Raw genomic sequence first — 57,671 nt, 5'->3', positions numbered from 1 at the left:
TCGGGCTTATTAGAAAAAGGGGACAGATTTGTTTAAAAGATTTTTCAACCCTAAATTCAGATAAATCTGCTCCCTTTTTTCCCGCTCCCTTTTTTCACTTCTCTAGCAAAACAAAAAGGGGACAGATTTATTTAATAGATCCAAGCGCAAATTTAAATAAATCACCCCCCTTTTCTCGCGTCATTTAACGCAGCACACCTGATCATCAGAAAGATAATAAAGTCCCTCCAGCTTTCCGCAAATGGAAGGAAGATCGAAAACCGATTCCGAGGCATAAGAAATAGGCAGCTCGGATCTAATCGAACCGGCAAACTCTGAACTTTCCCACGCGGGAGTTACTATACCGCTCCAAAAATTTACGACGGCTCCCTTATCAGACAATACAACAGGCTTTAAGCATTCAATTGCGGAATTGGAGTTCCAATACAAATAGCCGCGATACACAGAGTGTCTTTCACCAAAAAAATCAGCTCGAACGATAATCTGAAAGTCTGAGCACGTTTCCTGCTCGGCGAGGGGGCGTACAGTTAACTCATCCTCCACGGTATCGTCCATCGGAAAAAACCAAACGCTGTAGCGATCAAGATCATCAATCGTTAGCTCATATACTTGTTTGTCCGACACAAATCGCCCCCCATGTAATTAAACACAACAAAAGGGGGGCAGATTTAATCAATGGCCTTTGCACTACCACCACGAATTAAGCAAATTCGCCGCCTTCCCCCAACTACCTGACTAACTAGGTAACGGTTTCTTGATCACCATTAACAGATTCAAACAGTACGCCGACAACACCAGCTGCCACAAGTCGCCGTTTCACTTCTTCACTTACTATGATCGCACTCAAATATTTTTTAAGTCTAAATATATGACTTGATCCGACCCTACCCGGGTCAACCACCAAATTGTAGAAAGCACGATAGTTGCCGGCCATATCTGGCCTAACAGGATCATCTACCTTAAACTTTTTATAGCGAGAGCGCTTTTCATCCACGCAATCGATTTGCGTTTCTATAATCATCAAAAAATAGCTCTGGCAAACCACTTTATTGTTTATCTTAACCGGCTCAAAAACGACATGCTGATAAATTTCGTCTATCTCTGGCAAACCGGCGAGCGAATTTTTTGCCCTCTCGCTTAAAACAGGAACACTGGCGTATCCAGCGAGGGAATAATCAACTTCTTTACCGTCGAACCTTACATCGAGGGTATATGTGCCTGGCTCCGTAAAATTAACTGCAGGATCACTGAAATACCAGTTATCTACATGATGTACATCTCCGAGCACCCACCTATCGCAGACAGTTACATCTTGTCGCATTAAGTAATATCTCATTTCAGTCCCTCGTAAGCCATTTATCAACTTCACTACCCACGATTACTGCTTCTGACTTAATCCCTTCCAATATTTTTGTCACGAATCAACGAAAAAAGGGGACTGTCTAGTCCTGAAATAGGTTTACACCTGCTTCAGGACTAAACAGCCTTTAAACTCTAGTCTAGATAAATCTGCCCTCTTTTCTTGTCCCTTTTCTTCAGTCCCCTTTTCTTCAACTTATTCATCATCCCAAAACTGCCCCGGCGGCGCATAGTTGCCATCTTCCAAGATGCTGCACCATCCAAAAAGCCTATAAAACATTTCAAGATCCAATATTTGGTAGATATCAATATCAACTTTTTTTAACGACACCCGACCGTGTGCATAGTGAGAGTATTGCCCACCTACCCCACCTATCGCTCTTTTTTCAAGTTCTGCACGATCCCACTCCAGAACGGTTCCTGCAGCTTCTGGCAAAGGGTCCAAAAATTCAATTTCAAACTCCGTTGCAATTTTGCAAATGCAAGGAATCAGCCTTTGCTCGAGCAGGCTGTGGGTTAACAAATTCTCGGGAAACTTAATGCTTAATTTCATTTCAGAGCATCCTTTGGAACAACAACATAACCTGAAAAATTCTTTTCAAAAGTAGTCGCGGGGCTAAAATACTGCTTACCATGAGGATCACGAATTGCTACGACAGAAATGCCATTTCTGGTCGTAATGCCGTCGACCACAACAAAATGGGAAAATCCGGTACCCGCTGCTTTATCCACCACTTGGACAATAACAGGCGTTCCGTTTGCTGTGTATCTTGCCAAATCAGCAACGTTACGGCTTGCATAAACTGCCGTGTTGACGCCCTCAGACTTCATCAAATTCGCAACGTCCTGAGGGAAAATCCCGTCTTTTCCGGGTGGAAGCTTTTCAATCAGATTTCCTATGTCTACTTTATGTCCCATGGTATCCAAAACCATGCCACATGAGTTGTGACCACATGTAGGTACGGGCCCTTGATTCACAACTAAACGATCACCGCTTCGGGGTAGCGAATCACCAAGAAGTGGATTTTTAGGACCTGCTCCTGAAGGTAAGCTCTTTGCTAGCTCTTCTACCAAATCCGCAGACTCAGCAACCTTTCCTTCCAAATACAGCTTTTTAGCCTTACCTAAAACTTTTTGTGCCGCATCCCCGGCGCCCGGGATGAGTCCAATACTCGCCATGGCATAGTCAAACGGATCCTCAGCCTCATAGAAGCCCTTTGCATCGCCGTAAACCGGAATGAAGTCTGAACCAAATTCAGCGAGCTGCTCAGCCAGGCGCTTTGTCTGAGCAAGCGCAATCGGGCTATCTACTTGCTTAATGCTTCGAAGCTCCGCCTCAATGGAATACGCCGCAAGCTCTTTATTCTGCTCAACTTGCTTAGCCTGCTCTTTAGCCTCAGGGCCAAATCTCGCAACCACAAGGCTTCGAGCAGCCTCCGAAGCTTCTCGCCGTAAAGAACGACAGGTAGCACCTGCACCATTCGCACTGCAGGCTGTGGTTAGCGCCAAATCTCGACTTTTATCTAGAGCATCCAGAGCGTCAGCACGCCCACACGCAGCACTATCTCCTCCCTGGCATTTCTTCTTGGCAGCCCAGCGCTCTTGGTTTTCTTCATGGTTGAGGTAGTTGTACTGTGTCGAACTGCCCGCCACCCATGCTCCAGTTTGCAAACTCTCACCGTCAGCATCACTGTCCACCGACGCCGCAAGCACACCAATCAACTGCGAGCTCATCACCAGCAAGCTCTTTCTCTTATCCTCCGGCATGCTGGCGTACTGTTTGGCGAGGCTGTCTACCAGGGCTTCGTTCACACCTGCTGCCAACGCACCAGTACGGAAATCGCCGCCAGCAGCTTCAGCTGCCAGCCCGCCCATCAACGCATGCAGTCCAATCTTGGTGATACCGCCGTCGGCGAACCGATTCTTGGAGACATCACCAATCATGTTGAAGCCATAGGCAGCAAATGCATTGGCAAGGCTGCTTTGCAATGCATCCCCGAAGCTGGCTTCTCCTCCCAGCGCTTTAGTCAGGATGGCCGATGTGCCGTTTTGCAGAACCTGATTCGCAGTAAATTGACCAACACCTTGCCAGGTACTCAATGGGCTCGCAGATGTCACTGCGCCCGAGTTAGGCAGCGCAGTAGTAGTGCCTGTCTGCGTGCTGGTCCAGTCGTCGTAGAACCCTGCGGTCAGCCCCGCGGTAACACCCGAGACAACATAGCCCCGCATCGCATCGCTGGAGGTTACGTCCTTGACCACTGCGCCTAAATTGCCACGATTATTGATCGTGCTGATCGCACCATTACTCGCCATACCGGCAAGCACAACGCTGCCCGCAGCATTGGCCCAGCCTGCGGCAGATGTGGCAGTGGCAGCAGCCGTCGCACCAGCCATCGACGTGCCCGTCCCAGCAGCTGCAATTGCGCCGCTTGCTGCCCCCATCGTGAAGTAGGTAACAATGATCGCTATGACAATTTGCGCGCCGGCGCCCAGGCCGGAATTACTGTATTTGAAGCTGTCGTGCAGCTCTTTGACCTCGCGCCAGTCAACATCGCCACGCTGCTCCATTTGCTTGATCCAGGCGAGGCTTGGGTCCGCCTGGACCATCGCGTCGATGGTCTGGCTTACCGTGTTCTGGTTAACCTGCCTTACATCAATCTTCAAGCCGTCCACGGCCTTGATCGCCAGCTCGCCCTGCGCCACCAACTCACTCTGACGCAATGTCTCGTCGGTATTCCCCTTACCCTTGGCGCTGGTCCACGCCAGGTCACCCTTGCTCTTCTCGTGGCTCTCTTGATGCAGGTCCTTGACCGCCTCGAACGTCACCGCACCGCCACTGGTGATGGCCAGGTCGTTACCACTTTCAAGCTTGGCCCGCTGATACAACTGATCACCGCCACTGACCAGCGACAGATCACCACCAGTCTTGATCTCAGTCCCCACATTCGTGACGTGGGTCACCTCATCACGTTTGGTCTTCTTCGCGCCCCAGCCCCCCTTCTCCTTCATGTCGTAAAGGCTGTAGGTGCTGTTCTGCGCCGCCAACAAACTCAACTTATCCCCGCTATACAGATAAGCCTCATTCCCCGCGCTGATCCTGCTCGCCACAATCGTGGTATCACGCCCCGCCTGGCTGACAAAATCCCCACCCGCCGTCAGCACGCTCGCCACTTGAGTGGTCTGGTCGTCCGAGGTCTTGATGCGTTTTTTGCCGTCCTTTTCCTTGCCCTCGACGTTGTGCATGTCGCTGACCGAGGCGACGTTGAGGTCGCGGCCGGCAGCGATGGTGAGGTCTTTGCCGGCGGTGGCATTGCTGCCAATGATGTTGACGTCTTGGCCGGCCTGCATGTTGAGGTTGCCGCCCGCCGTGACGCTGGCGGCGAGGTTTTTGACGTCGGTGGTGATGCTGGATTTCTCGCCGCCGTCGCGTGTCTCGTGTTTGACGCTGGTGTCGCTGGCGGCGATGAGGTTGAGGTCGCGGCCGGCGGTTAAATTAGCGTCGTTGCCAGCGGTGAGTGCGCCTCGGTTGGTGAGGTCGCGCCCGGCGTCGATGGCGAGGTTTTCGCGGGCGACGATGGTGCCGGCGCTGGTGTCGGTGAGGGTGCGCATACCGGCGCCGTCACGCACCTGGATGGCGGTGGTTTCGTTGGTGATGTCGCCTTTGAGCGCCGTAAGGCTGACTTGTTTGCCGCGGATTTCGCCGGCCATGGCGTTGCGGATGCTGTCCTGGGCCAGCAGGTTGAGGTTGTTGCCGGCTTCGACCAGGCCACCGGTGTAGATACTGCCGCTGCTGATGGCGGAGAGGTTGTTGCTGGCGCGCAGGGTGCCGACGTTGATCAGGTTGCCGCCGGTGACCAGGTTGAGGTCGCGGCCCTGGATAAGGCTGTTGCCGCGCACGTTGCGCGAGTCGGCCTGGGCCAGGTACAGCACCGGTACGAGCACGGTCTGGCCGTCGATGACGCGGTTTTCCATCCACACGATGTCGTGGGTCAGGGCGCCGACTTGCTGGTCGGTGAGGGCCACGCCCAGGCTCAGGCGCAGCGCGTCTTTGCTGGCAAGGCCGTTGTCCATCAGGTAGCGGAACTGGTCGGCGTCGCTGTACAGGCCGCCGGCGAGGAAGCGTTGGCCGGTTTGCGCGAGGACGGCGTCGCGGATCAGGCGGGTTTCGTACTGGCCGTCACCGAGGCGGCGCCAGGCATTGTCGGCATTGAAACCGAGTTTGCCGAGCATGTAGTCGGAGCTGAAGAAGCCCGACGCCGAGGTGAATTCGGGGTTGGTCTCGATCAGGTAGTGGCTGGTGGGGTCGGCGTTTTTGACGAACAGGCCGTACTCGCCCTTGGGCAGTTGGAAGGTCGGCGAGCTGGTGGGGTCGACCGGCGCGAAGGCGGTGCCGGTGTAGTCCACGGGCACGAAGCCGCCACCGGGGGCCACACCGACTACGGGCAATACGCTGCCGGGCGCCTGGGCGCTCGGGTCGTTGGCGTGTTTGCTCAGGTTGATGTTGATACCGCCGACGGGGATGCCGGTCTGGTCGTCGCCGAGGGTGCCGGTCAACTGGGCCAGGGTGTTGTTGTGCAGCGTGCCGTTTTGCAGGGTGCGGGCGACGTTGAGGTTGACCGTGCCGCCGGCTTGCAGGGTGGCGTCGTAGCCGGGGCCGCTGTTGTTGGTCCAGGTGGTGACGTCACTTGCGTAGGCGAACGGCAGGCTATTGGGTGAGCGGCTTTTGAGTTCTTCGAAGCGCGCCTTGTCGAAATTCCCGGCCGCCGTGGCCGCATTGAACGCGGGCACGTCGACATATTGCATGCGTTCAAACAAATCGTCGGAGACGTGACCTGGGGTGCCGATGACAAGCTTGCGCTGGCCCGTGCGCGTGGCGGCGCCCTGATTGAGCAGGTCACCGGCAGTGATGCTCAGGTCGCCATTGGCGGCCATCAGGCTGTAGCGGTTCTGCACATTGTCGCCTTGCAGCAGCATGTTTTTGCCAGCCACCAGGCGCGCCGCTACCGAGTCCTTGGTCGCCGCCTCAAGGTACGTCTCGTAGATGGTGATCTCGCCACGTTCCCAGTTGTCGCTCTCGCCGCAGTGCTGGCCACAAATCCAGCTCAAGCTGCCGGTGGTCAGTGTCTGCCCGAGTTCGAATTCGTCTTTGGCGTTTTCGATAAAGCCTGCATTGATGCCAATTGAGCCTTCGCTTTCCACGGTGCCGGAGCGGTTGCTGAACAGCACGGCACGCCCGCCATCGCGGGCGGCGAAACTCAGGTTGCCTTTGCTGTAGACATCGCCATAGCTGTTGCTGAAGCCATTGCTGCGCAGGGTCATGTCGCCGCCGCTGAACAGCAGCGTGTCGGCGGCGTTGGTGATGCCGTTGACCGCCGTGAGGTTCACTGCGCCCTGGGCACCGAGGGTGCCGCGGTTGTTGATTTGCGCGGCGGCGATATCCAGTTGCTGGCGGGCGGTGAGGAAACCGAGGTTGTCCAGGGTGCCGCCCAGGGTCAGGCGGGCATTGGTTGCGGCCAGGCGGCCGCCGTTCTGGCTGAGGTTGTTGGCGGCGACGGTGAGTGTTTGCAGGGCCGAGACGCGGCCGCTGTTGGTGATATCGCCGGTGGTGATGCTGATGTCACCGTCGCTGAGCAGTTCGCCGCCGTTGTCCAGGCTGACCACGTTGAGGATCAAGCCCTTGGCGCTGGCCATGCGGTCGCCGGCCTTGAGGGCAAGCCCCTGGTCGCTCTTGTAGGTGAGCACGTCGTTGAGTTGCACACGGCCCAGGCCATCGACGTTGCCGAAGGCCCAGTCGGCGCTGCCCATGCCCTGGATATTGCCCTCGCTGCCGGAGAGGCTGGCGGTGTTGAGGTGGAACAGGCCGGTGCCGGCGTGTTGCAGCATCCCGTTCTGGTTGTTGAAGCTGGCCGCGTCAAGGCTGAAGGCCTGGCTGCCGAATTCGAGGGTGCCGTTCTGGTTGTTCAACGCACCGCTGAGGTTGACGCGGCTGCTGGCGCCGCCCAGGGCACGCAGTTGGCCGTTGGCGCTGTTATCGAGGTTGCCGCCAGTGAGGGTCAGGCCCTGGTTAGCTTCGACCAAACCGCCCTGGTTGGTGAGCGTGTCGCGTGAGGTCAGGTTGATCTGATTGCCGCTGACCTGGCCGCCCGCGCTATTGTCGAGGGTGGCGCCGCTGACGGTCACTTGTTCTTTGCCGAACAGTTTGCCGCCACGGTTGGCCAGGACTTCGACGGTCAGTTGCAGGTTGCCGACCAGGCTTGCCATCAGGCCGCCGCTGGCGTTGTCGACGCTGTTGGCGGTGACGCTCAGGCTGTCGCCCTGCACGGTGCCGCCCTGGTTATCCAGGCGGGTGGTATTCAACTCGGTGAGGGCGCCGCCGCTGAGGATCAGGCCCTTGCGGTTGCTCACATCCTGGCCGCTGTAGCTCAGGCCTTCGGCGCCGGCCAGCAGTTGGCCGTTGTCGTTGTTCAGGTGCTGGGCGGCGATGTCCAGGCGCTTGCCGCGCAGGGTGCCGCCGTCGTTGTTGAGAGTGGTGAGTTGCTTGACCAGCACGCTGCGTTCGCCCGCGTCGATCTGGCCACCGACGTTGGTGAGCAGGTCGCTGACCTTGAGCACAACGTCACCGCCATCGCTGACCAGCGCGCCTTTGTTGCTGTTGTTGAAGGTCTGTGCGGTGACGTCGACGGTCTGGCCCAGCAGGATGCCGGCGCTGTTGTCGAAGCGCTCGCCTTGCAATTGCAGCAGGCCCTCGCTCTGGATGCGGCCCTGGGCGTTGAGCAACTGACCCGGGCCCTTGAGCAGCAGGCTTACGCCCTGGGCGCCACCGGCCAGCAGGCCAGCGTTGCGGTTGTCGAGGCCCGAGGCGCGTACGTCGAGGTGGTCGCCCAACACGCGCCCGGCGCGGTTGTCGATATCGCCGCCAGCCACGTCGAGCAGCAGTTGCTTGCCGACGATTGTGCCGCTCTGGTTATCCAGGTTCGCGGCGTGCAGTTCGATATCGCCCTGCCCGGCCTGCAAGCGGCCCTGGGCGTTGTTGAGCTGTTGCGCGGCGGTGAGGGTGAGCTTGCCGGTGTCGGCGCTCAGTACGCCGCCTGCGTTGCTGCTGAGGGTACCGGCAGTAACGTTCAGATCGGTGCTGGCCTGGGCGAAACCCTGGTTGTTGTTGAAGGTGTTGGAAACGGCGAGGTTGAGCGCGCCACCGTCGGCCTGGATCAAGCCCTTGAGGCTGTTGTCGAGGTTGCTGGCAGTGACGGTCGCGGTTTTGGCCACCAGTACGCCGTTCTGGTTGTTCAGGCTGCCGGCGTTGACGGTCAGGTCGTTGGCGATAACTTGCCCGCCGCTGTTGTTCAATTCGGCACTGGTGAGCACCAGGCTGCCGCCGGCCATTTCGATACGGCCCTGGCGGTTGTCCAGCGATGCGCTGTTGAGCGTGGCGGCCTGGCCTTCGCCGAAGCGGATCAAGCCGCCGAGGTTGACGATGGCCGGCGAGTTGATCGCCAGGCTCTGCTCGCCAAACAGGCGAGCGCTGGCGCCCTGGTTGGTGAGTTTGGCGCTGCTGACCTCGACGGTCTTGGCCTGGATGATCGCGCCCTGGTTGGTCAGCGCTTGCGCGGCGGTAATCGCCAGGGCGCGGCTGGCCAGCAGGTTGCCGCTGGTGGTGACGGTTTGCGCGTTCACCACCAGATCGCCGGTGGTGTTGCGGCTGTTGTCGGCGGCGACGCCGGCTTCGATGATGCCCGGGTTGTTCACGCTGGCCGCGTTGATCTCGATGCGCTGGCCGGCGGCGATGCTCTTGCGGTTGACCAGGGCCTGGGCGCTGGTGACCTGCACATTGCCGTTGGCGTAGACCTTGTCGGTGAGGTCGATGTTTTGCGCGGTGACGTTGACGTTACCGGTCGCCACCGTTTGCGCCATGCTCAAGCGACCATTGGCGTCGAGCTGAATATCGCCACCACTGGCGGCCAGGGTGCCGTCGAGTTTCACGCCCACACCGGCTTCGGTGCCTACCAGTTTGATCGCGCCGGCATACATGCCGCCCAGGGCCGAGGAGTCGATCGCCAGCTCCGGCTTGGCGCTGCCGTCGTCGGCGCGGGCGGTGGTTTTCAGGCTTTGTGCATCGACGTCGTTGCGCCCGGCGATCACGTTGAGTTCGCGGGCGTTGATTTGTGCATTGATCTTGGCCGAGCGGGTGATGATGTCGAAGCGTTCGACGTTGCTGGCGTTCAAGCCCTGGCCGTCGATGGTCACGGCGCCGCCGTCCACTTCATAGCGCTGCAACTGGCCGCTTGCGTCGAGCACCGGTTTACCGGTGGTGAGGGTGACGTTGGGGGTGTTGATAAAGCCGCAACCGCTGCACGTCACGCCGTACGGGTTGGCCACGATGACCTTGGCCGACTGCCCCGCCACTTCGGTGTAGCCGCGCAACTGGCTGGGGCTGCCGCCGTTGACTTCATTGAGGATGACGTTCGCCGCGCCGCCCTTGAGGTTGGGGTTGCCGACAATGATCCCGCCCAGTTGGGTGTTGACCATGGCACCGTTGCCATTGTTGAGGATCACGCCGTTGGGGCCGACGTTGTAGTCCTTGAACTGGTTATGGGACAAGCCCGCGCCATTGGGGGTGGCGATGTTCACCACCGGCACGCCATTGCCCGCCGCGCCCACGGTGGTGCCCGGCGCACTGACCACAATGCCCTCGGCCTGGGCCAGCAGCGGCTGCCAGAACAATGCGTTGGCAAGTATCAACGCCAGCCCGCGCTTGGGCAGGCCGAAGAACGCGTCCCGGCGCTTCAGGGCGGCAGAAGGTTGGCGGGCCAGGAAGGCGAATTGGCGAACATCCATTGTCAGGCTCTCATGCAGCGGGGCGTTGAATTACAGGAAGAAATCCATGCGAAAGTAGATCGGCGCTTCGCGCTCGGTAACTACACCGGGTCTTTCTAACGAATGAGCAAAGGTCACGCTGGTGCTGACGTGTTTGCCACGGGCGAACAGCTCCAGGGAGTTGCTGGACACCCGTCCGTGAACGTTGTCGTTGTAGCGGTCGTTGCGGATCACGCCCTGGTCGTAGCCGACGCTCGCGCCGTATTCAAAGAACGCCGGACGCATCCAGTCGAGGGTCACCGGGCGTGCCCAGCGCACTTCGTTGCGCCAGTAGCCGCCGCTGTCGCCGGTCAGCAATTGGTCCTTGAAACCGCGCACCGAGGCCGAGCCGCCGAGGCTCATGCGTTGCGGCGAAAACAGCGGGTCTTCGCTGCGCTGCCCGGTGGCCAGGCTGCTGAAGCTGAACGACTCGCCCCACAGGCTGAAGGGTTGCAGGTAGCTGACCGTGGCGGTGTATTTGCGGTAGCGCGAGTTCGGTTGGCGACGGCCTGCTGGGTCACGCTCGTCTTGGGCCTGGGCGTCGAGCAGGCCGATGCCGCTTTGCATGCCCAGGTCCAGGTTGACGAAGGCACTGCCGATGCGCCGCCCGTGGTTGACGCCCAGTTGCAGTTCGCTGAGGCGGTTGCTGCTGGGCGCGGTGCGCACGTCGAGGATGTAGTTGTTGGTGCGCAGGTGCGCCAGGCCGACGTTGACCGAGGTCTTGCTGACGTCATCGCGGTGGATCACACGCTCGGCGCGCAGTTGGTGGTTCTGGTTGTCGCCGTCCTGCTTGTATTTGAAGCCGTCGGCGATGCCGTAGGTGCGGTAGTCGCTCTCGCTGTAGGTGTAGCTGAAGTTCCACCAGCCCCAGGGCACGTTGTAGTAAAGCATGGTGTTTTTCGAGGTTTTCTGATGGTCGCTGATGGCGTCGTGGCCGCCGCGCAGCATCAGTTGGTCGCCAAGGCCGAGGGGGCTGTCCCACTCCAGGCCAGCGCCCCATTGCTGTTCGCCGGTGCTTTTCTGCCCGTCGTTGTTGCGCGACAGGCTGGCGCGCCAGGGCTTTTGCGCGGTGTTCTTGACCACCACGTCGCTACCGCCGATCTGCTTGCCGGGGGTGAGCTCCATCTGCGCTTGTTTGGACGGCAGGCGGTTGAGCTGGTCCACCAGTTGCTCGATTTCACGCAGGTTCAGCGCTTCGCCGACCTTGCCGGGAAAGGCCATGGCCAGTTCGCGGTCGGTCACTGTGCTGCCTTCGGCGCTCCGCAGGGCTTCGAGCTTGCCTTCCACCACCAGCACTTGCAGGTGGCCGGTGGAAAGGTCCTGTTGCGGCAGGTAGGCACGGCTGGTAACGCGGCCTTTGCCGAGGTAGTAGTCGGTGATGGTTTTGAGCAAATCGTTAAGCTGCGACACGCCCAGGCATTGGCCGATGTAGGGCTTGAGCAGGCGCTCGCGCTCGGGCGCCGGCAGGCTGTCGGCACCTTTGAGTTCGATGGTTTTGATCGGGAAGCACCGAGTGTCGGCAGGGCTTGCCGGGGCTTGGGGCTTTTCCGCTTTGCCGGGCAGGTCCTGAAGCTCCTGGAGGCGCCGCTGCTGCTCTTCGAGCAGGCGATTCTGCCGGTCACGGATCAAGTCCTGATCGCCAGGCGTGGGGGCGGCGGATGCACTGTTCAGGCTCAGGCAGGTGAGCAGGAACGTGCAGAGAAGAAACCGAGTCCGTGGCAATAACGAAGACATGTTCGATCCATCGAAAATCAAGGGCCGCGAAACTAACATCGAACTTCCAGCTAGCCTAGAAACGGGCGAAGTTGGGCCGTTCGCTGAAATAGTCTTCAAGCTATTGATTAATAAATATAAATTTTCATCAAAAGGGCTGAGCCTTTTCAACGGAAGTGATTATTCCGACAAGTGGCAGCGATTTTGATGGCAATTCGACGAAGGGTTTTTTGATTGCCATTATTTAGCCATCAAGTTTCGTCGAGTTAGGTTAGTACCGAGAAAAGGAGAAAAGTTCGCGGGGGTTTTGTGAATTGGATCCCATTTATCGGAATTCCAAGGAGAGGGTTGAACCACTGCAATCTAAAGGGTGGGAAATAACCAATGTGGGAGCAAGCCCCCTCCCACATTGGGTAGTCGCAGCATTGAGGATGTCAGCCAATGCCTTTGTCTTTGTCGGCGCCGGGTACCAGGGTCAGTCCAGGGCGTTCGACGTCGCGGGAGACGTGGGACTTCACCTCTTCGACGCCGCCCTCTTCATCGTTGTGGATCACCAGCACGCCAGGGCGGCGCAGTTGTTCCAGGTCGCCATCGCCCAGGTTGAAGCTTTCACTCAGGTGCTTGTCGCTCAGGGCATTGGCCTCTGCGCGGCGCTGGGCAAACTGGCGGCCGCGGCGCTGTTGATAGCGCGCCCAGCCGATCAGGATCAACGCGTTGAACAAGGCGATCCACAGGTAGATCTGCAAGGTGTTGAGCGCGGCAAAGATCGGCGCCTCGATGCGTGGGCCGCCATGGGTCTCGAGCATGGCGCCGATGCCACGTGCCAGCAGCCAGACCAGCCCGCCCCAGGCCAGCAGGGTCAGCAACACATCGATGATCCACATCACAGGGCTCTGGCGAGTTCTGACCAGTTTCATGCTCACGCCTCCTCTTGGGCAGGTTTGATGCCACGGTCCGGGCTGACCCAGCGTGCGCGTTTTTGATGCTGGTTGAACAACACCTTGGGAAAGCTCACCAGCGTGGTGAACAGGCTCACCAGCCAGAACACCATCGGGTACCACACGGTCCAGAACAGGGTTTTCCACAGGTCTTTTTCGTAGCGCCGGTCGATCAGGATGCTGACCGCAAACTGCAGCAGGCACACCATCGCCAGCACCAGGCCGGTAAACGCGGGTGGCACCAACGAGTCCACGGTAATCGCCGCCGGCAGCGTGACGAATTTACCCACGGCCCAGAAGATCACCGACAGCAGGAAGGTGAAGGCCCAACCGGTGGACAGGCAGTATTCGAACAGCAGCGGCCACAGGTAGCGATGGCGCCATTGCCAGATGCCGCGAATATTCTTGAACAGCACTTCGGCGCCACCCTGGGCCCAGCGCAGGCGCTGTTTCCACAGGCCGCCGACGGTCTCGGGCATGAGGATCCAACACAGGGCACGCGGCTCGTAGAAGATCGACCAATGATCCAGTTGCAGCTTCCAACTGACATCGATGTCTTCGGTGATCATGTCGGTGCTCCAGTAGTCGATGCGGTCCAGCGCCTTCTTGCGAAACGCCACCACCACACCCGAGACCGTGAAGATCCGTCCGAACACCCGCTGGGTGCGCTTGATCAAGCCGATGATCGAGGAGAACTCGCCGACCTGCACCCGGCCGATCAGGGTGGAACGGGTACGGATGCGCGGGTTGCCGGTGACGGCGCCCAGGCGCGGGTTGTCGAGCATCGGCGCGACCATGTAGGCCGCCGCGTTCTTGTCGAGCAACGCATCGCCGTCGATGCACACCAGGTATTCGCTGCGGGCGGCCACCGCACCCATGCGCAGGGCCACGGCCTTGCCCTGGTTCTGCGCCAGGTGCAGCACGCGCAGGCGTGGGTGTTGCAGTGCCAGGGCATCGAGTACCGCTGCGGTGTTGTCGCTGGAGCCGTCGTTGACCGCGATCACTTCGATGTTTGGGTACACCTGGGCCAACGCGGCCGCCATCGTGTCAGCGACGTTATCGCCTTCGTTGTAGCAAGGGATGATGATCGAAATCAGCGGGTTACCGGCCAGGGTCGGCGCCGGGGTGTCTTCCTCCCACGGCCAATGGCGCTCCCAGTGCAGCCAGAAGTACAAGCCGCCGGCGATCCACAGCGCCGACATGAACAGCGGGTAGAAGAACACGAAGTCCATCAGAAACTGCCCGGTGATCAGGAAGATCAGGCCCAGAGGCAAGCCCAATACCAGCGCCAACACGAATAGAGCCAGGATTCTGTCGAACATGATCAAGGATTCCATTGGTTGGAGAGGGCCGGACGTATCGTCTTCAAGTCCGGGGAGTTTTCCAGGAAGTTGTCCGGGTAGTAGCCGAAACTGGTGACGCCCTGGCGTTTGAGTACACCCATCCACTCTGCCAATTGCTCAGCGCTGATATCCGGCGCGGCCTGGGTGCGCCAGTCTTTGGCTTGCAGTTCGAAGACGGTCTTTTCCAGTGCGCCGGGGCGTGCCTTGACCGTGGCCACCAGCTTTTCCAGCCAGGCATTGGAGTCTTTCAGCGACTGGCCTTCCATCAGCGGCATGGCCATGGGCGCCGTCCAGTCGTAGGTCTTGAGGAAATCATCGAGGTTCTGCGCAAACCAGGCTTCGCTGCCGGGGTTGAGCATCGGCTCGGCGAAGATATTGCGAGCGGTGAGGATCTGCGGGCCGCGAATGGCGCGCACCTTCACGGTCAGCTCGTTGGTGAAATCAGTCAGGTAGCGGCTCTTGAAGCGAGTCCAACGCTGCATCACCGCAGGGTCGGCACGCAGCGCAGCGATATTGTCCGGCAAGCCCTGGGCAGCATAGGCCTTGAGTGCGGCGGGGCTAGCGTCTTCAAAGTCGCTTAGCAGCGCATCGTCGTGATACAGCACGCCGTCGATGGCACTGTTGCTGGTACGCGCCAGGTCTTCGTAGATCTCGCCGATGAGCTGCCGCACTTTCGGATCAAAGGGCGACAGGCGCTTGTATTGATCCGGATCGGTAGCAACCTTGCCGGTCTGCGGGTCCCAGCGGGTCACGCGTGGCAGCTTGGGGTCGAGGGCAAAACTGAGCACCGGCATCCACGCAAACACGCTGGCGTGGGCACGGGTATGCAACTGCCAGGAAACGCGGTTGAACAGGTCGGCGCGCATCGGCAGGTGGCGGTTGGGGAAGTACACCGAATGCACCAGGCCATCACCCTTGGGGTCGGCGTAGGCTTGCAGGAACACCGTGACGGCGCCCATGTCCACCACGCGCTGCACCAGCACATCGAGGTTGTGCGCCTGTTGAACCGGGTCGGGGTCATAGACCTGATCCAGGTCCACATGCACGACGCGCAACGGTGCCTTGGCCTGAACCGAAACCATGCTGCTGGCGAAGTGCTCACCATCCGGGTCGGAGGCCACCAAAAAGCGCGGACTGTTCATCAGCTTGTTGGAATCATCCAAACCGTCATCCAGCGTAAGCGCCATCTCATAGCCGTGCTCACCGACCACGGCCAGGGTGGTGCCATCGGCCGCGCCATACGGCCACACCCATACCCGTGGAGCCTTGCCAGTGACGGTACGGATTTTATTGGAGATGGCTGCTACGTCAGTACGCATCCGCGCCTGGAACTGCGCTTCGGTTTCATAGCGGCCGGTCGCCGGGTCATAGCGGCGCGTGGTGGCCGCCGGTTCGAGGTTGCCTTGGGGATTGGCGAGTATGCCTTTGTGATTGGCGTCGGTATGGGCGGCGATTTCCACCAGGCCCGATCGGGACACTTCACGAATCTGCTGCCAGGTCAGGAAGTCGCCCCGTGGGCGCGGTGTACCGGCGAAGTCCACCGGCTGGTTCAGCGGCGTGTCGATCCAACTGCCCACTGGCGCCAGCACGGCCGGCCAATTGTAGGCCCGCAGGATCGGCATCACACGGGTGTAGAAGCTGGAATAGCCGTCATCGAAGCTGAGCATCACGGCCTTGGGCGGCAGTGTCGGCCCGCCCCGGCGCGCAGCAAGGACTTGATCCACGCTGACCGCCTGGTAACCGTTCTCGCGCAGCCAGGCCAATTGCTCGATCAAGCGCTCGGTACGCACCGCCACCACGGCCTGGTCAGGGTCGTTGTCCGAGACGTCGTGGTAGGCAATGCCCAGGAAATGGTTCTTCGGCCACGGCGCTTCGCTGGCCAGTGTCGGCCGCTCGGCAGGTGGAACGAATGGCGCGGGTTGCTGGGCGCATGCGGCGGCCAGCATTACACCCAGGACCAGAAAAAAACGACTGAGGAGGGTCATGGTCAGGCTCTTCTAGAAACGGTAAGTGAGGTCCAGGAGCAGGCGCAGATCGCGTTCGCGCTCGCCGTCGTAAGGTCGGCTGACCAGGCTCAGGTTGGCGCCGGCTTCCAGCACGTCATTCCAGCGAAAGCGTTGGCCGTACCCGATCAAGCCGACGCCGCCGGTGGAGTAATCCTTTTGGCTATAGGTACCCGCACCGAGCTGGAACTGCTGACTCCACTGGGTTTCGTAGCGGTGATAAAGCACATGGTTGACGTTGACGGTAGGCAACACGCTGAAGTCGGACTTGGGGTTGAAGTAGATCGTGTCTTCCTTGCTGTTGCGGCTGGCACCGACTTCCAGGCCCAGCTCTACTTGCACTTTGGGCGAGCTGTAGATGCCTTCGCGGCCGGTGAGCAAGGCTTCGACGCGGTCGTTGCCATCGCTGAAATGCGACGGGCTGACGGCCAGTTTCCACTCGCGGCTTTCGTTGGCGCGCCAGCGGATAAAACCGCTGCCGCCGTTGGCCGTGACACCTTCATTCAACGCTCGCAACGGTGTGGTGTTGAGCAGGTAGCCAAGGCTGCCGCCGTACTGCCAGTGGTCGTTGATGTCGCGGGCGATCGACACGCTCGCGCCTTGTTTGGCGCCATCGCCATAAGAATGGTTGGACACTTCGGCTTCGATGGTCATGTCGCGGGTGCGCCGCTCCACGCCCACACGCTGCCAACGGTGATGGCCGGTACCTTCGGCGAAATCGGCAGTGCCGTAACCGACACCGGCGAACAGGCGCCAGTCCTCGTCGATGGGCGGGGTGTAGATCACGCTTTCTATGCCCCAGTCACGGCTACCCGACACCGCGCCGGCCTCTTGGTTGTTGCCGCCACCGAAGCTTTTGCCGGTGTAGGCTTCCACCCGCACTTCGGCCATGTCGTGCACGTCGCGCAAGCGTTTGAGGCGCTGTACCTGGCGGTTGTCCGGGGCGCGGGCAACGACGTCATCGGTGAGCAGGTCCAGTTGCCGCCATTCCTGCAGGTCCAACGCGGTGAAGCCTTGGGACATTTCCACCCCGATGTCACGGGGGCTCTGGTTTTCGGTCTCTTTGAGGGAGTCTTCAGCGCGTCTGGGCCATTCACGGGCACGGTACATTTCTGCCTGTGCCAAACGTACACCGATGCTGCCCGGAGCTTTGCTCCCCAGGTCTTCCAGCGCCTGTTCGCTGGCATTCAGGTCGGCGCCATAGGTACCGGCCTGGGCCGCCAATTGCTGGGCGTCCATCCATTCGTCGTTAGGGTTGCCGATAGGCAAACCCTTGAGTTCAACCCGAGGCTTTTCGGTGCTGGCCAACTGCGTGGCGACCGCACGCGCCTCATCCACCTGATCGTTTTCCAACAAGGCGTAGAACAGGGCGGTGCTGTCTTTGACATGATCACCGACGTCGGCATCCGCCGCAGTCAGCGCCTGGCGATACAGCGGCGCGGCTTTTTCCGGCAGGCGCTGGTCGAGGTAGGATGCGGCGACCCAGCGCACGGCGTAGGTCGGCAACTGCACGCCTTGGGCGGTGAGCACTTCGTATTCGCGAATCACCTCAGCGGTGCGTGCACGGGCCTTGAGTGCCCCAAGCCGGTCGATACGCCAGCGCACGACGTCGTCGTGGGCAGTGGCGTCCGGGGCCCAGCGGCTGATCAGCTTGTCGTAATCCTGCAAGGCGCGATCGGCGATGACGTAGCGTTCTTTTTCGGTACGCGTAGCGAACTCGGCCATGCGCACACGCTCGGCGGCAAGGTCGCCTTCCAGGCGGCGCTGGGTGACCGCGTCCACCAGGCCCGGGCGCTTGGCCGACAGGCGCAGGGCGGCTTCGGGCAAGCGCGCCTTTTGCAGGGCGACGATGTATTCACGGGCCACTTCCGGCTTGTCGCCGGCACGGATAAAGGCTTGGTCGAACTCGAACAAGGCGTCGTAATTCAAGCCGGCGCGTGTCAGCGCATAACCCAGGGCCATGCGGCGGTTCGGGTCATTGGGTTGCGCCGCCACCATCGTGCGCAAGCGTTGCACCGCTTCGTTGGCCTTGCCGCCATCGGCCTGGGTCAGGGCCTGGCCCAGTTGCAGGTCGACGTTATTCGGTTCACGCAGCAGCGCCTGGCGATAGACCGCTTCGGCCTGAGCCCATTGTTTTTGATTGCGATAGGTGCGCGCCACCGTGGCAAGTGCCTGGGTGGTGAGGTTGCGGTGCTTACCTTGTGCTTCGTACACCTTGAGCACTTCGTCGTCTTGCCCGGCCCAACCGGCAATCACCAGGTGGTCGCTGACCTGGCCTGGGGTTTGGCGTTCGGCAGACAGTTGGCGCAGTTGCGTCAACGCCGGCGTGAAGTGACCGTTGCGGGCCTGGATGATCAGGGCATCGTAGGCGGGATCGGCAAACGCAAGGCCAGGGGCCAGCAATTGGCTGCACAGGGCGGCCCCGATAAGCAGACGCAACCGGCCTGAAGCACTGTAGGGGAGGTTTCGCAGCATATCGTGAGCTTCCTTACACACGGAAAGCCCTAACGATAGATGGTCCTGAGCGAAACGCATCAGGGTGTCGGCGTCTCGGGACCCGACCTAGCTTTCCTGTAGGAACTATCTCTTAGCGACGTAGGGGGAAGTACAATTCAGAACAATTGTTCAGAATTGTGCGATCGCGATTTTTTGCCCTCACACAAAACGAATGTGGGAGCCGGGTTTGTGTGGGAGCCGGGCTTGCCCGCGATGCAGGCACCGCGGTCGTTCAGCCAGACCGGGGCGATGCTATCGCAGGCAAGCCTGCTCCCACACAAGCCTGCTCCCACATTTTTTTATTGCATTTTCAGCGCTTACTGGGCGCCGCTCACCGCACCGACTTTCGACATCACAAAGCCAATGAACTGCTCAACGGTCATCTTCTGGCCGTTGAAAGTCACTTCGTTGTTGGCGTAGTGCAGCTTGGAGACCACATCGGTACCCACCAGGGTTGCCAGTTGGGTGCCGACTGCCATGCCGCTGACCATCTCGGCCGCCATCTGCGATTGCTGCTCGATGGCTTTGGGGTCAGTCACGCCACCGACCTGCGCTTGCAGGGCAGCGACATCGCTGACCATCGGCTTGGACAGGGTCAGGTTGGCATCCAGCAGCGCAATCATCTGCTTGCCCAGTTCAACCGGCGGCAGCTCCATGGACGTTGGCTTGGCCAGGTCCACCACCAGGTTGAACTTGCTTTCGCCGTGGGTGGTTTTAAGCGACAGGTTTTCCACCGCCAGTTGCGGCTTGGCAGCCAGTACCTGGTTGACGTTGGCTTCGGCCAGTGCCTGCTCGGCTTCGGTCAATTGCAGCTCCGGCACCGGTTGGCCGGCAGCAGCCGCGGCTTGCACCGGTTGCATCTTGTCCTGGTAGAGCTTGGTCAGCACCAGCATCGCCGGGATATCGACGTTCTTCATGCTCACGGCCATGGCGGCCGAACCGACTGGTTTGCCCTGATAACCGATCTCGTCGATCTTGTAGTCGACGCGGCCGGCCAGGTTGTTGTCCTTGGCTTGGGTGGAGTCTTTCTGCTCGAAGCCCTTGAGGGTCAGCACGGCTTTCTGCGGGCCGAAGGTGACCTTGGTATCGGTCAGTTCCACGGTGTTCTGGCCGGTGTAGAAGCCAAAGGTGGATTTCTCCAGGTTGCTGGCAACAGTCAGGCCGGCCAGTTCCGCTTCGAACGGTGCGCCATTGGCATCGATTGCCGCGACCTTGAGGCTGTTCATGAAGCCATCAGCCTTGACCTTCTGGCCTTCGGCGCTGCTGTCGAATTCCAGGTTGGCGCCAGAGAAGCTCACCGAGGAGGTGTCGTCCTTGAACTCCAGCGGCAGCAATTCGATGTTGCCGCTGACCGAACGGCTGTAGCCGATGTTCGCCACGCCTTTGAGCGGCGACACGTCTTTGCTGGCGGCAAACCATTTTTCAGTGGTGGGGTTCTTTTCCAGTTCGTAGTGACTGGTGGCCATGACCGGCAACCACTTGAGGGTCACCAGGCGCGAGAACGGCAACGGGCCGTGCTCGATATGGTCGACGAACAGCAACTCAGGGTTCGGGTTGTCTTCGCCGAACACGCTGCCCTGGCCCTTGAGGCGATAGTGCGCTGTGCTGCTGAACACGCCACGGTCCAGAGACACCAACTCCAGAGCCACGCTGCCGTCGACGCCGGCCATGGAGGTCTGCAACTCTTTGTTGGCGTTCTGGATGGCGGTTTGCAGGACCGGCTCCAGTTGTTTACCGGTGTACCAGGCGCCGCCCGCACTGACGGCGCCGATGGCGACAACAAAACCCAAGAAAACAACTGCTGGCTTATTCATGAAGTGACCTGATCAAATCCTGTGAGAAGTGGGCTGTCTTCCTTGAACCCCGAAGGGGTTGGCTCAAGCCCGCCGAAAACGGGGGAAGATTAGCACTGGCGAGCGCAAACGGCCCAGCCTTTCAGAGGGATCAGTTCAGCAGGAGTTCAGGAGTACTCCAGCTCGATTTCGTCCAGCTGGTGATCAAAACTCTTCAAGCGGGCGGTCCAGGTGTACACCAACACCTCAAACTCGCGGTGGATCACGGCATTGCCGGGGGTGTCGGTCTTGGGGTCGCAAAAATCCAGTTGGTAGCGCTCGCGGGCCATTTGCGTGGCGACATCGGACAATTCCCGCGCGTTATCGAGCCAGTGCCTACCGTCTGCGACCTGTCGATCCAGCAGCACGCATTGTTTTTTCAGGACTTCGAGGCTTTTTTCCAGCGGCGTGCCGGTAAGGTCGCCCATGACCTCCTGGAAGGTGCGCCCCGGCTGCCAGTAGCTGCCCCAGAAATAGCGGTCGAATACGGTTTCGACGCGGCGCAGGGCAACCTTGGTGTCCCAGATCGCCACGCGGGTCTTGCCTTGTTCGAGGAGCTTTTTCTTCACTCGCTGGTTTTGATAAGACGCCCAGGCCACTACGCCGATGGACAGGGTGCCGATCACCAGGCAGGCGCTGTCCAGGAACACCATGGCCTTGTCGAGTTGATGGGCGAGCATGACACCGTAGAAATACGCGGCCGATAACAATACCAGTGCGAAAAGCACGCACCAGAAAGCGGGAGCATAAGGGTTTTTCATTATTGGAATCCCCATGAGCAAACGCGAGCTTTGTCGGGTGAGGCGTCACGGCGCCTCACCTGACAAAGCATAGCAATCACCTCACGGTTTGCCGGGTTTTACCCCTTGCGTTCGTCCGCTTTCCCAACCGCCGCCCAGGGCCAGGAACAGATCGATCTGGCTCATGGCAACCTGGGTGTTGGCCGCCGCCAATTGCGCGCGCATATCGGTGTAGGTGCGCGTGGCTTGCAGGTCGGCCAGGAACGATTCGCGGCCGGCCTGGAAGAAGCGATGGGTCTGGCCTGCGGCTTCTCGCGCCGACTGTTCGGCTTCGGCCAGGGCGTCGCGGCGCTGCAGCACCGCGGTGTATTGCGCCAGGCCGGTCTGGGTTTCGCGGATGGCGTTGAGCACCACGCCGTCGAAGTGGGCCAGGGCGCCCTGGGTCGCGGCTTCGGCTTCATGAATACGCGCACGGGCGCCGTTGGTCGGCACGGTCCAACTGATCATCGGGCCAAAGCCCCAGCGGTTGGTGGCCGGTGTGCCGAGGTTTTCCAGCAGGCCCACGGTGCCTACCGTGGCGCCGATGCTGATATCCGGATACAGCGCGCCGGTGGCCACGCCGATTCGTGCGGTCGCGGCAGCCAACTGGCGCTCAGCCTGGCGCACATCAGGGCGGCGTTTGAGCAGCGTGGCACCGTCGCCCACCGGCAGCAACTGGGCGATGTGTGGCAGCTCGGCGCAGGTGCCTGTGCCGGCCGGCAGTTGGTCTACGGGCTTGGCCAGCAGCATCGACAGGCGGAACAGCGCGGCCTGGCGCGAGGCTTCATAGCGCGGGATGTCGGCGCGCAGGGATTTGTATTGGGTTTGCGAGCGGGTCACCTGGGTTTCGTCGCCGCGCCCGGCATCCCGCAGGCGCTGGGTCAGCTTGGTGCTCTGCGCTTGCAGGTCGAGGGATTCGTTGGCAATCGCCAGCTCTTCGTTGGCCGCGCACACCTGGGTGTAGGAACGCACCACATCGGCCACCAGGGTGATGCGAGCGATATCCGCCGCCGCCTGGGTTGCATCGGCGCTGGCCTTGGCGCTTTCAATACCGCGCTGCAAGGTGCCGAACAGGTCGAACTGATAGGACGTGGTGATGCCGACGCTGCCGATGTTGCCGACCGGAACTTTGTCCGGCAGCAAAAATGCTTCGCCAGATTCCTGCAAGCGCTGGGCCTCGGCCTTGGCGCCGGCACTCCAGCCGCCGGCGGATTCGGCTTGCTGCACCTGGTAACGCGAACGCTGCAAGTTGGCGGCGGCCACGCGCAGGTCGGTGTTGGAGGCCATGGCCTGCTGCACCAGCTGGTCCAGGCGCGGGTCTTTATACAGCTTCCACCAATCGGCCGGCACCGGCGCCGAGACCACGTTGCTGCCCTCGCCCATGATCGGTCCTTGCAGGTCGCCACGGTTGACTGCGGCCTGTTCCGGCAGTTTGTAATCCGGGCCTACTACTTGGCAGGCAGACAGCAACAACCCCAGGGAAGCGGTTGCCAGGAGCCGCTTCATGGTTTGTCCCCGTCTTTAACTTCGTCGTCGATGATCGACACCGTCGCCGTGCGCCCGGCGATCATGCGAAAGTCCGCCGGCACATCGTCAAAGGCAATGCGCACGGGGATCCGCTGGGCCAGGCGCACCCAACTGAACGCCGGGTTGACGTTGGGCAGCAGGTTGGAGCCGCTGCTGCGGTCGCGGTCTTCGATACCGGCGACGATGCTCTGCACATGCCCGTGCAGGCGAGCGTTGTCGCCGATCACGCGGATATCCACGCCCATGCCGACGTGGATGCCGTCGAGCTTGGTCTCTTCGAAGTAGCCGTCGATGTGGAAGGAATTGCTGTCCACCACCGACAGTACCGGGCGCCCGGCGGTGACGAACTCCTGGGTACGCGGCGCGCGGTCGTTGACGTAGCCGTCCACGGGGCTGCGGATCACCGAGCGGTCGAGGTTGAGTTGGGCGGAGTCCACCGTCACTTGGGCTTCGGCCAGGGCGGACTGGGCGCGAGCCACGCGGGACTGGCTTTCTTCCAACTGCTCGCTGGGCACCAGGTTACCGAGGCCACGGTTACGCTTGTACTCGCGCTGGGCCTGGGCCAGGGTTTCCTGGCGGTCGGCCACGGCGGCCTGGGCTTGGCGCAGGGCCAGCTTGAAGCGGTCCTGATCGACGGCAAACAGCACCTGGCCTTTGGTCACCAACTGGTTGTCACGCACGTCCACCCGCTGGATCAGCCCGGAGACGTCCGGGGCGATCTGCACGATGTCGGCGCGGATGTGGCCGTCACGAGTCCAGGGGGCAAACATGTAGTACATGACCATGCGCCACACAACGACGACCGCGAAACTCACGATCAACAACGTCAGGACGACACGGCCGATAGTCAAAAAAGGTTTTTTCATGTCATCAGATATCGACTGAGTGAGTCCACCGCGCCCAGCAACAGCGCGTACAGCCCCACATTGAACAATGCCCGGTGCCAGACCAGGCGATAGAAGTGCATGCGCGTCAACAGCCCGTGCACCACCAGAAACAACACATAGGTAATGCCCATCAGCACCAGCAGCGTGGGCAGGAACACCCCGCTGATATCCAGATCACCGATCATAAAGGCGCTCCATCGGGTAGCGGCGCTTCCATTTCCGTGCCGCCAATGAATTCCACACCGGGCAACAACGCCAGGCGCAGGCCGGCCAAGGCGTGCAGCAGGTGCAGGCGGGTGTCGTCTTCGTCTTGCAGGCCCTGGCCGTTGAGGGCGCGACGCGTGCGGTCCAGGGTCATCAGCAGACCGCTGGGTGCGGGCAAGCGTTCACCGGCCTTGAGGCACGCTTTGAAGTACCCGCCCACCCCTTCCACCACCTGGTTGAGCAACACCCGTGGCACACCGAGGATGCGCGGCGAGTAGGCCAGCAGGTCGAGCAGGTTCAGCGCCACGCGCAGGTCGCGCAGGGCGCTGCCGGTGTCTTGGCCGGTAAGGGCCAGGCGCGGCAGGTGTTGCATCAGGCGGTCGAGCATTTGCGCGGCCATGTGCCGGTGTTCGTTCAGGGTTGCGGGCTCGGTCAGGCCAACGATGTCACGCCAGCTGAAACGGGTCAGGCGCTTGGCCGCCAGTTCGGCGCCGAAGGGCCGGGCGATCAAGGTCCACACAAATGCGAACAGCAGGCCCACGGGCCCGGCCAGGTTGACGTTGGCGAAGTTGAGAAAATCCGCGTCATAGGCGCCCTGGATGCTGATGAACGACGAGGTGTTCACCAGCGTCAGCAACATGCCCAGGTAGAATCGTGGCTGTACCGTGAGGGTGCCGATGCAGATAAACGGCACGGCAAAAGCCAGCACCAGCATGGGGAAATCGTGCAGGTTGGGCAGCACCAGAAACAGATACAGGCTGGCGAACAGCACCGACATGGCGGTCCAGAAAAAGAACCGGTAGATCTGCGGCGCCGGGTCGTCCATCGAAGCGAAGAAGCTGCAGGCGACGGCGGCCAGGATCACGGCGCTGCCGCCATCGGTCCAGCCCAGCAGGATCCACAGCACCGAGGCGACGATGATCGCGGTCACGGTGGAAAACGCCGAGTAGAACATCAGCCCACGGTCTAGAAATGGCGTGAGCCGGCCCAGGCGCCAGTGGCGGTAGACGGCGCGCCAGGTGTCCTGGCTTTCGCACTGGATGGCGGCTTGCAGGCTGCGACAGTCTTGCCACAAGTCGACCCATTCGCCGAGGCGGTACAGGGCGTTGGAGAACAGCAACGTGTGGCGGTCATCCAGCGCTTCGCCCTGGGGTTGGGCGGCGTCGATCTGGTCACGCAGCACACGCCAGCGTTCCAGGGGCGCTTGTTCAGTGGTGCTTTGCAGCCAGGCGTTGGCTTCCTCCAGCAACGGTTTGAGCCGGTCGAGAAACTCCGGTGCGCGATGCTCGATGGCGTACACCGCGTCATCCAGCGCGTCGATTACCGGCAGCAGATGAATCATGCGCCCGCGCAGTTCTTTGGTGTTGCGCACCGTTTGCGGCCGCGCGCCTTCGTGGGGCAACTGGCCGATCATCAACTCAAGGGTGTTGAAGGTGGCAACCATGCCGCCGCGCAGGTTGCTGACCGCTTCAGGGTCAATCTGGCGGGTGAGGAAGCGTTGGCTATAGACCTGAGCATCGCTGAACCACTTGGCCACCGAGCCATCGAACACCGGCATCAGGCGCCGTGGCCAGAACATTGCGCCCACCACCGCTGCGACCGCGATGCCAAGGAAGATTTCTTCGGTACGCGCTTCAGCCACGTCCCACACCGCCAGGGGGTTATCCACCACTGGCAGGGCGATCAGCGGCAAGGTATAGCCGGCCAGCATCAGGGCGTAATTATTGGCCGTGCGCAGGTGCATGGAGAGGAACAGCAAGGTGCCCGTCCATAACGCGATCACCACCACCAGCAGGTAAGGCGACTGCACGAACATCGGCACAAACAGCACCGCCGCCGCTGCGCCCATAAAGGTGCCAATGGCGCGGTACAAAGCCTTGGAACTGGTGGGCCCGACAAACGGGCTGGAGACGATATACACGGTAGCCATCGCCCAGTACGGACGCGGCATTTGCATCAGCATGGCGATGTACAGCGCAATCATCGACGCGGCGAACGTGCGGACCCCGTAGAACCAGTCGCGGGCGGGCGGGAAACCGGTAAAAAATCCGTTCAAGGCGCCACAGCCTCGGCCGCTTCGAAGGCGCGCAGCACGCGCAGTGCGGCTTCCAGGTCGGTGGGCGCGATATCCACAAGGACTTCCTTGCGCAGGCGAACCAGTTGGGCTTCTACCGCCTGCACCAGTTCACGGCCGCGCTCGGTGAGGCTCAGGGCCTTGGCGCGACGGTCGTGGATGTCTTCGGTGCGGCATACGTAGCCGTCGCCGCACAGCCGATCGAGCAGGCGCACCAGTGACGGGCTCTCCATGCCGGAGGCCTGGGCTACTTTGACCTGGTGCACACCGTCACCCAGGCGGCCGATCATCAACAACGGCACGGCGCAGGCTTCGGAGATGCCATAGCTCACCAGCGTGGTCTGGCAGATCTTGCGCCAGTTACGGGCGCCCACCACCATGCTGCTGCTCAGGTTCATCTGAAGTTGTTCGAGGGATTGGGACACTGGATAGTTCGCATACAGTTAGTTTGCTAACTATTAATATGGTGGAGGGGCGAGTCTTCGTCAAGTTTTGAAACAATTTCTCGATGGATGGAGCGATTCAGCGGCCACACCGCCGGGCGAATGTGGGAGGGGCTTGCTCCCGATTGCGATGGGCCAGCCACAGATGCATTTACTGACACGCCCTCATCGGGAGCAAGCCCCCTCCCACATTTGGATCAGCGTCGGATGCCCGGGCTATTTTTCAGCCCAAGGGACTGATGGAGATGGGCATAACCAACCAAAGACATCGCGTAACCTCAGAAAAAGCTCACTGAAGCGATTAAAGCCCAGATTTTTTCAAGTTTTAGCGTAACGGCTAAGTTTTTTACACCCCTCGCCCACCCCGCAACATCAGGTTCAACTCATCCACCACCTCCGCCCAATCCGCATCCTCCAGAATTTCCTCACGCAAAAACGCCTTCTGGCTATCTGTCCAGAAGAACGCCTCCGCCAATTTCAACTCCGGCTTGAGCGGCGAATGAGCGGCCACAAACTGATCAATGCTGACCGGGTCATCTTCCAACCCAAGCTGTTTGAACAATGACGGCAAGCTATGCACTGGCGATTCCATGATGAACTCCTGAGGGTGAAGGGTTAACCGAGTCTAGCGGCAACCCTCGGGCTGCGGTGCTGGCACGTTGCACAGCACGAACAGACGCGCCCGCGCGCCACCGCCGTCCTGGCGACTGAGTTCGTGCCAGCCTTGCGGCAGCGGGGCAAAGTCGTCGGGGGCTTCGTTGCTGCTGATCAGCCATACGCGCCGGGTGGTGGCCGGCAACGCCGATAGACGGTCGAGATAGATTCGCCCGCCATCCTGATCCACCAGCGTGCCGAAGCCATAGGCATTCGGTCGTGTCGAGGTGCCGTCGGGTTTTGGCGGGGTGTAGAGCTGAAGTTGCGCGTCGGTCTGGTCGTAATACACGTAGCTCAGATACCACATCATGTCGCTGAGGACGATGCGGTCGTCTTCCTGGTAATTGCGATTGACGAACTCCACCGGCACGTTGAATTGGTCGTGCTCATCTACCTCGAAGTTGTTCTTCAGGCCCAGCAGTTCCATGCCCACAAACAGCACCCACAGCGCTGCGCCCAGCCATGACAAGCGTGACGGCAAGCGGTCGATGGCAAGCGCCAGGACGATCGGCAAACCCAGGGCATACACCGTGAGGTAGCGCTCGATAAAGACCGGCGAGATAAACGACACGCCATACACCAACAGCAACGGCAACAAGAAAAACAACGCCGGCAAACGCGCTGCCGGGTGGCGCCAGGCCGTCATCCACACCACCGCGACCAGCAGCAGCGGAAATATCCAGAACAGCGGCGCCCACAAGTCAGCGCCGTCATCCTGCAACACGAACTGCCAGATCATCGAGGGCACAGACAGCAGGTTGACCGGCTCTTCCCAGCCGATGTCGCCGCCCACCTTGAGCTGGTCGACATGCTGCACCAGGTCCAACAGGTTCGGTAGCCAAGGCAGGTACAACAACACGATCGCCACGTTGGCCGCCCACCATGCAGGCCGCGTTATCAAACGTTGGCCTGGCGCCTGCATTCCCAGATAAGCCCAATGCACCAGCACGCACAGCGCGGTGAAGTAATGCGTGTAAAAACCGGCACTCATCAACAGCACATAGACGGCCAGGTAACGCGTGCGCTCGGGCTGACGCATCCAGTACACCAGCGCCAGCGTGGCGCCCAGCAGCCACACGCCCAGCAGCGAATACATGCGCACTTCCTGGCTGTAGCGCACCGCCGTCGGCAACAGCGCCAGCAGGATGCCCGCCAGCACCGCCGCGCGCCGGGTGGACAGTTGCCGCGTCAGCCAGATGCCCAAGCCAACCACGGCTACGCCTGGCAGCGCGCTCATGCTGCGAATGGACCCGATGCTGTCGCCGAACACTTCGATCCAGCCGCGCAGCAGGAAGAAATACAGCGGCGGATGCACATCATGGGCCGCGTGAAACCACAGGTCGGCCATGGCGTATTCACTGAGCAGCAGGCTCGACCCTTCATCGCCCCAGATTGCCGCCGAGGTGAGGTGGTAAAACCGCAGGGCCATGGCCAGCGCCAGGATCGGTACCCACCAGAGACGGCTGAGCCGACCAGCACCTTGCCAGGTCAGGCGCTGCAAGGCTGGCAGCGCTCCGGCTTTTTCGTTTTGCTCAACCACAGACCGACGCACTTCAATACCCCTGGCATTAGCTCGCTTGCCTGAGCGCAAACACCGCCACTCTAGGACAAAAGCCCAGGCTTCGCCGCTGGAATCGGACAAATCGGTATTTTGCGTAGGACCTCACCGAAGCACCGCTCAGAACAGGCTATTATTGGGGCCCTCCAAGGACTCAGGATCAAGGACACGTCATGCGCATCGGTTTTTTGTCACCTCTGGCACTGGCCCTGCTGGCCGGTATTTCCCTACAGGCCCAGGCCAGTTCCGACGATTCATGCTACCCCGACTGGCGCGTCTCGCGTGACAGCCTCGAACCGTGCAGCAACCAGCCCTTTCTCAGCCCGGGCAACGACAGCCGGGTCAACCTGCGCCTGTTGCTGGCCGACAAAAAAGCCGCGCCGCTGACGCCCAATGCCTTGGGCGAAGACGATTTGGCCCAGGGTTTCGGCCCGGTGCCGTTTCCGGTGTATCGCCTGGTGCCGGTGCCGGCCGCGAATGATGAGCCCGATAACAAAGCGGACGATTCACGCACGGCCGAACTCGACACCCTGCTCCAACCGCTGGGCATCAAGCGCGAGGAATACAAGACTGCCGGTGAAGCGTTCCTGAATGGCGAAGGCAGCCGCTGCCGCAGCAACAGCGATGACAGCGCCACGGCGTTTATCAGTCAGGTGATCAAAGCCGATATGCCGCCAGCCGAGCGCGACGTGCTGGTGAAAGCGCGGTTGCAGTTGCTGACCGCCTGTGACTTCACAGGCCAGGTGGTGGACGCGCAGTTGACGCCCTCGGCCAATGCCCAGCTGTTTCGCACTTATCTGCAGGCCGCCGCCGATTTCTACGGCGGTCGCTTCGTTTACGCCGAGCGCGGTTTCGCCGCCGCCTCGACCAGCGAGGTGCCCTGGCTGAAAGAAACCGCGCTGTACATGACCGCACGCACCTCGTTGAACCGGGCCCAGGCCGAAGCCTTCGATGAGTACGGTATGCCGCAACGCGAGCATGTGGATAAGTCTGCCTTGAGCGACGCCGAAGAAGGCTTTCTCGGTTACCTGAAACATTATCCACAAGGCGATTACGTTGCATCCGCCCGTGGCCTGTTGCGCCGCGTGCACTGGCTGGCCAACGACAACGCCAAGCTCGCCGAAGACTTCACCTGGCAATTTACCGAGGCCACTGACGGCCAGCGTAACGTGAGCGTCGACGAGTTGGTTGAAGAAGCCGACCTCAAGTTGCTCATGGTCGGCAACAACTCGGCGAACAGCCCGATGCTGCAAGTGGTCAGCGACCTGATGGCGATGCGCGCCCATACGCCGCCGCTGTTGAGCCGCGAAGACCTCGACAAGCAAAAGGGCACATTCGCCAACGAACCGGCGTTGTTCGACTACCTGCAAGCGGCGTACGCCCTGTACGTCGAGCATCAACCTGATGCTGCCCTCAAGCATCTGCCTGCGGACGTGCCGTCGAACCTCGACTACTTTGCCTTCAGCCAGCAGACCTTGCGCGCCTTGGCACTGGAGGCCAAGCAGGATTGGAAGGGCGCCGAGAGCCTGTGGCTGCAAATGCTACCGCTGGCCAAGCAACCGCTGCAACGCGATCAACTGGAGCTGGCCCTGGCGATGAACTATGAGCGCAGCGGCCAACTGGCCAAGGTGTTCGCAACCGACTCGCCGATCAGCGCCAAGCAAGTGCGCTACATCCTGCTGCGCAACGTCGCCGGGCCCGACCTGCTGCGCCAGCAGATCGCCAACGCCAGCGACCCGACCGAACGCCAGAGCGCGCAATTCGTGCTGCTCTACAAAGACCTGCTGCACCGCCAATTCGCGACCTTTGCCGACGACCTAAAGCAGGCCTCGTTCTCCGAAGAAAAACTCGGTACCAGCCTGGGCTACACCTACACCAGTGGCCAAACCCTGAAGCTGTTCCAGTGGAACGGTGACAAGGCCGAATCCGGCTACGCCTGCCCAAGCATCGCGCAAACCGCCGCGACCTTGCAGGAGGATGCAAAAAACCCGCACGCCTTGAACTGCTTCGGTGAATTCATCCTGCGCAACGGCCTGGACGGTATGCCGTTGGAGCAACCCCGCGCCGCCGGCAGCCTGGGCAGCACCGCCTCGCAGTTCAAGGGTGAAACCTTCTCGCGCCTGGACGGCTACAAACAGGTGATCGCCAACGCCAAAGCACCGAAAACCGACAAGGCGTACGCGTTGTTCCGCGCCATCAACTGCTACGCGCCGGCCGGTTACAACAGCTGCGGGGGTGAAGACGTCGCGCCCGCGGTGCGCAAAGCCTGGTTCCGCCAGCTCAAGACCGGTTTTGCCGATACCCAGTGGGGCAAATCGCTGCAGTACTACTGGTGAAGTCGCTGTGGCTGGGCTTGTTGTTGCTGGCAAGCCCGGCTTTCGGCGCCGTCGACGCCCGCGACTATGACGCTTTCTGGCTGTGGAGTGGTGTCACGCCTCAACCTGTGATCAAGCAGGCAAAAACCCTGTACATCCTGCAAGGCCAGATCAACTCCACACGCCGCGCGCCCCAGCGCGGCGTGCAATTGATCGCCCAAGGCATCAGCGTACCGCGCCTGACCCAAGGCGAAATCTGGGTGGTCTATCGCGCCCACACCTTGCACTGGCCGGAACAGGTCTACACCCAACTGCTCGGCCAGGTGCAACGCTGGCGCGACGCGGGTAACCCTGTGATCGGCATCCAGATCGACTTTGACGCCCGCACCCAGTACCTGCACGAATACGCTGATTTTCTGCGCGACCTGCGCCGGCGTCTGCCTGCCGACCTGCGGTTAAGCATCACCGGCCTGATGGACTGGAGCAGCAACGCCGACCCGGCCGCCATCGCCCAGCTCAAAGGCGTGGTGGACGAAGTGGTGGTGCAGACGTATCAGGGGCGGCACAGCATCCCGGATTACGCGGCGTACCTGCCACGGATGAACCGAATGGGAGTTCCGTTCAAGATCGGTTTGATTCAAGGCGGCGAGTGGGAGGCGCCAGGGTATTTGCAAGGGAATGAGTGGTTTCGGGGGTATGTGGTGTTTTTGCAGAACCCTTGAATCTTCCAAACATTGAAAAAACCGTCTATCAAACCGGTTTTTTTTGAGTGTGGCCTTAGCGGCTTGGATGATATAAGTTGCCCTTACTGCTTTAAGGGGTGATATATCATGCATGAAACAGGCAAGCCATACCCCCACAAAGGGTATATCTCAGAGAGAAGCGCTGAACTGATGAGAGGTATCGGGAACGGTATCGAAATAGCCCGCATTCGTCGCCGGTTGAAAATCTCGACCATATGCAGCCGGGCGGGCATTACACGACAGACGTATCAGCGGCTGAGACAGGGCGAGGCCGGCGTATCCCTCGGCGTGCTGATGAATGTGCTTAGCGCGATGGACCTGGAAGAAGGTATGGCGAGCATTGCGTCACCAGAACTTGACCAGGTTGGGATTACCATGAGCCTGGCCCGTGAGCCTGAGCGAATTCGCACTGAAGGAGAACCCGATGTCCTGGAAGCCGATTGGTAATACCTTCGTCTTTTCAGCTCACTGCGTCGGTGACCCGGTTCCAGTTGGCGAAGTGGCCATGCATGGGAATGGATTCGTTTTTCGCTACGCTAACAGTTGGCTCACGAAGGTAATGTGCTGATCGGCAATAGCGACGACCACCTGAAACAAACCGGACTGCTATTGACCAGCGCTTCGGGCTATTCCCTTGCACCAGTATTTGACGTGTTGCCTCACCCCACGCAACTAGGCTTGCAGGCGTTGATCATCGGGAATGAGGGCAGGGTATCGTCTGTCAGCAACTTGCTGAGTACGCCTGAACGCTTTGGGTTGGGCGCGGAGGAAGCAAGGTCCATCGTCAAGGATATGTATGCCGTCGTGCGAGAAGCCTCCGGCTTTTTCGAAGCGGCAGGCTGTAGCGGTGCCGATGTGCGCATGCTTTCCAATGTGTGTACACGATTTGCAGCGGACCTGGTGTAGGGTCAAAGATCTCGGGCGGCAACAGAGCGCACCTTTGACGGGTGCGCGCCGCGGCAAATATCACGTAAACGCTTAGTTACCAATCGTACGTCAGGCTCGATACCACCGTGCGCCCTTCCCCGTAGTAGCAATCCAGATCACTGGTGCACTGCGAGACGTAGGTCTTGTTGGTGAGGTTCTGCACGTTCATCGCCAGTTTCACGCCTTTGAGCTTGAGCGGCGAGGCGCCCAGGTCGTAGCTCAGGCTCGCATCGTAGACGCTGTAGGACGGTACGTTGAAGGCACCCTCGTAGTAGTCGCCCAGGCTTTGACGGGCATAGCGCACGCCGAGGCCCGCACCCAGGCCAGCCAGCGGTGTGTCACCCAACACGGTGTAGTTGACCCACATCGAGGCGGTGAGCGGGGAAATGCCGGCCGGGTGGCGACCTTGGCGGCCGTCGTTGTCCTTGGTGTACTTGATGTCATTGCGCGACGCCGAGGCAACCACTTCCCAGGCGTCACTCAAGACGGCCTTGGCTTCCAGTTCAACACCCCGCGAGCGCATCGCACCGCTTTGGGTACTGAAGGTGGTGTCTACCGGGTTGGTGGTCAGCACATTGTCCTGGTCCAGTTGGTAAACAGAGGCTTGGATAAAACTCTTTTGGCCAGGTGGCTGGTACTTCACGCCCACTTCGTATTGTTTGCCGGTGGACGGCTCAAACGGTTTTCGATTCGCATCGGTGCCGGCCAGCGGCAAGAAGGACTCTGAATAGCTGACGAAGGGCGATATGCCGTTATCGAACAGATACACCAGGCCAGCACGGCCAGTGAAGGCCTGGTCTTTACTGGCGAAGCGCGTGTCCTGGATCGGTTCTTTGTTCACCACATTGGCCCAGTCGTAGCGGCCACCGAGTACCAGCACCCATTTATCCAGCTTGATCTGGTCCTGCAGATACAGGCCGGTCTGGGTGATCGTGCGGTCCCAGCGGTACGGTTGGCCGAAATTCAGGCGCTGGCCGTACACCGGCTTGAACAGGTCGATAACCGGTGGGTTACGGTCATACAAGCCATGAAACTGCGAGTTGGAATGGTAGTAGTCCAGGCCAGCGATGAAGGTATGGGACAACGCGCCCGTGTCGAATTCAGCCTGGGCGATGCTGTCCACGCCGAACACTTTATTGGTCTGCGACCAGTCCACGCCGAAGCGCTGCAGATAGCGTTGGTCCTGCACCCCAGTGTTTGGGTTGGCGACAAAGCGGTAGCCGTGCAACGGCGCGGTGTAGCGGTCGTCGACCTCGGCGTAGCGCGCGTTTTGCTTGAGGGTCCAGACGTCGTTGAGGCGATGGGAAAGCTCGTAGCCCAACACGTATTGCTCGCGGTTGTATTGGTTGACGCCCGGCTCGCCGATAAACACATCGCGCTTGATCTTGCCGTTGGGGTTGTCCCACAGCGTGCCAGACGCCGGCAAGCCTTGGGCTTCGGGCACGCCTTTGTCTTTCTGGTACTGGGCGAACAGGGTCAGGCTGGTGTCGTCGTTGGGCCGCCAGGTGAGGCTGGGGGCGATGAACTGGCGCTTGTTTTCGACGTAGTTGATTTCGTCTTGCGCGTCGTTGGCCAGCCCGGTCAGGCGGTAGAGCAACTGCCCCTCCTCGTCCAGCGGGCCGCTCAGGTCGATGGCCGCGCTTTTGTGTTCGTAGGTGCCAGCCTCCAGCACCACTTGGTGTATCGGGGTTTCGCTGGGGCGCTTGCTGACCATATTGACGATGCCGCCCGGCTGGTTCTGGCCGTAAAGCACAGACGCCGGGCCCTTGAGCACTTCGATGCGCTCCAGGGAATACGGCTCGATCTGCAACGCGCCCCCGGTGCTGCCTCCGCCGTAGGGCAAGTGCAAGCCGTCCAGATACAGCGGCGTGGGCGCGAAACCCCGGGAAGTCGGCTCATCGAACAACTTGACCCGGTCTGCAAAGCCGCCGGCACTCATGCCGGGTGTGTAAAGCAACGCCTGAGTGACACTCTGGGCGCCACGGGCCTTGATCTCGGCTGCGGTGATCACGTTGATCGTCTGGGGGATTTCCACCAGCGCCGAGTCGGTCTTGCTGCCGGAGGCGCTGCGCTTGGCGACAATGCCGCCCACCGGGCCCCAGGCGTTTTCCTGTTCCTGTCGGCCACTGATCTGCGTCGCGCCCAATTGCAACGCCCCGTCGCCGGAGATGGCTTGCAACGACCAACCCCCCTGGGACTGCACAGCCGCCAAACCGCTGCCCGCCAACAAGCGCTGCAACCCTGAGCCTATGCCGTAACGCCCTTTCAAGCCGGCGCTGTGCTTGCCTTCGGTGAGCGCAGCATCGACCGACAGCAGGATGCCCGAGGCACTGGCGAAACGGTTCAACGCCTGGTCGAGGTTACCCGCCGCAATGTCATAGGTGCGCAGTGCTTCGGTGCTTTCTGCAGCCTGGACCAGGCTGGGCAGTACAGGCATCGTCGCCAGCACGCCGGCAAACAGGCCACGACGCAGAGCGCGGGCCAAGGGTTGGATTGGGTGATGCGACATTGCAGGACTCCCCGTGAGAACGCTTCTTGATTGGCTTTCAAGAGGTATCCCGCACGACGCGCAGAAACCGACAAGCGTCGGCAGAATTTTTTTCAGGCACGCGCCTTGATCGTCACCCAGTAGCGCGTCACAGCCTGCACCCGCACCGGCAAGGAGCGCTCCAGGGCCGAAAGGATCGCGTCGGTATCGTTGAGCGGGAACACGCCGGTCAACAGCAGGTTCGATACCGCTTGGTCACAGCGCAACAGGCCCGGGCGATAGCGGCTCAACTGCGCCACGAACTCGCCCAGCGGCTGGCGCTCGGCAACCAGACGATGCTCGGTCCAACTGCTGGCATTGGCGCCCACCGCCGGCAGCCCAGCGCTTTGGTGCGCGTTGAACCACAGGCTGTCACCGGCATTCATTTGAATCGCCGTGCCATGCAGCGGCGTAACCCGCAGGCGGCCTTCGTACAGGTCGACACGGCTGGCGTCGGGCAGTTCGCGCACGGCAAAGCGTGTGCCCAAGGCCTGCACATCACCGGCAGGCGTTTCGACGATCAACGGGCGGGAGGGATCGTGGCCGCTGGTCAGCAGCACTTCGCCACGGATCAAGCGGATACGCCGTTCGGTGGCGCTGAAACGCAGGTCCACGGCGCTGTCGCTGTTGAGGTCCAGTAGCGTGCCGTCGCTCAACGTGACGTGGCGAATTTCGCCCGTGGCCGTGCGGTGCTCGGCCAAGGCGGCCTGCCAGGGTTCACTGCGCTGGACCAGATAACTGCTGCCCCCGGCCACCAACAGCAAACCGAGCAACTTCAGCGCGGCGCGGCGCTGGGTATCCGGGGTGTCGCGCAACACGGCGCGAGCGCTGTCGGCGGGCACGCCGCCAAGGGTGTGTTGCAACTGCTGCAAGCGCTGCCAGGCGCGGCGGTGTTCCGGATCGGCCGCCTGCCATTGGGCAAATGCCTGGCGTTGTTCCCCTTGCAGTTCGCCGCCCCATTGCAGCATCAGCCACTCGCTGGCTTGCTCGACAATCGCCGGCGCGATGGGCGCATCGTGATTCATTCTTCGTAGACCACCTGGTAACAGGCGACGATCGCGCGGGTCATGTACTTCTGTACCGAGCTGACGGTGACGCCCAGGCGCTCGGCGATCTGCGCATAACTCAAGCCTTCGAACTGCGCGAGCAAAAATGCGCGGCGCACATTGTCAGGCATGTGGTCGAGCATGGCGTCGATCTGCATCAGGGTTTCGAGGATCAGTGCGCGGGTTTCCAGGGACGGCGACTCGGGCTCGGGCAGGTGCGCGATGCTTTCCAGGTAGGCGCGCTCGATACGCAGGCGCCGCCATTGATCGATCACCAGGTTGCGCGCGATTTGTGCCAGGTAACTGCGGCTTTCCTTGTCACCCGGAAAACGCCCGGACACCAACAGGCGCAGGAAGGTGTCCTGCGCCACATCGGCGGCGTGTTCGCGGTCGCCCAGGCGCCTGCGCAACCAGCCTTGCAGCCAGCCGTGATGGTCGCGGTACAAGATGTGAAGCTGTTGCTGGCCGTCAGTCGCGATGCCCATGAAAAGCTCAGAGTGTTATTGAGAGCAATTATCATTACATCTTATTTGGCAGCTGACAAAAACTCTTTGTCGCTCAGCGCCCGGCGGTCTGCAACGGATACACCGACTCCCACCCTCCTCCCAACGCCTTGTACAAGCCGACCATGGCCAATGACACGCCGGTGGAGCTTTCCACCCACTGCTCTTGAGTTGCCAGCAATGCGCTTTGCACGGTGAGTACGTTGACGAAATCCGCCACACCTTCGACGTACTGATGTTGCGCGGTGGTCAGCGCGATCTGATTCTGGCGCACCGCTTCGGCCAAGCTGTCGCGACGCAGTTGGCTGGCGTTGTAGCGGGACAATTGATCGTCGATTTCATGCCAGGCGCGCAGTACGGTTTGCTGGTAGGCCACTGCGGCTTCCTGTTGTTGGGCTTCGCGCAAATCGACCATGCCTTGCAGGCGCCCGCCGTTGAAGAGCGGCAGGCTCAACTGCGGGCCGAAGGCAAAGGCGCGGGAACCCCAGGAGCCGAAATCCGAGAGTTGCATGGATTGGGAACCGAGGCTGCCGGACAGAGTGATACGCGGGTAAAAATCGCCCTTGGCGACGCCAATGCTGGCGGTGGCGGCGTGCAGGCGCGCTTGTGCCTGGCGGATGTCTGGGCGCCGTTCAGCCAACTCCGAAGGCAGGCCGATCGCGACCTGGCGCTGGGTTTGCGGCACGGGTGCATCCTTGGACAGCTGCGTGTGCAGGGCCTGGGGTGGCTCGCCCATCAGCAGGCTGAGGGCGTTGATCAGTTGGTCCTGGCGCTGTTGCAAATCCGGCAGACGCGCTTCGATGGCCGCGACCTGGGCAGCGGCTTCGGCCACGTCCAGGTCGGTCGCAACACCATCGGCCAGACGCAGTTGCGAGAGCTTGAGGCTGTGGCGGGCGACGTCGAGGTTTTGCTCGGTGACGGCACGGGTGTTCTGCACGCCGCGCAGTTGGATATAGTCCTGGGCGGTCTCGGCCAACACCGACAACAGCACGGCACGACGGTCGTTTTCGGCGACTTCCAGCGTGGCGTCGGCTGCTTCGGTTTCACGCTTGACCCGGCCCCAGAAATCCAGCTCCCAAGAGGCCGAGAAGCCCATGTCCCATTGGTTGAAGGCCGCGCGGCCGTTCTCGCCCGAAGGGTCGTTCAAGCCTTTGCCACTGTTACGTTTGCGCTGGTAGCCGCCACCCGCATCGACATTGGGGTAACGCTCGGCGGTGGTCACCTGGCGTACGGCGCGGCTCTGTTGCAGGCGGCTGCTGGCCAGTTTCAAGTCGAGGTTATCGCTGAGGGCGCGGCGTGTCAGGGCGGAAAGCTGCGCGTCGTGGAACACGTCCCACCAGCGCTCCTGCAAGGGATCGCTGACGGCACGGCTGGCAGCTTGTCGGCCCTGGGGTTCGCTCCACTGATTGATCTGCGGGCTCTCGGGCCGCTGGAAGTCGGGGCCGACCGTGCAGGCACTCAGGCTGATCAGGCTCAAGGTGAGCCAGGCGACGTGTTTCATTGCTGGGCCACCTCGCGCTGTTGCGCGACCGGCCGCGTATCGACGCTGGCTTCCACCGACATACCGACGCGCAGGCGCTCGGTCAATGGCTGGTTCGGCTCAAGCACGATCTTCACCGGAATACGCTGCACCACCTTGGTGAAGTTGCCGGTGGCGTTGTCCGGTTTGACCGAGGCAAAGGTCACCCCCGTGGCCGGCGCCAGGCTTTCCAGATGGCCTTTGAGCAGTTCGCCGTCAAGGCTGTCGACGCTGACCTGCACCGCTTGCCCCGCGTGCATATGCGACAGTTGCGTCTCCTGGAAGTTGGCCACCACATAGGCCTCGGCCAGCGGCACGACCGCGAGGATCTTGCTGCCCGGCGTCACATAGGCGCCGACCCGCACCGCTCGCTCGCCGACCATGCCATCGACCGGCGCGACAATGCGCGTGTAGGACAGCTGATAACTGGCCATTTCCAACGCCGCCTGGGCGCGCTTGAGCCCACCTTCGGCGGCGTCACGCTGGGCGGTGAGGATTTCCACCTGCTTGCGTTCGGCGGCCAGCACTGCGGTGGATTTAGCCAGGCGTGCGGTGGCCTGGTCGATACGGGTCTTGGCTTGTTGGGCGTTCTGCACGGTACCTGCGCCGACGCCAGCGAGGTGGTTGTAGCGGTTCAGTTCGTGTTCGGCGAAGGCGACTTCGGCGCGATCCGCCGCGACGGTGGCTTGGGCCTGGGCGATCACCGAGCTCTGGCGCTCCAGGGTCGCGCTGGCGTTTTTCAACTGGGCCTGGGCGACCAAGGTGTCGGCATCGGCGGCCTGGGCGGCGGCGCGAAAGTCGCGGTCGTCGATCAACGCCAACAGTTGGCCGGCCTTGACGCGCTGGTTGTCTTCTACCAGCACTTCCTTGATGAAGCCGGCCACCCGCGGCGCCACCAGGGTGAAGTCGGCGGCGACGAAGGCGTCGTTGGTGGTCTGGCGCTTGCTGCCCAGTACCCCCGGCGCAACCAGGTAAACCAGCACGCCGACGGCAAATACAGCAATAACGGAGACGGCAATTTTGTCTTTGCGTTTCATGGAAAGTCCTTGTGGTCAGGCCGGAGCGCGAGGCGGATAGATCCGCGTGGGCATCCAGAAAATCAGCAGGATCAACGCCACCGCGACACCGGCCATGACGACGTAAAGATCCGAAGAGGTCAGCACCACGGTCTGCTCGTGCAAGCGGTGGGCGAGGTCTGGCGCCTCAGTGTCGGCCAGGGGTGAATTGCCGAGGCGGTCCACCAACATGGTTGAATGGAAATGCCCGCGCTGGGTGGTCAATGTATCCAGCACCGCAGTGGCGATCACAGCGGCCAGGCCCTTGACGGTATTGAACCAGGCCGAAGCGAACGGCCCTTCGATGGGTTGAATACTGCCGGTGGACAACATCAGCAGTGGCAACACGGCCATCGGCTGGCCGAAAATCTGCAACAGGTACCAGCCATAAAAATCGTCGCGGATCCACGCCGAAGTCAGGTGCGAACTGCCGATGCAGCACAGCACCAACATGCCAAGGCCAATCCCCAGCACCCAGCGGCAATCGACCCAGCGCAGGTTGCACAGCGCCGCCACCAACGGCAACGCGATCAATTGCGGCAGCGCCATCAGCAGCATCACCGGCGCAGTTTGCAGCGGCCGATAACCCTGGACCTGGGCAAGGAAACTGGAGGGGATGATGATCACCGAGGTCAGCACCATCAGCACGCCTGCCAGCACGATCAGGGCGAAGGCCAGGTTGCGCAGGCCGAGCATCTGCAATTTGAAGAAGGGTATTGGCTGCGACCATTCGTTGAGCATGAACAACACCAGCAACACGGTGCCACCACTCAGCAGAAAGGTGATCAGGCCCGACTCGAACCAATCCAGGCGATTGCCCTGCAACAGCCCGATCACCAACATGCAGATCGCCGGAAAGCCCAGCAGCAGGCCGCGCCAGTTGAACTGTTTGAAGCGCTCCAGGCGCAGCGGGTCCTGCGGTATGCCATAGGCCACGGCGACCATCGCCAGCAGGCACGGCGCGACGATTTGCCAGAACGCCCACTGCCAGCCGACGTATTCGGTCCACAACGCCGCCAGCGGGGTACCCAGGCTCGGGCCGAAGGTGGCGGTCAGGGCGTAGCCGGCCAGGCCATACAACTTGACGTTGGCGGGCAGGAAACGCAGTGCCACGGTCATCAGCATCGGCGGCAGCGCGCCACCGGCCAGGCCTTGCACGGTACGCAGCAGCAGCAGGCTTTCGTAGTTGGGTGCGAACGGGCAAAGAATGCCCAGTACGGTGAACAAGCCGATGGCGCACAGCGTGAAACGGCGCAGGGAAAACGTCACCGAACACCACGGCGCAAAGGCCATGGCCGCCACGGACGTGGCCGTGTAGGCGGCGACCAGCCAGGTGCCTTCATCAAAGCCGATGTACAGCGCGCCGCGGATATCGGCGAGGGCCACCTTGGTGACCATCTCGTTGAGACCGGACACCAGCACCGCCAACAACACGCCGACCAGGCCGATGATGATGCGCGGGCCGAACACGGGCGGGGCCGGGGCAACAGGTTTGGCTGCGGCCTGAAAAGCGGGGGCAGCGAGGGATGTCATGAACAGGTAACTCGGAATGAGAAATACCTGAGCAGTTTAATCAGGCACATGCATGACAAAAAGTGACTTATTGGTAGGTTATAAGTGCGCCAGACGCAACTTCGGGCATCACCACTTAACCTTGTGGGAGCTAGCTTGCCTGCGATCGCGGTGGGTCAGACAACACATTTTTCACCTGGCAGGCCGCTATCGCAGGCAAGCCAGCTCCCACATTGACCGCGTTGGCTTTATACCGGTTGAGCTTCCAGCCAGGTGGCGTGGCAACTCTCGCGCATGGTTTCGCGCAGCCATTTGTGCGCGGGGTCTTTGTCGAAGCGCGGGTGCCAGGATTGGGCCAATACCAGGGTCGGCAAGGAGATCGGCAGCGGGAATGCACGCAATGGCAGGTTCAGGCGTTTGGCGCTCAGGAGCGCTTCCTTGGGCACCGGCATGATCAGGTCGGATTCCGGCAACATGAACATGGCACCGTGGAAGCCCGGCGCGATCATCGCCACGCGGCGCTCCAGGCCCTGCTCGTTCAGCGCGGTGTCGATCGGCCCACGGGCGATGCCGCGGCGCGAGATGCTGATATGGGAATAGCTGGCAAAGCGTGCGGCGGTGATCTCTTCGTCGAACAGTGGGTGATCTTGTCGCGCCAGGCCGACGAAGGTGGTGGAGAACAGGTTCTGCACCTTCACTTCGGGGCTGACCGGCATGGTGTTGCTCACACGCAGATCCAGGCGCCCTTCGCGCAGGGCTTCGTCGTCGGTGTCGCCTTCAGGCACAAAACGCAGCTCGCACAGCGGGGCCACGCGCTCCATGGTGTCGAACAACCGACCACCATATACGCCGATGAAAAAGTCATTGGCGCGTACGCTGAAGCGGCGGCGCAAGGTACTCAAATCGACTTGATCCGCCGAGCGAAACAGCAACGCCGCCTGCTCCACCACATTGCGTACCTGGCCTTGCAGCTCAAGCGCCTTGGGCGTGGGCACCAGGCCGCGGCCGGCACGTACCAGGATCGGGTCACCGACAGCTTCACGGATACGCGTGAGGGTACGGCTCATGGCCGCCGGGCTGAGGTTCATGCGCCGTGCGGCGCCGACCACACTGCCCTCGTCGAGCAACGCATCAAGGGCGACCAACAGGTTCATGTCTGGTAATTGCATGCCAAGCACTCGTGATCTGTGGGGAGTGAACTGGGTGCAATCGTAGCAGGGATCGACGGTTCAGCGCTGCATGCCCCAGCGTTTCACCGTCAACCGTTCGAAGGTGTTGAACACCAGGTTTTCTACCAGCAAGCCAATCAGGATCACCACGGCCAAACCGGCAAAGACCTTGTCGGTGTACAGCTCATTACGGTTCTGGAAGATATACCACCCCAGCCCGCCCTTGCCGCTGGTGGCGCCGAATACCAGCTCCGCGGCGATCAGCGTACGCCAGGCAAATGCCCAACCGATCTTGAGCCCGGCCAGGATCGACGGCAGCGCCGCCGGGATCAGGATGAACAGTACGAAGCGCATGCCCTTGAGGCCATAGTTACGACCGGCCATGCGCAGGGTTTCGGATACGCCGAGGAACCCCGAATAGGTGTTGAGCGCCAGAGCCCACAACACCGAATGCACCAGCACAAAGATCAGGCTGTTCTGCCCCAGCCCGAACCACAGCAGCGCCAACGGCAGCAACGCGATAGCCGGCAGCGGGTTGAACATCGAGGTCAACGTACTGAGCAAGTCGCGACCCAACTGGGTCGACACCGCCAGTGTGGTCAAGGCAAACGCCAGCACGATGCCGATCAGGTAGCCCTTGAGCAGCACCGCCAGCGAGATACTGACTTTGCTGAGCAACTCGCCGCTGAGCAGGCCATCGAACAGCGCCTGGAAGGTCTGCAAAAAGCTCGGCAGCAGCAGGTCATTGTTCTGGTAGCGGGCGACCACTTCCCAAATGATGGCGAGCACGATCAGGATCAGGCCCTTGCGCAGCCAGCCTTGTTGCCACAGACGTTGGCGAAACGGCAGCTCGCGTTCCACAGGGACGCTGAGCAATGGTTCGAGGGTTACTTCAAATTCCTGGCGCATACGTCGGCCCCTTCAATAAGCGATGCGAATATCAGCGAAGCCCAACTCGCGTTCGGCCTCGGCCGCTTCATCGAACAGCAGGCGATGAATACGCCGCGCCGACGCCTGGAATTCCACACCGCCGAGGCTGTGCAGGTCGTATTGATGGCTGTGGATTTCGGCACGCACGCGCCCGGGGTGAGGCGATAGCAACAGGATGCGATTGCCCACCACCAGTGCTTCCTCGATGGAGTGGGTGACGAACAACAGGGTGAAACGCACCTCCTCCCAGAGCAGCAGCAATTCCTCCTGCATCTTGCGTCGGGTCAGGGCGTCGAGGGCGGCGAAGGGTTCGTCCATCAGCAGGATTTTCGGTTGCATGGCCAACGCGCGAGCTATCGCCACACGGGCCTTCATGCCGCCGGAAAGGGTGTGAGGGTAGGCGTCGGCGAAAGCACTCAGGCCAACTTTATCGAGATAGTGCAGCGCACGTTCCTCGGCTTCAGGGCGCCTCAGGGTTTTAGAAGCCAGCAGCGGGAACATCACGTTCTGCTTGACGGTTTTCCACGGCGGGAGCTGGTCGAACTCTTGGAACACCACGATACGATCCGGGCCGGGTTGTTCGACCTTCTGCCCCAGCAAGCGAATCTCGCCCTCGCAAGGCTTGATAAACCCGGCGATGGACTTGAGCAAGGAGGACTTGCCGCAGCCCGATGGACCCAGCAAGACGTAGCGGTCCGCCGGGTCGATCTTGAAACTGACCTGATGGGTGGCCCGCACAACGCGCTCAGGGGTGCGGTATTCAAGGCTGACGTGGTCCACGGCCAAGAGTGGCTCGGCGGTGTTCAGGCTGCTGGCCGTGTGGCCTTGCAAAAGCGCGTTCATATCAGCTTCCTTGCAAGGGCTTGGCGTCCTGGAAGAAGTAGTCCTTCCAAGATTCAGGCTTGTTCTTGATGGCGCCCACGCGATAGAGGAATTCGGCCAGCGGGTAGGTGTTTTTCGGGGTGACGCTGAATTCGAACTGCGGGTTGTCGATGATTTTCAGCAGTTCGGCACGGTCGATCTTGGCCTTGGTGACACGAATGTAGGTGTCAGCCGCCGCGCCTTTGTCGTTCTGGGCGAATTGCGCAGCTTCGGTCAACGCTTCGACAAATGCCGCGTAGGTTTTCGGATTGTCTTTGCGGAATTTTTCGGTGGCGAACAGCACCGTCGGAGAATTCGGGCCCAACAAGTCATAGGTGTTCAGCACCACATGCACGTTAGGGTTGCTCAGGGCCTGGTTCTGGAACGGCGGGTTGGAAAAATGCCCGGTCAACTCGGTACCGCCGGCGATCAACGCTGCGGTAGCGTCAGGATGCGGGACAGCGACGGTGTACTTGTCGAGGCGATTGAATTCCTTGTCACCCCACTGTTTGGCTGCGGCGTATTGCAGGAAGCGCGACTGCACCGACACCCCCACAGCCGGCACCGCAATACGGTCTTTTTCGGTGAAGTCGGCGATAGTTTTGACCTTGGGGTTATTGCTGATCAGGTAATAGGGGAAGTTACCCAGGGAGGCCACAGCCTTTACGTTCTGCTTGCCGTGAGTACGGTCCCAGATGGTCAGCAAAGGGCCGACGCCGGCCCCGGCGATGTCGATGGAGCCGGCCAACAAAGCGTCGTTGACGGCTGCGCCGCCAGACAACTGGGTCCAGTCGACCTTGATGTCGATGCCCTCTTGCTTGCCGTATTTTTCGATCAGGTTTTGGTCGCGCACCACGTTGAGCAAGAGGTAAACGATACCAAACTGCTCGGCGATGCGAATGTTGCCTTCGGCCTGGGCGGCGGTCGGTGCGATCAGGCTGCCGGCCAATAGGCTGATGCCCAAGCCTATTGTCAAAGCCAAGCGTGCAAATGGAAGACTTCTGGACATGCTCATGCTCCGAATCAGAAAGGCGAATCGCCCTGGATGGTGGTGCGGTACAACTTGCGGCGCAGGTGGCTTGGGCAACCGGCGGCCAGGTGGATCAGCGAGCGGTTGTCCCAGAACACCAGGTCGTGAGGCTGCCACTGGTGGCGGTAAATGTTTTCCGGCAGCACGCTGTGGGCATAGAGTTGGGCCAGCAAGTCACGGCTTTCGTCATCGGGCAGGCCGACGATACGAGTGGTGAAGCCTTCGCTGACGAACAACGCCTTGCGGCCGTTTTCAGGGTGGGTGCGCACGACGGGGTGCACCACTTCGGCGACCTGGGCGAGTTGTTCGGGGGTGAGGGTCGGGCGCCAGTTGCCTTCGAATTTGGTTTCGCTGTAGCGCGCCGTGTAGGAGTGCGCAGCACTGCGGCCTGCAACGGCTTTGCGCAGGTGCTCGGGCAATTGCTCCCAGGCTTTGTGCATATCGGCGAACAGGGTGTCACCGCCTTCGGCAGGCAGTTCCTGGGCGTGCAGCATCGAGCCGAGGCTGGGCAGTTCCTTGTACGACAGGTCCGAGTGCCAAAACTTGCCCGCGTCCCCCAGGCCGATGGATTGGCCGTTCTCGATGATGTTGGAGACGATCAGGATTTGCGGGTGGTTGGTCAGCAAGAATTGTTTGAGTACGTGGATCTGCAGCACACCGAAACGGCGGCTGAAGGCGATCTGTTGTTCGGGGGTGATGCGTTGGTCGCGGAACACCACGACGTGGTGGTCCAGATGTGCGCGATGGATACGGGCGAAGTCCTGGTCATTGACCGGGCGGGATAAGTCCAGGCCAATGATCTCGGCGCCGACGCTGCCAGGGAAGGGCCGGATGTCGAAGGTTTGGGTGGTGGTGGGGGCAGCAGCGGTGGCGGACATTGGTTTCACTCCCGGCGGACAGGGGAGTGAATTTATAGGTATAAGAATGGAAGTTTAAATACTGTTAGGGCATATCGATATGGCGTTTGGTTTGAGGTGCTGGGGGATGCTGATGGCCTCATCGGGGGCAAGCCCCCTCCCACATTTTGATTTGCGAACACATTCAAATGTGGGAGCTGGCTTGCCTGCGATGAGGTCGGTACAGGCGCTGAAGATCAACGCTCGTGCAACGCCTCGGCCCGCGCCTTGATGATCGGCTTGAGCAGGTAGCTGAGGATGCTTTTCTTGCCGGTGATGATGTCCACCGAGGCAACCATGCCGGGGATGATCAGCAACGGCTTCTCATCGGTGCCCAAGTGGCTGCGGTCGGTACGCAGGGTGATCATGTAGTAAGTGGTTTTCTTGTCTTCATCGGTGATGGTGTCGGCACCGATGCGTTCGAGCTTGGCCTTCAGCCCGCCGTAGACGGTGTAGTCATAGGCGGTGAACTTGACCACCGCTTCTTGCCCCGGGTGCAGGAAAGCGATGTCTTGTGGGCGGATCTTGGCTTCCACCAGCAGGGTGTCGTTCAGCGGTACGATTTCGACCATGTCGCTGCCCGGCTGGATCACGCCGCCGACCGTGTTGACCAATAGTTGCTTGACGATCCCGCGCACCGGCGAGGTGACCAGGGTACGGCTGACCCGGTCGTCCAACGCGCGGCCCGTGGACTCGGCCTTGTTCAGTTCAGTGCGAGCCTCGTTGAGCTGGGTCAGGGCTTCACTGCGGAACTTGCCACGGGTTTCGTCGATCTTGCGCTGCACTTCCTTGATCGCCGATTCGGCGCGGGGGATTGCCAGGGTGGTGGCGTCCAGTTGGCCACGGGTTTCCATTTCGGCACGCTTGAGGCGCAACACTTCCACCGGCGATACCGCGCCCTGAGCCACCAGTGGCTCGGACATGTTGATTTCCTGGCGCTGCAGAGACAACTGGCTGCGGTACTGGCCCTGCTTGGAGGTGAACTCGCGCAGTTCCTGCTGGCGCTGTACCAGTTGCTCCTGCAGGCCGCCGACTTCGTCTTTCAGCTGCTGGCGTCGGCTCTCATACAAGGAGCGCTCGTTGGCAGCCTGGCTCGGCGCGGCCTTGAGTACGTCGTCGGGGATGTTCAGTGGGCGATCATCCACCTGCGCACTCAAGCGTTCGACACGCAGTTGCATGGCCAGGCGCAAGGCTTCGGTTTCTCCGGCGTTGGAAACGAACCGAGTGTCGTCGAGGCGAATCAGCGGCGCGCCGGCTTCTACGATCTGGCCTTCCTTGACGTACAGCTCGGCAACGATACCGCCTTCCAGGTTCTGGATTTTCTGCAATTTGGACGATGGAATTGCCTTGCCGTCGCCACGGGTCACTTCGTCGATCTCGGAGAAACCCGCCCAAACCACCAGGAACACGAAAAACCCGATAATCGCCCAGATGGTCAGGCGAATGACGCGCGGGGCATCTTCGATCAGCGCTTTGTTGACCTCGGGCAGGGGCTGGCCCTGCAGCGAGTCGGTGCCTTTGAAATAGCGGCCGACCGCACTCTTGATGGACTTAAGCAACACTGATCTGCCCCTTCTTCAACGCTTCCATGACCACGGCTTTCGGGCCGTCCGCGAGAATCTGCCCACGGTCGACCACCAGCAGGCGGTCCACCAGCGAGAGCAGTGAGGCTCGGTGCGTGACCAGCACCACGGTCTTGTTTTGCACCACGGCTTGCAGGCGTTGTTTCAAGCGTTCTTCACCGGTGTTGTCCATGGCGCTGGTGGGTTCGTCCAGCAGCAGGATGGGCGGGTTGAGCAACAGCGCGCGGGCCAGGGCGACGTTCTGACGCTGGCCGCCGGAGAGGTTCTGACCACGCTCGCCCACTTGCAACTCGTAGCCCTGGGGGTGCAGACGGGCGAATTCATGTACACCGGCCAGCTCGGCGGCTTGCAGGACCATTTCGTCCTCGACGTAGCGCGCACCGCTGACCAGGTTGTCGCGCAGGGTGCCAGCGAGCAATTGGATATCCTGGGCGACGTAGCCAATGTTGTGGCGCAGCTCGCTGACGTCGATCTGGCGCACGTCCACGCCGTCCACCAGCAGGGCGCCGGAGTCGGGCTGGTACAGGCCAACGATCAATTTGGCCAGGGAGCTTTTGCCCGAGCCGCTGCGACCAATGATGCCGATTTTTTCCCCGGGCTTGATCACCAGGTTGATGTTCTTCAGCGCCAGGTTCTGCTGGTTGGGGTAGGTGAAGTTCAGGCCCCGGCATTCGATGGCGCCTTGCAGGGTGCGGCGGCTCATGGGGCGCTCTTCGAAATTGCGCTCTTGAGGCAGCTCCATCATCTGGTCCACCGAGGTCATGGTGACCTTGGCTTGCTGGTAGCGCGTGAGCAGGCCCGACAGCGAAGCCAGCGGGCTCAAGGCGCGGCCACTGAGCATGTAGCAGGCAATCAGGCCGCCCATGCTGAGGTTGCCGTCGATGATCTGGTACACGCCGAATACGATCATGATCACGCCGGCCAATTGCTGGATCAGCAGGGTCATGTTCATCGACAGGCCCGACAGCAACTTCACCCGCAGCTCAAGCCGGCTCAGGGTGCCGATGGTCTGTTCCCAGCCATACTGGCGCTCGCTCTCGGCATTGTTGACCTTGACCGCATCGAGCCCGGCGAGGGTTTCGATCAGGCTCGACTGGCGTTCAGCGGCCAGGGCCATGGTGCGTTCCATGGTGGCTACCAAGGGCTTTTGCAGGGCATAGCCGATGCCCAGGGCAAGCGGAAACGCCAGCACCGGGATCCACACCAGGTGCCCGCCGAGGATGGCGATCACCATAAAGATCAGCAGCGTGAACGGCAGGTCGATCAGGCTGGTGAGGGTCAGCGACGCGAGAAAATCGCGCAGGCTTTGAAACTCATGGATGTTCTGGGCAAAGCTGCCGACCCGCGCCGGGCGGTACTTCATGGACATGCCGACGATGCGTTCGAACAGCGTGGCCGAGATGATCAGGTCGGTTTTTTTACCGGCCAGGTCCAGGCACAGGCTGCGCAGGCTTTTGAGGATCAGGTCGAACAGGTATGCGCCACAGATGCCCACGGCCAACACCCACAGGGTGGCGGTGGCCTGGTTCGGTACGACGCGGTCGTACACGTTCATCACGAACAGCGGCGCGGCCATGGCGATGATGTTGATCAGGAAGCTGGCGGCGATGGCGTCGGTGTAGAGCCAGCGCGAACGCATGAGGGTGTCACGGAACCACGAACGCGCCCGTGGAATCAGGCTGCCGTGGTTGACGTCGAATTTGTGTTGCGGCTGGGCGAAGAAGACCTTGCCGATGTAGTCGTCGGCCAATGCTTCGCGCTTGATCAGCACTTCGCCGCCGTCACTTTCGCTGAGCAGCACCCGCGCCTCATCGTCGCCCTGCCAACCCACCAGCACGGTGCTGCGCCCGTCCTTGAGCAACAGCAGGGCCGGCAATGCAATCGTCGGGATCTGTTCCAGCTTGCGTTGCAACAGCCGGCCTTGCAGCCCGGCCCGCGCAGCAGCACGCGGCAGCAGTTCAGCACTCAGGCGTTGCGAGGGCAGCGGCAGGCCGGTGGTGAGCATGGCCGCGCTGGCAGGCTTCTGGTGCAGTGCGCAGAGCGCCAGCAACCCGTCGAGCAACGGGTCGTCGTGCAAAGCGCGTGGATCATGACTGAGATGAACTCGACCGATTTCAGATTCCACGCGGTGCACTCTCGACTAACAGATGGGGCTATTGGGATGGCTCAATTCATCCCAGGCAGTTGGACTTTAGGTTTCACGTCGTTCTGCACGACGGAGGCCATCGGTGCGACCACTCCCTGGCTCTTGAGCAATTCGCCCATGGTCGCCTTGATTCGGTACTGAGTAAATAACTGAATGTTCTTGATTTCTTCCAGGCGGCGGGAAGCGGTGAACAATTCATTCTCGCTGTCGAGCAAATCCAACAGGGTACGTTGGCCAAGGCTGAACTGCTGCTGGTAGGACGTGCGTACGCGGGTGCTGTGATCCACATACTGCTGGGCGACCGGCAATTGCGCGTTGGCGTTGTTCAAGGCGTTCCAAGCCAAGCCTAGCTCTTCATTGAGTTGGCGCAAGGCGTTGTTGCGAATATCCAGGGCCTGGTTGGCCTGGTAGGACTTCGATTGCAGGTCAGCCTTGTTGCTGCCACCGGCAAACAGATTGAAGCGCATGCGCACCATGGCTTCCCAGCCGTTGCTGTGGTTGGGATCACCGGAGACGTTGTTGTCGGCGTTGGTGCCAAGCTCAGCATCAAAGCGCGGGTAGAAGGTGGACTTGGCGGCTTCGTACTGCTTCTCGGCGGCGGAGATATCCGACTCAGCCGAGCGCAGGACCGGGCTGTTGTCGAGCATCTGGCGACGGGCTTCATTCAGGTCCGCCGGCAGCATGGCCATGAACGGGGCCGGGCGCTCGAGTTGGTCTGGCATCTGGCCTACGGCGCTGAGGTAGTTGACCTGTGCGTCGGCCAGGTTGGTTTGCTCGGTGATCAAGTTGTTGCGGGCCTGGGCCAGGCGCGCTTCGGCCTGGTCCTGGTCGGCACCGTTGCCGACGCCGCGCTCCGTGCGCAACTTGATCTGGTCGTAGATGCGCTCGTGGTTGCGCAGGTTGTCTTCGGCCAGACGCACGAACTCACGGCGGGTCAATACTTCCAGGTAAACCTGGGCAACGGTCAGCGCTGTGCGTTCGGAAGTACCGAGCAAGGAGTAAGCGCGGGAATTAACGTTGGCTTGTTGACGCCCGACTTCGCTGGAGGTAGCGAAACCGTCAAAAATCATTTGTTGCAGGCGCAGGCTGGATTCACCGCGGTTGAGCGTGTCCCAGTGATTGCCGCTGGGGTTGTTGGCGCGGGTAGTGGCGTTGTCAGTCCCTTGACGACCGTAACCGGCGTTCAGGTCGACACGCGGCAGATAACCGCCTTGAGCAGCGCGCAATTGGTAATCGGCGGCGATACGGCTGTTTACACCCGCCTGGATTTCCGGGTGTACATCCAATGCCTGCTGCATGGCTTGGGGCAGTGTCTGGGCTTGTACGAAACTGGCGGCGAGAACGAACGGTATTGCCTTGAACAGGTGCAGACGCATTAAAAAATTCCCCAGGACTTCTTGTCTCAAATCACAGCGATGAGTACCGCTGCGTCGGATAATGGCTACCGTAATGACCGTACGTCGGAAAGTTCAAAAAGCGGAACTGCTTCACACATGTAGGACGGTTCGCCGCATAAATATCAATGTGACATTACAGAGGCGATTGTTTAGGATGGCGACCATAAGGTCAATACTTTGGCACAAACTAGATCGCTAAAAAATCTAGCCAAATATTTGACGTCAATACATATATAGACTACGCCCTCCCAATTGGCAGCGCTAATAGCGCGCTGCGAAATGGAATTTGTCGAAACGGATCGCCGGAGAAAATTTTAATGAGCAGTGTTGTTGCCATCGTCAAAAGCATTGTTGGTCAAGTTTTCGTTATTTCTCCGGAAGGAACACGTCGCGTCCTTGTAGAAGGTGACCGTCTGTTTGCAGGCGACCAGATCGACACAGGCATGTCGGGCGCAGTCAGCCTGGAACTCGCCGACGGCCGCATCCTGGACCTGGGCCGGGACACCCAGTGGAGCGCCGATATGCCGGACTCCACTGCCGATCTGGCCGCGGCCAGCGAACAAGCCGCGCCATCGGTTGCCGAGCTGCAACAAGCCATCGCCGCCGGCGCCGACCCGACCACCGAACTGGAAGCCACCGCCGCAGGCGCAAACGCTACCGGTAATGGTGCCGCCGGGGGTGGCCACAGCTTTGTGGTGCTGGACGCGACCGCCGGCCGTGTCGACCCGACCATCGGCTTCCCCACCGCGCCTATCGGCCAAGGCACTTCGGCACTCAACGCCCTGAGCGGAGCGCCAGGCTCGGCGGACTCGGGCAACCAGGTGCTGCAGCCTTCGACCCTGACCCTGAGCGCGACGCCAACCATCACCGAAGCGGGCGGCGTGCTGACCTACACCGCCACCGTGACGCGGCCCTCCACCAGCGACCTGACCGTCACCTTGACCAATGGCGCGGTGATTACCATCCCGTCGGGCCAGTTGACCGGCACCGTCAATGTGCCTCTGGCCCCTAACGACAGCCCGTACATCGACCCGGGCCAGATCAGCGTCGGCGTTACCGGTACCACCGGCGGCGGCAACCTGGTATTGACCATCGACCCTAACCCGGCCGTAACGCAGATCACCGACACCATCGACACCACCACCGTCACGCTGACGGCGGGCAATACCGTGACGGAAGGCGGCCAGATCACCTACACCGCCACCCTGACCAACCCGGCGCAGACCCCGGTGAATGTCACCTTGAGCAATGGCTCGGTGATCACCATCAAGGCCGGTGAATCGACAGGTACCGTTGTGGTCGATACCCCGGCTAACGACGTCTATAACAATGGCTCGACCGTCAGCACCACCATTACCGGTGCAACCGGCGGCAACTTTGAAAGCCTGGTACCGAGCACTACGCCTGCGGTCACCACCATTACCGATTCGGTCGACACCACCACCGTTACCCTGACAGCTGACGGCAGCGTGACCGAAGGCGGCCAGATCACTTACACCGCCACCCTGACCAACCCGGCGCAAACCCCGGTGAATGTCACCTTGAGCAATGGCTCGGTGATCACCATCAAGGCTGGCGAGTCGACCGGCACCGTTGTGGTCGATACTCCGGCTAACGACGTCTACAACAACGGTTCGACCGTCAGCACCACCATTACCGGTGCAACCGGCGGCAACTTTGAAAGCCTGGTACCGAGCACTACGCCTGCGGTCACCACCATTACCGATTCGGTCGACACCACCACCGTTACCCTCACAGCCAACAGCAACGTGACCGAAGGCGGCCAGATCACCTACACCGCCACCTTGACCAACCCGGCTCAGACCCCGGTGAATGTCACCTTGAGCAATGGCTCGGTGATCACCATCAAGGCTGGTGAGTCGACAGGTACCGTTGTGGTCGATACTGCGGCCAACGACGTCTACAACAATGGCTCCACCGTCAGCACCACCATTACCGGCGCGACTGGCGGCAACTTCGAAAGCCTGGTACCGAGCACTACGCCTGCGGTCACCACCATTACCGATTCGGTCGACACCACCACCGTTACCCTCACAGCCAACAGCAACGTGACCGAAGGCGGCCAGATCACCTACACCGCTACCCTGACCAACCCGGCGCAGACCCCGGTGAACGTTACCTTGAGCAATGGCTCGGTGATCACCATCAAGGCTGGCGAGTCTGTCGGCAGCGTGGTCGTGGACACCGCGCCCAATGATGTCTACGTCAACGGCAGCACGGTCAGCACCACCATTACCAGCGCGACTGGCGGCAACTTTGAAAGCCTGGTGCCGAGCACAACTGCGGCAGTCACCACGATTACCGATTCGATCGACACAACTACCGTTACGCTGACTGCGCCGACCGAGGCGAATGAGGGCGGGCAGATTACGTACACCGCTACGCTTTCCAACAAGGCGGGCACTGACGTTACGTTGAAGTTGGATAATGGCTCGTTGATCACCATCAAAGCTGGCGATACCGTCGGCACTGTGACCGTGCCTGCGCCGACCGATGACGTGTTCATCGACAAGAGCACGCAGACCGTTCAAATCACCGAGGCCACGGGCGGCAACTTCGAGAAGTTGGAAGTTGCAGGCAACGGCGCCACTACTACGATCAACGACACCATCGACAAGGTGGACGTAGTTCTGACCGCCACCACCACCGTCGGCGAAGGCGGCAACATCGTCTACACCGCCAGCCTTGTGGATAAAAACGGCGCGCCGGTGACTAACATCACCAATCCGTTGACTGTCACTCTGGATAACGGTCAGACCATCACCATTGGTGTGAATCAATCCAGCGGTACTGTTACTACCGTAGCGCCGGATGATGTCTACAAAGGCGATCAGACCGTTACCACCGCCATCAGCGGCGTTACGGGCGGCGAGCACTTTGAAAACCTGGTGCCGGGCACTACGGCGGTGAACACCACCGTTACCGATACCCCAGGTACCGATAACCCCACGACTGTTACGTTGACTGCGCCGAGTGCCGTTAACGAAGGTGGCCAGATCACCTACACCGCTACCTTGAGCAACAAGGCCGGTACTGACGTCACGTTGAAGTTGGATAACGGTTCGTCGATCACCATCAAGGCTGGGGACACTGTCGGCACCGTAACTGTGCCGGCGCCTACCGATGACGTGTTCATCGACAAGAGCACGCAGACCGTTCAAATCACCGAAACCACGGGCGGCAGCTTCGAAAAACTGGAAGTTGCAGGCAACGGTGCAACCACCACGATCAACGACACCATCGACAAGGTGGACGTAGTTCTGACTGCCACCACCTCCGTAGGTGAAGGCGGCAATATCGTTTACACCGCCAGCCTTGTGGATAAAAACGGCGCGCCGGTGACTAACATCACCAATCCGCTGACTGTCACCTTGGATAACGGCCAAACCATCACCATCGGTGTGAATCAGTCCAGCGGTACTGTTTCCGTCTTGGCACCGGATGATGTCTACAAGGGTGATCAAACCGTCACCACCGCCATCCAAGGCGTGACCGGTGGCGAGCACTTCGAGAACTTGGTACCTGGGACCGATAAAGTCACCACGACTGTCACTGACACTCCGGGCACCGATAACACCACGACCGTGACGCTGACAGCTCCGTCCGAAGCGAATGAAGGTGGCCAGATCACTTACACCGCCACGCTTTCCAATAAAGCGGGTACTGACGTCACTTTGAAGTTGGATAACGGCTCGTCGATCACTATCAAAGCGGGCGACACTGTCGGCACCGTGACTGTTCCGGCGCCTACCGATGATGTGTTTATCGATAAGAGCACCCAGACGGTCCAGATCACTGACGCTTCTGGCGGCAACTTCGAGAAGTTGGAAGTTGCGGGCAACGGCGCAACCACCACGATCAACGACACAATCGACAAGGTCGATGTGGTTCTGACCGCCACCCCCACTGTTGGAGAAGGCGGCAATATCGTTTACACCGCCAGCCTTGTGGATAAAAACGGCGCGCCGGTGACTAACATCACCAATCCGCTGACCGTCACGCTGGATAACGGCGAGACCATCACCATTGGTGTGAATCAGTCGAGCGGCACCGTTACCACCGTAGCGCCGGATGATGTTTACAAAGGCGACCAAACCGTCACTACTGCTATCAGCGGCGTGACCGGCGGCGAACACTTTGAAAATCTGATTCCAGGTACCGATAAAGTCACCACGACTGTCACTGACACTCCGGGCACCGATAACACCACCACTGTGACGCTGACTGCACCGTCTGAAGCAAATGAAGGTGGCCAGATCACCTATACCGCTACCTTGAGCAACAAGGCCGGTACTGACGTCACGTTGAAACTCGACAACGGCTCAAGCATTACCATCAAAGCTGGCGACACCGTTGGCACTGTGACCGTCCCTGCGCCTACCGATGACGTGTTCATCGATAAGAGCACCCAGACCGTCAAGATCACCGAGACCACTGGCGGCAACTTCGAAAAACTGGAAGTTGCGGGCAACGGTGCAACCACCACGATCAATGACACCATCGATAAAGTCGATGTAGTCCTGACCGCCACTACCACCGTCGGTGAAGGCGGCAACATCGTCTACACCGCCAGTCTTGTGGATAAGAACGGTGCGCCGGTGACTAACATCACCAACCCGTTGACCGTCACTCTCGATAACGGCAAGACCATCACTATTGGCGTAAACCAGTCGAGCGGTAGCGTTTCGGTTCTAGCTCCTGATGATGTGTATAAGGGCGACCAAACCGTCACCACCGCTATCAAAGGTGTGACCGGTGGCGAGCATTTCGAGAACCTGGTCCCGGGCACTACGGCGGTGAACACCACCGTTACGGATACCCCAGGCACCGATAACACCACTACCGTGACACTGACCGCGCCTAACGCCGTTAACGAAGGCGGCCAGATCACGTACACCGCTACGCTTTCGAATAAAGCGGGCACTGACGTCACGTTGAAGTTGGATAACGGCTCGTCGATCACTATCAAAGCGGGCGACACTGTCGGCACCGTGACTGTTCCGGCGCCTACCGATGACGTGTTTATCGATAAGAGCACCCAGACGGTCCAGATCACTGACGCTTCTGGCGGCAACTTCGAGAAGTTGGAAGTTGCGGGCAACGGCGCAACCACCACGATCAACGACACCATCGACAAGGTCGATGTGGTCCTGACCGCTACCACTACCGTCGGTGAAGGCGGCAATATCGTTTACACCGCCAGCCTTGTGGATAAGAACGGCGCCCCGGTGACTAACATCACCAACCCGCTGACCGTCACCCTGGACAACGGCGAGACCATCACCATCGGTGTGAATCAGTCCAGCGGCACTGTTTCGATCTTGGCACCGGATGACGTCTACAAAGGCGATCAGACCGTCACCACCGCGATCAAGGGTGTGACCGGTGGCGAGCATTTCGAGAACCTGGTCCCGGGCACTACGGCGGTGAACACCACCGTTACGGATACACCGGGTACCGACAACACCACGACTGTTACGCTGACCGCGCCTAGCGCCGTTAACGAAGGCGGCCAGATCACGTACACCGCTACGCTTTCCAATAAAGCGGGCACTGACGTCACGTTGAAGTTGGATAACGGCTCGTCGATCACTATCAAAGCGGGCGACACTGTCGGCACCGTGACTGTTCCGGCGCCTACCGATGACGTGTTTATCGATAAGAGCACCCAGACGGTCCAGATCACTGACGCTTCTGGCGGCAACTTCGAGAAGTTGGAAGTTGCGGGCAACGGCGCAACCACCACGATCAACGACACCATCGACAAGGTCGATGTGGTCCTGACCGCTACCACTACCGTCGGTGAAGGCGGCAATATCGTTTACACCGCCAGCCTTGTGGATAAGAACGGCGCCCCGGTGACTAACATCACCAACCCGCTGACCGTCACCCTGGACAACGGCGAGACCATCACCATCGGTGTGAATCAGTCCAGCGGCACTGTTTCGATCTTGGCACCGGATGACGTCTACAAAGGCGATCAGACCGTCACCACCGCGATCAAGGGTGTGACCGGTGGCGAGCATTTCGAGAACCTGGTCCCGGGCACTACGGCGGTGAACACCACCGTTACGGATACACCGGGTACCGACAACACCACGACTGTTACGCTGACCGCGCCTAGCGCCGTTAACGAAGGCGGCCAGATCACGTACACCGCTACGCTTTCCAATAAAGCGGGTACTGACGTCACTTTGAAGTTGGATAACGGCTCGTCGATCACTATCAAATCGGGCGACACTGTTGGCACCGTGACCGTGCCTGCACCGACCGATGACGTGTTCATCGACAAGAGCAACCAGACCGTTCAAATCACCGAAACCACGGGCGGTAACTTCGAGAAGTTAGAAGTCGCAGGCAATGGTGCAACCACCACGATCAACGACACCATCGACAAGGTCGATGTGGTCCTGACCGCCACGACTACTGTGGGTGAAGGCGGCAACATCGTCTACACCGCCAGCCTTGTGGATAAGAACGGCGCCCCGGTGACTAACATCACCAACCCGCTGACCGTCACCCTGGACAACGGCGAGACCATCACCATCGGTGTGAATCAGTCGAGCGGCACTGTTTCGGTCTTGGCACCGGATGACGTCTACAAAGGCGATCAGACCGTCACCACCGCTATCAAGGGTGTGACCGGCGGCGAGCACTTTGAAAATCTGGTTCCAGGTACTACGTCAGTAAACACCACCGTTACGGACACACCGGGTACCGACAACACCACTACCGTGACGCTGACAGCTCCGTCCGAAGCGAACGAAGGTGGTCAAATTACGTACACCGCTACGCTTTCGAATAAAGCGGGCACTGACGTCACCTTGA

At 60.5% G+C, this 57,671-nt stretch carries 37 protein-coding genes; 5 read left to right on the top strand and 32 right to left on the bottom strand.

Annotated features, from left to right (window positions below; genetic code table 11):
• Positions 1-180: 180 nt before the first annotated feature.
• From PSEBG33_RS28295 to PSEBG33_RS25955, 18 genes are all read right to left on the bottom strand, one after another.
• The gene (locus tag PSEBG33_RS28295) at positions 181-624 is read right to left on the bottom strand and encodes a hypothetical protein (protein ID WP_005783605.1); all 444 of its coding nucleotides are present in this window, start codon (positions 622-624) and stop codon (positions 181-183) included.
• Between the two features lie 115 nt (positions 625-739).
• Positions 740-1,336: an imm11 family protein gene (locus tag PSEBG33_RS25875; protein ID WP_005783602.1), complete on the bottom strand. Its 597-nt coding sequence runs from the start codon at positions 1,334-1,336 to the stop codon at positions 740-742.
• Between the two features lie 219 nt (positions 1,337-1,555).
• Positions 1,556-1,912: a hypothetical protein gene (locus PSEBG33_RS25880; protein ID WP_003187492.1), complete on the bottom strand. Its 357-nt coding sequence runs from the start codon at positions 1,910-1,912 to the stop codon at positions 1,556-1,558.
• Positions 1,909-10,194, bottom strand: a complete 8,286-nt coding sequence (locus PSEBG33_RS25885; protein WP_005783599.1) for a DUF637 domain-containing protein — start codon at positions 10,192-10,194, stop codon at positions 1,909-1,911. Before PSEBG33_RS25885 ends, PSEBG33_RS25880 begins: the two co-directional genes overlap by 4 nt.
• 30 nt (positions 10,195-10,224) lie before the next feature.
• Positions 10,225-11,946 (bottom strand): ShlB/FhaC/HecB family hemolysin secretion/activation protein, encoded by a 1,722-nt coding sequence (locus tag PSEBG33_RS25890; RefSeq protein ID WP_005783598.1) that lies wholly within the window; start codon positions 11,944-11,946, stop codon positions 10,225-10,227.
• A 413-nt stretch (positions 11,947-12,359) separates the two neighbouring features.
• Positions 12,360-12,842, bottom strand: a complete 483-nt coding sequence (pgaD, locus tag PSEBG33_RS25895) for a poly-beta-1,6-N-acetyl-D-glucosamine biosynthesis protein PgaD (RefSeq protein WP_005783596.1) — start codon at positions 12,840-12,842, stop codon at positions 12,360-12,362.
• Positions 12,843-12,844: 2 nt separating this feature from the next.
• Positions 12,845-14,185, bottom strand: a complete 1,341-nt coding sequence (gene pgaC / locus PSEBG33_RS25900) for a poly-beta-1,6-N-acetyl-D-glucosamine synthase (protein WP_005783595.1) — start codon at positions 14,183-14,185, stop codon at positions 12,845-12,847.
• 2 nt (positions 14,186-14,187) lie between these two features.
• Positions 14,188-16,191, bottom strand: coding sequence for a poly-beta-1,6-N-acetyl-D-glucosamine N-deacetylase PgaB (gene pgaB / locus PSEBG33_RS25905; protein WP_005783593.1), 2,004 nt, complete (start codon positions 16,189-16,191; stop codon positions 14,188-14,190).
• A 12-nt stretch (positions 16,192-16,203) separates the two neighbouring features.
• Positions 16,204-18,684, bottom strand: a complete 2,481-nt coding sequence (gene pgaA / locus PSEBG33_RS25910) for a poly-beta-1,6 N-acetyl-D-glucosamine export porin PgaA (protein WP_005783591.1) — start codon at positions 18,682-18,684, stop codon at positions 16,204-16,206.
• 338 nt (positions 18,685-19,022) lie between these two features.
• Complete coding sequence (locus tag PSEBG33_RS25915; RefSeq protein WP_005783590.1) at positions 19,023-20,519, bottom strand: YdgA family protein; 1,497 nt, start codon at positions 20,517-20,519, stop codon at positions 19,023-19,025.
• Positions 20,520-20,665: 146 nt separating this feature from the next.
• A complete protein-coding gene (locus PSEBG33_RS25920; protein WP_032803208.1) occupies positions 20,666-21,298 on the bottom strand; it encodes a hypothetical protein in 633 nt (210 codons plus the stop codon).
• 81 nt (positions 21,299-21,379) lie between these two features.
• Positions 21,380-22,822, bottom strand: coding sequence for an efflux transporter outer membrane subunit (locus tag PSEBG33_RS25925; protein ID WP_005783587.1), 1,443 nt, complete (start codon positions 22,820-22,822; stop codon positions 21,380-21,382).
• Positions 22,819-23,709: an efflux RND transporter periplasmic adaptor subunit gene (locus tag PSEBG33_RS25930; RefSeq protein ID WP_005783585.1), complete on the bottom strand. Its 891-nt coding sequence runs from the start codon at positions 23,707-23,709 to the stop codon at positions 22,819-22,821. The genes PSEBG33_RS25925 and PSEBG33_RS25930 overlap by 4 nt, the downstream gene beginning before the upstream one ends.
• Positions 23,706-23,915: a DUF1656 domain-containing protein gene (locus PSEBG33_RS25935; RefSeq protein ID WP_003187469.1), complete on the bottom strand. Its 210-nt coding sequence runs from the start codon at positions 23,913-23,915 to the stop codon at positions 23,706-23,708. Before PSEBG33_RS25935 ends, PSEBG33_RS25930 begins: the two co-directional genes overlap by 4 nt.
• A complete protein-coding gene (locus tag PSEBG33_RS25940) occupies positions 23,912-25,990 on the bottom strand; it encodes an FUSC family protein (protein ID WP_005783581.1) in 2,079 nt (692 codons plus the stop codon). Before PSEBG33_RS25940 ends, PSEBG33_RS25935 begins: the two co-directional genes overlap by 4 nt.
• Positions 25,987-26,406: a MarR family winged helix-turn-helix transcriptional regulator gene (locus PSEBG33_RS25945; protein ID WP_005783580.1), complete on the bottom strand. Its 420-nt coding sequence runs from the start codon at positions 26,404-26,406 to the stop codon at positions 25,987-25,989. Before PSEBG33_RS25945 ends, PSEBG33_RS25940 begins: the two co-directional genes overlap by 4 nt.
• Before the next feature lie 391 nt (positions 26,407-26,797).
• A complete protein-coding gene (locus PSEBG33_RS25950; protein ID WP_005783577.1) occupies positions 26,798-27,043 on the bottom strand; it encodes a DUF2789 domain-containing protein in 246 nt (81 codons plus the stop codon).
• Between the two features lie 33 nt (positions 27,044-27,076).
• On the bottom strand, positions 27,077-28,657 hold the full coding sequence (locus PSEBG33_RS25955; RefSeq protein ID WP_005783576.1) for a glycosyltransferase family 39 protein: 1,581 nt from the start codon (positions 28,655-28,657) through the stop codon (positions 27,077-27,079).
• Positions 28,658-28,836: 179 nt separating this feature from the next.
• Between PSEBG33_RS25955 and PSEBG33_RS25960 the strand changes: the two genes are divergently transcribed.
• The 4 genes from PSEBG33_RS25960 to PSEBG33_RS25975 all read left to right on the top strand — a co-directional run bounded on the left by PSEBG33_RS25960 (position 28,837) and on the right by PSEBG33_RS25975 (position 32,627).
• Positions 28,837-30,999, top strand: a complete 2,163-nt coding sequence (locus PSEBG33_RS25960; protein ID WP_005783574.1) for a hypothetical protein — start codon at positions 28,837-28,839, stop codon at positions 30,997-30,999.
• Positions 30,996-31,700, top strand: coding sequence for a DUF3142 domain-containing protein (locus tag PSEBG33_RS25965; protein ID WP_005783572.1), 705 nt, complete (start codon positions 30,996-30,998; stop codon positions 31,698-31,700). The genes PSEBG33_RS25960 and PSEBG33_RS25965 overlap by 4 nt, the downstream gene beginning before the upstream one ends.
• A gap of 108 nt (positions 31,701-31,808) precedes the next feature.
• Positions 31,809-32,168: a helix-turn-helix domain-containing protein gene (locus PSEBG33_RS25970; protein ID WP_005783571.1), complete on the top strand. Its 360-nt coding sequence runs from the start codon at positions 31,809-31,811 to the stop codon at positions 32,166-32,168.
• A gap of 114 nt (positions 32,169-32,282) precedes the next feature.
• Entirely contained in the window at positions 32,283-32,627 is a 345-nt protein-coding gene (locus PSEBG33_RS25975; protein WP_232289400.1) for a HipA domain-containing protein, read from the top strand.
• Positions 32,628-32,703: 76 nt separating this feature from the next.
• Here the strand turns inward: PSEBG33_RS25975 and PSEBG33_RS25980 are convergent, their stop codons facing one another.
• The 14 genes from PSEBG33_RS25980 to PSEBG33_RS26045 all read right to left on the bottom strand — a co-directional run bounded on the left by PSEBG33_RS25980 (position 32,704) and on the right by PSEBG33_RS26045 (position 50,801).
• Entirely contained in the window at positions 32,704-35,157 is a 2,454-nt protein-coding gene (locus tag PSEBG33_RS25980; protein WP_005783568.1) for a TonB-dependent siderophore receptor, read from the bottom strand.
• Between the two features lie 92 nt (positions 35,158-35,249).
• Entirely contained in the window at positions 35,250-36,200 is a 951-nt protein-coding gene (locus PSEBG33_RS25985; protein WP_005783565.1) for a FecR domain-containing protein, read from the bottom strand.
• A complete protein-coding gene (locus tag PSEBG33_RS25990) occupies positions 36,197-36,706 on the bottom strand; it encodes a sigma-70 family RNA polymerase sigma factor (protein ID WP_005783563.1) in 510 nt (169 codons plus the stop codon). Before PSEBG33_RS25990 ends, PSEBG33_RS25985 begins: the two co-directional genes overlap by 4 nt.
• A 73-nt stretch (positions 36,707-36,779) precedes the next feature.
• Complete coding sequence (locus PSEBG33_RS25995) at positions 36,780-38,225, bottom strand: efflux transporter outer membrane subunit (RefSeq protein WP_005783561.1); 1,446 nt, start codon at positions 38,223-38,225, stop codon at positions 36,780-36,782.
• Positions 38,222-39,280 (bottom strand): HlyD family secretion protein, encoded by a 1,059-nt coding sequence (locus tag PSEBG33_RS26000; RefSeq protein ID WP_005783556.1) that lies wholly within the window; start codon positions 39,278-39,280, stop codon positions 38,222-38,224. Before PSEBG33_RS26000 ends, PSEBG33_RS25995 begins: the two co-directional genes overlap by 4 nt.
• A gap of 15 nt (positions 39,281-39,295) precedes the next feature.
• Entirely contained in the window at positions 39,296-40,831 is a 1,536-nt protein-coding gene (locus PSEBG33_RS26005) for an MFS transporter (protein WP_005783555.1), read from the bottom strand.
• 227 nt (positions 40,832-41,058) lie between these two features.
• Complete coding sequence (locus PSEBG33_RS26010) at positions 41,059-41,979, bottom strand: LysR family transcriptional regulator (protein WP_005783552.1); 921 nt, start codon at positions 41,977-41,979, stop codon at positions 41,059-41,061.
• Positions 41,980-42,039: 60 nt separating this feature from the next.
• The gene (locus PSEBG33_RS26015) at positions 42,040-42,888 is read right to left on the bottom strand and encodes an ABC transporter permease (protein WP_005783548.1); all 849 of its coding nucleotides are present in this window, start codon (positions 42,886-42,888) and stop codon (positions 42,040-42,042) included.
• A gap of 12 nt (positions 42,889-42,900) precedes the next feature.
• Complete coding sequence (locus PSEBG33_RS26020) at positions 42,901-43,752, bottom strand: ABC transporter ATP-binding protein (RefSeq protein ID WP_005783546.1); 852 nt, start codon at positions 43,750-43,752, stop codon at positions 42,901-42,903.
• A 1-nt stretch (position 43,753) separates the two neighbouring features.
• Entirely contained in the window at positions 43,754-44,779 is a 1,026-nt protein-coding gene (locus PSEBG33_RS26025; RefSeq protein WP_005783544.1) for an ABC transporter substrate-binding protein, read from the bottom strand.
• A 14-nt stretch (positions 44,780-44,793) separates the two neighbouring features.
• Positions 44,794-45,678, bottom strand: coding sequence for a TauD/TfdA dioxygenase family protein (locus PSEBG33_RS26030; protein ID WP_005783543.1), 885 nt, complete (start codon positions 45,676-45,678; stop codon positions 44,794-44,796).
• A gap of 215 nt (positions 45,679-45,893) precedes the next feature.
• Positions 45,894-47,258 (bottom strand): HlyD family type I secretion periplasmic adaptor subunit, encoded by a 1,365-nt coding sequence (locus PSEBG33_RS26035; RefSeq protein WP_005783540.1) that lies wholly within the window; start codon positions 47,256-47,258, stop codon positions 45,894-45,896.
• Positions 47,248-49,404 (bottom strand): type I secretion system permease/ATPase, encoded by a 2,157-nt coding sequence (locus PSEBG33_RS26040; protein ID WP_005783538.1) that lies wholly within the window; start codon positions 49,402-49,404, stop codon positions 47,248-47,250. Before PSEBG33_RS26040 ends, PSEBG33_RS26035 begins: the two co-directional genes overlap by 11 nt.
• A gap of 41 nt (positions 49,405-49,445) precedes the next feature.
• On the bottom strand, positions 49,446-50,801 hold the full coding sequence (locus tag PSEBG33_RS26045) for a TolC family outer membrane protein (protein WP_005783536.1): 1,356 nt from the start codon (positions 50,799-50,801) through the stop codon (positions 49,446-49,448).
• 338 nt (positions 50,802-51,139) lie between these two features.
• On the opposite strand from PSEBG33_RS26045, the gene PSEBG33_RS26050 reads away from it, so the two are divergent.
• Positions 51,140-57,671: retention module-containing protein (locus PSEBG33_RS26050; protein ID WP_005783532.1), on the top strand; the 6,532-nt coding region annotated here is incomplete at its 3' end.

Source organism: Pseudomonas synxantha BG33R (assembly GCF_000263715.2).
Taxonomy (GTDB): Bacteria; Pseudomonadota; Gammaproteobacteria; order Pseudomonadales; family Pseudomonadaceae; genus Aquipseudomonas; species Aquipseudomonas synxantha_A.
Note: the sequence above shows the minus strand (reverse complement) of the source record. Positions and strands in the feature narration are given on the sequence as shown.

Excerpts from the sequence above, each read along its gene's own strand:
- PSEBG33_RS25875 (WP_005783602.1), bottom strand. The coding sequence starts at position 1,336 with ATGAGATATTACTTAATGCGACAAGATGTAACTGTCTGCGATAGGTGG.
- PSEBG33_RS25880 (WP_003187492.1), bottom strand. The coding sequence starts at position 1,912 with ATGAAATTAAGCATTAAGTTTCCCGAGAATTTGTTAACCCACAGCCTG.
- PSEBG33_RS25885 (WP_005783599.1), bottom strand. The coding sequence starts at position 10,194 with ATGGATGTTCGCCAATTCGCCTTCCTGGCCCGCCAACCTTCTGCCGCC.
- PSEBG33_RS25890 (WP_005783598.1), bottom strand. The coding sequence starts at position 11,946 with ATGTCTTCGTTATTGCCACGGACTCGGTTTCTTCTCTGCACGTTCCTG.
- pgaD (WP_005783596.1), bottom strand. The coding sequence starts at position 12,842 with ATGAAACTGGTCAGAACTCGCCAGAGCCCTGTGATGTGGATCATCGAT.
- pgaC (WP_005783595.1), bottom strand. The coding sequence starts at position 14,185 with ATGTTCGACAGAATCCTGGCTCTATTCGTGTTGGCGCTGGTATTGGGC.
- pgaB (WP_005783593.1), bottom strand. The coding sequence starts at position 16,191 with ATGACCCTCCTCAGTCGTTTTTTTCTGGTCCTGGGTGTAATGCTGGCC.
- pgaA (WP_005783591.1), bottom strand. The coding sequence starts at position 18,684 with ATGCTGCGAAACCTCCCCTACAGTGCTTCAGGCCGGTTGCGTCTGCTT.
- PSEBG33_RS25915 (WP_005783590.1), bottom strand. The coding sequence starts at position 20,519 with ATGAATAAGCCAGCAGTTGTTTTCTTGGGTTTTGTTGTCGCCATCGGC.
- PSEBG33_RS25920 (WP_032803208.1), bottom strand. The coding sequence starts at position 21,298 with ATGAAAAACCCTTATGCTCCCGCTTTCTGGTGCGTGCTTTTCGCACTG.
- PSEBG33_RS25925 (WP_005783587.1), bottom strand. The coding sequence starts at position 22,822 with ATGAAGCGGCTCCTGGCAACCGCTTCCCTGGGGTTGTTGCTGTCTGCC.
- PSEBG33_RS25930 (WP_005783585.1), bottom strand. The coding sequence starts at position 23,709 with ATGAAAAAACCTTTTTTGACTATCGGCCGTGTCGTCCTGACGTTGTTG.
- PSEBG33_RS25935 (WP_003187469.1), bottom strand. The coding sequence starts at position 23,915 with ATGATCGGTGATCTGGATATCAGCGGGGTGTTCCTGCCCACGCTGCTG.
- PSEBG33_RS25945 (WP_005783580.1), bottom strand. The coding sequence starts at position 26,406 with ATGAACCTGAGCAGCAGCATGGTGGTGGGCGCCCGTAACTGGCGCAAG.
- PSEBG33_RS25950 (WP_005783577.1), bottom strand. The coding sequence starts at position 27,043 with ATGGAATCGCCAGTGCATAGCTTGCCGTCATTGTTCAAACAGCTTGGG.
- PSEBG33_RS25960 (WP_005783574.1), top strand. The coding sequence starts at position 28,837 with ATGCGCATCGGTTTTTTGTCACCTCTGGCACTGGCCCTGCTGGCCGGT.
- PSEBG33_RS25970 (WP_005783571.1), top strand. The coding sequence starts at position 31,809 with ATGCATGAAACAGGCAAGCCATACCCCCACAAAGGGTATATCTCAGAG.
- PSEBG33_RS25980 (WP_005783568.1), bottom strand. The coding sequence starts at position 35,157 with ATGTCGCATCACCCAATCCAACCCTTGGCCCGCGCTCTGCGTCGTGGC.
- PSEBG33_RS25985 (WP_005783565.1), bottom strand. The coding sequence starts at position 36,200 with ATGAATCACGATGCGCCCATCGCGCCGGCGATTGTCGAGCAAGCCAGC.
- PSEBG33_RS25990 (WP_005783563.1), bottom strand. The coding sequence starts at position 36,706 with ATGGGCATCGCGACTGACGGCCAGCAACAGCTTCACATCTTGTACCGC.
- PSEBG33_RS25995 (WP_005783561.1), bottom strand. The coding sequence starts at position 38,225 with ATGAAACACGTCGCCTGGCTCACCTTGAGCCTGATCAGCCTGAGTGCC.
- PSEBG33_RS26000 (WP_005783556.1), bottom strand. The coding sequence starts at position 39,280 with ATGAAACGCAAAGACAAAATTGCCGTCTCCGTTATTGCTGTATTTGCC.
- PSEBG33_RS26005 (WP_005783555.1), bottom strand. The coding sequence starts at position 40,831 with ATGACATCCCTCGCTGCCCCCGCTTTTCAGGCCGCAGCCAAACCTGTT.
- PSEBG33_RS26010 (WP_005783552.1), bottom strand. The coding sequence starts at position 41,979 with ATGCAATTACCAGACATGAACCTGTTGGTCGCCCTTGATGCGTTGCTC.
- PSEBG33_RS26015 (WP_005783548.1), bottom strand. The coding sequence starts at position 42,888 with ATGCGCCAGGAATTTGAAGTAACCCTCGAACCATTGCTCAGCGTCCCT.
- PSEBG33_RS26020 (WP_005783546.1), bottom strand. The coding sequence starts at position 43,752 with ATGAACGCGCTTTTGCAAGGCCACACGGCCAGCAGCCTGAACACCGCC.
- PSEBG33_RS26025 (WP_005783544.1), bottom strand. The coding sequence starts at position 44,779 with ATGTCCAGAAGTCTTCCATTTGCACGCTTGGCTTTGACAATAGGCTTG.
- PSEBG33_RS26030 (WP_005783543.1), bottom strand. The coding sequence starts at position 45,678 with ATGTCCGCCACCGCTGCTGCCCCCACCACCACCCAAACCTTCGACATC.
- PSEBG33_RS26045 (WP_005783536.1), bottom strand. The coding sequence starts at position 50,801 with ATGCGTCTGCACCTGTTCAAGGCAATACCGTTCGTTCTCGCCGCCAGT.